The organism is Cupriavidus pauculus (assembly GCF_008693385.1).
Classification (GTDB): Bacteria; Pseudomonadota; Gammaproteobacteria; order Burkholderiales; family Burkholderiaceae; genus Cupriavidus; species Cupriavidus pauculus_D.
Map to the genome: position 1 here is coordinate 57,672 of NZ_CP044065.1, position 55,451 is coordinate 113,122.

Sequence of the window (55,451 nt, forward strand, 5' to 3'; positions counted from 1 at the left end):
TGGTCAAGGCGCTCGTCGTCTCGGTGCTGATCCATGCGGTGCTGCTGACGGTCCGCATCGCCGCGCCGGAAGTCTTCGAGATCAAGCGCTCCGATCCGATGCTCGACGTGGTGCTGGTCAACTCGAAGTCGGCCGACAAGCCGCGCAACCCGACCGTGCTGGCGCAGGCCAACCTCGACGGCGGCGGCGATCACGACGTGCAGCGCGCCACCACGCCGCTGCCCGCGCAGACCGAGTCCAAGGATGGCGACCTCGTGCGGCAGGTGCAGCGCCGCGTGGAACTGCTCGAGCAGGAACAGCAGCGTCTGATGACGCAGGCTCGCGAGCCCGCGCCGTCGGTGCGCAGCCAGCCCCTCAAGCCCGGCGAGCAGCGCGTGGATCCGCTCCAGCGCGGCCAGGACGAGCGCACGAGCACCGACGAGATGGCCAAGCTCGAGGCCGAGATCGGCAAGAATCTCGAGCATTACGCCAAGCGTCCCAAGCGCATGCAGCTGACGGCGACGAGCGCGCAGGGCGTGGAGTACGCACAGTATTACGATCGCCTGCGCCGCAAGATCGAAGCGCGCGGCACGAGCGATTTCCCGCAGCGCAACGGCAAGCCGATCTACGGCCAACTGATCCTCGTGATCAACGTGAACCGCACCGGCAAGCTGGGCTACAACCGTGACGGCTACAACGTCGAGGCGATCGACGTGGCCAAGAGCTCGGGCGATCCCGCGCTCGACCGCCAGGCCGTGGCCATCGTGCGCGCGGCGGCCCCGTTCGGGCAATTTTCCCCGGAAATGATGGCTCGCCAGGACATCCTCGAGGTCATTTCCACGTTCAAGTTTTCGCGCAGCGGACTCGATGTCCGGCTGCAGCCGCGCTGATGACAGACTCCCAGACTCAGGCCGACCGCTATGTCGTGATCGGCAACCCGGTGGCGCATAGCCGCTCGCCGGCCATTCACGCCGCCTTTGCGCGCCAGACCGGCGAAGCGGTGCAGTACGACCGCCTGCTCGCGCCGCTCGACGGGTTTGCCGACACGGTGCGCCAGTTCTTTGCCGAGGGCGGCTACGGCTGCAACGTCACCACGCCGTTCAAGATCGAGGCGCACGACATGGCGGACCGCCTGACCGACCGCGCGGCGGCGGCGGGCGCGGTGAACACGATGTGGATCGAGGATGGACTGATCCATGGCGACAATACCGACGGCATCGGCCTCGTGCGCGATATCCAGGACACGCTCGATACGCTGCTCGAAGGCCGTCGCATCCTGCTGCTGGGCGCCGGCGGCGCCGCCATGGGCGCGATGCTGCCGCTGATCGAATGCCGTCCGGACCGGATCGTCGTGGCCAACCGCACGGCCGCGCGCGCGAGCGACATGCTCGAGGCGTTCGCGGAAGCGGGCAATCAGTTCAATGTCGAACTCTGGGGCGGCGGTCTCGATGCGCTGGAGGGCCTGTCCGAGGACGAGGCCTGCGATGTGGTGATCAACGCGTCGGCCAGCAGCCTGCAGGGCGAGGTGCCGCCTGTGCCCGGGTTTCTGCTCGGTCCCGATGTGCTGGCCTACGACATGATGTACGGCGCGGCACCGACGGTGTTTCTTGCCTACGCCGCGCAATGCGGCGCGCGCACCAGCGATGGGCTGGGGATGCTCGTCGAGCAGGCCGCGGAGGCGTTCTACAACTGGCGTGGCGTGCGGCCGAAGACGGCGCCCGTGCTGGCGGCGCTGCGCGCGAGTCTGCTGGCCGAGGCGCAAGCCGACGTGCAGGGCGACGTGCAGGCCGACGTGCAGGTCAATCGCGCCCGCTGAGCGCACGCGAGATGCGCTGGCTCGGGTATGTGTGCGGATGCCTGCTGGCGGGCGTGCTCGCCATGCAGCTGTATTTCTTCCTGCAGATCGCGAGCTGGCAGTACATCAATCCGTCGTCGTCCTCGTTTATGCGCGCCGAGCAATGGCGCCTGTGCGGCTTCAATGTCTGGAGCTGCTCGCTGGACCATCAATGGGTCCGCTACGACGATATCTCGCGCAATCTCAAGCGCGCGGTCATCGCGAGCGAGGACGCGGACTTCGTCAATCACCCCGGCTACGAACTGGACGCGATGCTCGATGCGTGGGAGCGCAACAAGCAGCGCGGCCATATCGTGCGTGGCGGTTCCACGATCACGCAGCAGCTCGCGAAGAACCTGTTTCTCTCGTCCGAGCAGAACTACCTGCGCAAGGGCCAGGAGCTCGCCATCACGTGGATGCTCGAGTTCTGGCTCGACAAGCAGCGCATTTTCGAGATCTACCTGAATTCGGTGGAGTGGGGCGAGGGCGTGTTCGGCGCCGAGGCGGCCGCGCAGCATTACTTCAAGACGAGCGCGTCGAAGCTCGGCGTGGGGCAGGCCGCGCGCCTCGCGGCGGCGTTGCCCGCGCCGAAATGCTTCGACAAGAAGGCGTATTGCGCCAATGTGCGCGTGAACTTCCGCGTCAAGGCCGGCATCATCGCGCGCCGCATGGGCGCCGCGACGCTGCCTGACTAGCCGAGCCAGCCCTTCCGACGGAAATAGATCAGGGGCACGGCGGCCGAAACCGCCATGAGCCCGATCGCCCACGGATACCCCGCGGCCCAGTCGAGCTCGGGCATGATCTTGAAGTTCATGCCGTAGATGCTCGCGATCAGCGTGGGCGGCATCAGCGCCACCGACACCACCGAGAACAGCTTGATGATCTTGTTCTGGTTGATATTGATGAAACCGACGGTCGCATCCATCAGGAAGTTGATCTTGTCGAACAGGAACGCCGTGTGGTTCTCGATCGAGTCGATATCGCGCAGGATCTGCCGCGCCTCGTCCTGCTGCTCGGCCGATAACATCTGGCTGCGCATCAGGAAGGACACCGCGCGGCGCGTATCCATGACGTTGCGCCGAATGCGGCCGTTCAAGTCTTCCTCGCGCGCGATCATCTCGAGCACGTCGGCCGCGGCGGCATCGGTCACGTTCTCCGCAAGCACGCGGCGGCTCGCTTCCTCGAGCCGTTCATAGATCTCCTCGATCGAGTCCGCCGAATACTCGGCATCGGTCGCGTAGAGATCCATCAGCACGTCCTTCGCATTGCGCACCGAACCGGGCCGCATGCGCGCGCGCAGCCGCACGAGGCGGAACACGGGCAGGTCTTCGTCGTGAATCGAGAACACGACATCGCGCGTGAGCACGAAGGCCACGCGCACGTTGCGCGAGGTGCCTTCCTCGTCGAGCAGGAAATCCGTGCGAATGTGGATATTCTCGTCCTCGCCCTCGAAATAGCGGGCGGACGCTTCAAGGTCGCCAAGGTCTTCGAGCTCGGGCAGCACTACCCCGTAGGCTTCCTTGATCCACGCGAGCTCTTCGTCGTCAGGGCTGACGACGTCGATCCAGATCGGCTTGTGCTGCAGCAGCTCGTTGCGTTCGTCGACCTGCTCCTGGGCAAGCCGTCCTTTCTGGAGGACGAACAGGTTGATCATCCGTGATTCCTTGTAACTGATGACGCCGTGTCGACGCTGTCTCGACGCTGATTCGATACTCGATCGCTACCTAGTCGGGAAATGGGTTTCCCGGGATTCTGATGGCCGCGAGTGTAGCCCAACGCAGGGGGGCTTGTTAAGCGAAATCTGGCCGAAATTTGGCTCAGCGGTGCCGGCGCAGCGACGGCCCCAGCATCACGCTCGACAGGGCCGCGAACATCAGCACGATGGCCGCATAGTCCTGCCAGTGCGGGCGCTCGCCGAGCATCAGCATGCCCGAGAATACGCCGACCACCGGGATGAACATGATCGACAGGCTCGACACCACGGGCGGCAGGCTGCGCGCGAGCGCGAACCAGACCAGATGGCAATAGGCGAACACCACCACGGCGTTGTAGCCGATAGCCGTCCATTCGATGGCGTTGGGCATGCGCCATCCCGATTCCAGCAGCAGCGAGCCCGCCAGCAGGAAGGGCAGCGCGACCACCAGCATCCAGAACGTGAGCGCGCCGATCGGTACATCGATCTGCGTCCGCTTCATCAACTGCGTACCGAAGCCCCAGCCCGCGGCCGCGCAGAGCATCAGCAGCGTGCCCATCGGGCTGCCGGTGATCGCGGCGATCTCGCCCGACAGCAGCAGGATCGTGCCGACGAGCGCGCAGCCGATGCCGAACCACGCGGACAGCGCGATGCGCTCGCGAAACAGCAGCAGGCCCCAGACCACGGCCCAGATCGGCATCGTGTAGCCGAGGATGGCCGCGCGGCCCGAAGAGAGCATCTTGACCGCGCAGATGGCCAGCAGGTGCCACACGACCATGTTCGGAATCGCGAGCTTGACCACGGTGCCCCAGGCCGCGCGCGGCACCGCGAGCGATTCGCCGCGCAGGCGCAATGCCACGCCCAGCGCCACGACGCCGCCGGCCATGCAGAGCAGGCGGAACCCGAGGGCCGGGAAATGGGCCACGCCGATCTTCATGACGGGCCAGTTGATGCCCCAGGCGAGCGTGAGAATGACGAGGAGGGTGAGACCGCGGCGGTCCAGAGTCATGGGCGGGCGGGCGCTTGGCGGCATGCCGCAGCTTGCGCTTGTCTTGTTATCGAGGAGGGCGGGACGGCGGGTTCGACGCCATCTTGACGCCAACTTGACGCCAACCATAGCACGCGGCGGTAGAATTGACGGCAACGACCCTGGCGTCATCCTGATATCGAGTCTCCCATGACCTTCACCGAGCAGCTGTCCGCCGCATGGCAGCGCAACGATTCCCTGCTGTGCGTCGGCCTGGACCCCGATCCCGCCAAGCTGCCGATGTCTCTCACGGGCGCGGGCGGCGCGATCTTTTCGTTCTGCCGTGAAATCGTCGATGCCACGGCCGACCTCGTCTGCGCGTACAAGCCGCAGATCGCGTATTTTCACTCGCAGCGTGCCGAGGACCAGCTCGAGCAGCTGATCGAATATATCCACGACGCGCATCCGGGGATCCCCGTGGTGCTCGACGCCAAGCGCGGCGATATCGGCTCCACGGCCGAGCATTACGCGATCGAAGCGTTCGAGCGCTACAAGGCGGACGCGGTGACCGTGAGCCCGTACATGGGCTTCGACTCGATGGAGCCGTACCTTGCCCATCCGGGCCGCGGCGTGATCGTGCTGTGCCGCACGTCCAATGCGGGGGGATCCGACGTGCAGTTTCTGCAGGTGGACGGCAAGCCCGTGTATCAGGTGGTGGCCGAGTCCGCGCGCGAGCGCTGGAATACCAATGGCCAGATGGGCCTGGTGGTCGGCGCGACGTTCCCGGCCGAAATCGCGCGCGTGCGCCAGATCGTCGGCGATATGCCGCTGCTGATTCCCGGCATCGGCGCGCAGGGCGGCGATATCGAAGCCACGGTAAAGGCCGGCCGCACGGCGGACGGCACCGGCATGATGATCAATTCGTCGCGCGCCATCCTCTACGCAAGCCGCGACAAGGACTTTGCGGCGGCCGCCCGCAAGGTCGCGACGCAGACGCGCGACACGATCAACCGCTACCGTCACGGTTGATCATGAAAAAAGGGTGGCGTTATTGCCCCCTGGTCTTACGCTTCGTTCCGAATCAATTCCAGCAGTCCCCGCAACGCATGCTCCGCCGCCTGCCGGCGAATCTGACCGCGATCGCCGCGGAAGCGCTGGGTCGCGGTCAGCGTGGTAATGCGATTGCTCCAGCCGAAACAGACCATGCCGACCGGCTTCTCGGCGGTCCCGCCGCCGGGACCCGCCACGCCGGTGATCGATAGCGATACCTGCGCCCGGCTGTTGAGCAGCGCACCCTCGGCCATGGCATGCGCCACTTCCTCGCTGACCGCGCCATGGTCGCGGATCAGCTTGGCCGGCACCCCGATCATCGTGCTCTTGGCCTCGTTCGAGTAGGTGACGAAGCCCCGCTCGAACCAGCCCGAGGAGCCCGAGATGTCGGTAATGGCGGCCGACACGAGGCCGCCCGTGCAGGATTCGGCGGTGGCAAGCATCAGCGAGCGCTCGGAAAGCGCCACGCCGATCTGGACGGCAAGTTGGTCGAGCAGGCGACTGACGGACATGGTCGTGAAATCGGCAGGGAATAAAGTACCGGGGAGGCGTTCAGAGCGAACGCCACAGCGCGAAGACGAGCAGCGTGTAGAACGCGGCGAGCACGTCGTCGAACATCACGCCGAACGCGCCCATCAGGCCCGGACCCTTCAGCGTGCGGTCGTAGTAGCGGATCGGGGCGGGCTTGGCGATATCGAAGAGCCGGAACCACAGGAAGGCGGCGAACTGCCCCCAGAAGCCCGTCGGCATGACGAACAGCAGCACGATCCAGAACGCGACGATCTCGTCCCAGACCATGCTGCCATGGTCGAAGACGCCCATGTCGCGCGCCGTGCGCTGGCACGCCCACAGGCCGGCCAGGAAGCTGCCCACGATGATCCAGAGCCAGGTCAGAGGATCGGTGGCGGGGTCCACCCACATCGAGATCACCACGAACGACAGCCAACCGTAGAGCGTGCCGACGGTGCCGGGGCTGACCGGCGACAGGCCGGAGCCGAAGCCGTACGCGATCAGGCGTGCCGGATGGCCGAACATGAAGCGCGCGGTCGGTCGCGTGACGCGCACGGTCTGGCCCGCTTCGAGCGTGATGGGGTCGGCGCCGCCTGGAGCGGCGCCGGGTGGGTAGGCGGACATCTTGAAATCGGCTCGGTATCTAATGTTTTTGTCAGGCAGCCCGCAGGAAAGCGGGCCGCGCATGGCGGCATCATGACACGGCTTGCGTCGCCCCGTCATGCAGTAACGTCCGACCGGCGGGGTCGGCAGTCGCGGTCAGGGCGAAGCGAAGTGATCGAACCCCGCGCCGTCGAACCGGCAGGGATTGCCGTCGCGATCGACGAGCCGAAGTCCCGCCTCCGGCGTGATGGCGCCGACACGCGTCAGCGGCAGGCCGAGGCGCGTGGCGATGCCCGCGAGGGTCTCGCGCGCATCGGCCGGCGCCGTGAAGCAGAGCTCGTAGTCGTCGCCGCCGGTCAGCGTGCACAGCCGCTGGCAGTCCACGGGCTGGTTCGCGAGGATGTCCGAGCGCGGCAGCGCATCGACGTCGAGCCATGCGCCGACGGCCGAGCGGTCGAGGATATGTCCGAGGTCGCCCACGAGGCCATCCGAAATATCGAGTGCCGCATGCGCAACACCGCGCAGCGCCAGCCCGAGCGCGACGCGCGGCGTCGGCGTGTCCATGCGCGGCCGTACCGCGGTGAAATCGGGTTCGGGCAGCAGCCATTCGCCGCGGAAGTCGCCGAGCGCGAGGCGCGCGTCGCCGAGCGTGCCCGAGATCCAGATATCGTCGCCGGGCCGTGCGGCATCGCGCCGCAGCGCCTGGCGCGGCGGCACGTCCCCGAACACGGTGATCGACAGCGTCAGCGGCCCGCGCGTCGTATCGCCGCCAATCAGCTCGCAACCGTGCAGATCGGCAAGTTCCAGCATGCCGGCCGCGAGTTCCGCGAGCCACGGCGCTTCGGCGCTGGGAAGCGCGAGCGCGAGCGTGAAGGCGCGCGGCTCCGCGCCCATCGCGGCGAGGTCCGACAGGTTGACCGCCAGCGCCTTGTGGCCGAGCGAGCGCGGCGGGACGTCCGGAAAGAAATGCCGGCCGGAGACGAGCATGTCCGTGCTGATCGCCAGTTGATGGCCGGGTCGCCCCTCGATCAGCGCGCAGTCGTCACCGACGCCGAGCGCGGCCTTGTGGACCGGGCGCGTGAAATAGCGGCGGATCAGGTCGAACTCGGATAAGCGATCGGGGGGAGGGGCGGCGAGAGCGGGGGCGGGAGGGGAGGCGGGAGGGGGCATGGCGTTCGGGACAGGGAGGGTCGAGCGCCGTGGAGAATACGGCTGGTCAAGCCCAGCGGCATGCGGCATATTGTACCGAAACGCAAAGCTGCCCCGCGTAAAACGCTTATTGTGAAATAATATTTCACAATATAAAATGCGAGGCTCTTATACAGAGAGACAGCGGGTACGGAGCCGGCCCGCTTCGGTCCCCGTCACATTCACGTGCGGCTCCACCGATCGGAAGATGCGCAGATGACAAGTCCTCAGCAGTCCCCGTCCCAAGACGACCTGAAACAACAGCAGCGTGAGGCGCTGCGCAAGGCCGCACTCGAATATCACGAGTTTCCGACGCCGGGCAAGATTTCCGTTACCCCCACCAAGCCGCTTTCGAACCAGCGCGACCTGGCGCTGGCCTATTCGCCGGGCGTCGCCGCCGCGTGCGAGGAAATCGTTGCCGATCCGGCCAACTCCTTCCGCTACACCGCGCGTGGCAACCTCGTGGCCGTGATCACCAACGGTACCGCCGTGCTGGGTCTCGGCGACATCGGTGCCGCGGCATCGAAGCCCGTGATGGAAGGCAAGGGCGGCCTGTTCAAGAAGTTCGCCGGCATCGACGTGTTCGATATCGAGATCGACGAGAAGGATCCGGAAAAGCTCGTCGATATCATCGCCTCGCTCGAACCGACGTTCGGCGGTATCAACCTCGAGGACATCAAGGCCCCCGAGTGCTTCTACGTCGAGCGCAAGCTGCGCGAGCGGATGAAGATTCCCGTCTTCCACGACGACCAGCACGGTACCGCGATCGTGGTCGGTGCGGCCGTGATCAACGGCCTCAAGGTCGTGGGCAAGGATATCTCCAAGGTGAAGCTGGTGGCCTCGGGCGCCGGTGCGGCCGCGCTGGCCTGCCTGGACCTGCTCGTGGACATGGGCATGAAGCTCGAGAACATCTGGGTCACCGATATCGCCGGCGTCGTGTACGAGGGCCGTACCGAGCTGATGGATCCGGAGAAGTCCCGCTTCGCGCAGAAGACCGACAAGCGCAAGCTGGCCGAAGTCATCGATGGCGCCGACATCTTCCTGGGCCTGTCCGCCGCGGGCGTGCTCAAGCCCGAGATGGTCAAGGGCATGGCCGAGAACCCGCTCGTGCTGGCCCTCGCCAACCCGAATCCGGAAATCATGCCGGAGCTCTGCAAGGAAGTCCGTCCCGACGCGATCATCGCCACGGGCCGTACCGACTACCCGAACCAGGTCAACAACGTTCTCTGCTTCCCGTTCATCTTCCGCGGCGCGCTCGATTGCGGCGCCACGACGATCACGCGTGAAATGGAGATTGCCGCCGCCAACGCGGTCGCCGAGCTCGCGCGCCAGGAGCAGAGCGATGTCGTGGCCTCGGCCTACGGCATCCAGGACCTGTCGTTCGGCCCCGAATACCTGATTCCGAAGCCGTTCGACCCGCGCCTGATCGTCACGATCGCGCCGGCCGTGGCCGAGGCTGCCGCCAAGGGCGGCGTGGCCGCGCGTCCCATCGAGGACATGGACGCCTACAAGCTGCAGCTGCAGCAGTTCGTGTACCACTCGGGCACGCTGATGAAGCCGATCTACGCGGCCGCGCGCAAGGTGGAGATGGAGCGCAAGCGCATCGTCTTCGCCGAGGGCGAGGAAGAACGCGTGCTGCGCGCGGTGCAGGTCATCGTCGACGAGAAGCTGGCCAACCCGATCCTGATCGGCCGTCCGGCCGTGCTGACGCACCGCATCGAACGCTTCGGCCTGCGCCTGCGCATGGGCGTCGATTTCACGGTGGTGAACCCCGAGCACGACGAACGTTTCCGCGACTACTCGGAGACGTACTACAAGATGATGGCGCGCGAGGGCATCACGCCGCAGTACGCCAAGCTGGAAATGCGCCGCCGTACCACGCTGATCGGCGCGATGCTGATCAAGAAGGGCGAGGCCGACGGCATGATCTGCGGCACCGTGAGCAACACGGCCGCGCATCTGCGTTACATCGACCAGGTCCTGGGCGGCACGCACTGCGTGTACGCGGCGATGAACGGCCTGGTCCTGCCGGGCCGCCAGATCTTCCTCGTGGACACGCACGTCAATATCGATCCGACGCCGAACCAGCTGGCCGAGATCACGATCATGGCGGCCGAGGAGCTCAAGCGCTTCGGCATCGAGCCGAAGGTCGCGCTGCTGTCGCATTCGAACTTCGGTTCGTCGGATTCGCCGTCGGCGATCAAGATGCGCGACACGCTCAAGATCCTGCGCGATCGCGCGCCGGATCTCGAGGTCGATGGCGAAATGCACGGCGACAGCGCGCTCGACCAGAAGCTGCGCGATTCGCTGGTGCCGGATGGCGCGCTGAGCGGCGAGGCCAATCTGCTCGTCTGCCCGAACATCGACGCGGCGAATATCTCGTACAACCTGCTGAAGGTTGCCGCGGGGAACAACGTGGCGATCGGTCCCATCCTCCTGGGTGTGAACGGTCCGGTACATATCCTGACCCCGTCCGCCACGGTGCGCCGCATCGTCAACATGACGTCCCTCGTGGTCGTCGACGCGGCCGCCAAGCGCTAAGCACGCCTTTCAGCACAGCCGTATGAAAAAGCCGGGTCCGCCCGGCTTTTTCATTGTGTAATGGTTGCAATGTAAGTGTGTGCACACATATCAATAACATATTGAAACAATTGAAGAATTCCGGCGGCCACCCCTGCGGGGATTGATTAATCCGCGCCGGACGCGTAACCTTACGCCTTTGAATACTGGCGGAGTCCCCACGATGGCGAGAAGGCTGGCCCACGCATTGTCAGGGTTGGTGCTACGCGCTTCGTTGGCGGCTTCGCTGGCCGCTTCGGTGACCTTCGGCGCCGCGTTCTCGCTGGCGCCGCTGGACGCCATGGCCAGGCAGGCGCAGTCGGATGTGGCGGCGGGCATGGCGGGAACCATCGCCGTGCAGCAGTTGCCCAACGAGGCGCAGCGTACGCTGGAACGTATTCAATCCGGCGGACCGTTCCCGTATGACAAGGATGGATCGCGGTTCGGCAATTACGAACGCATCCTGCCCCAGCAATCGCGCGGGTATTACCGCGAGTACACCGTCAAGACGAATAGCCGGAACCGGGGAGCAAAGCGCATCGTATGCGGTGGTGATCAACGCGCCGCCAACGATTGCTATTACACGGAAGACCACTACAACAGCTTCAAACGGATAACCAAATGACGACTGACATTTTCGGATTGGGCGACGCCCTTGCCGCCCGCGACGAGCGCGGCGCCGGAGATGGCTGGCATCGGGCCCAGCATCAGGCCCAGAACCTCTACGACAATGTGCTGATGATGCCCCGACAAGAGCTCACGCACGGACTACCGCCCGCATGCGCGCCGATCGTGGTGCCCGGGTCCGAAGACGGCACCAACGAGGGAGCCATGAACCTGTTCAAGACGGTGCGCCCGAACATCGTCCAGTCGATCCGCGCGTTCCGCGTGCCCGAGCTGGCCCAGGCGGCCGCTGCCCTCAACCAGCATTTCCTCTACGCGAACTGCGCGAACTGCCAGAGCAAGGCGGAGATCCTGGAGACGATCGCTACCGAGTTCCTGTTCCCGAAGCATTTCGGCAAGAATTTCGACGCGCTGTCGGACTGCCTGACCGACATGATCCACAAGGCCGGCCCGCAGCCGGGCTTCGTGATCGTGCTGGAAGGCCTGCCGATCGCGCAGAAGTTCGACAAGGAAGCGCGCGAGGTCCTGCTCGACGTGTTCCGCGACGCCGCCGAGTTCTGGGGCGAGCGCAAGGTGCAGTTCCGCGTCTTCTACTCGTTTGCGTGATGACGCTGCACGCTACCGATTACGCCGCCGATGCAAAAACGCCCGCCTGAAGCGGGCGTTTTGCTTTGCGGCGACGGCCGCTCAGGCGTCCGGTACGCGGCCGTCGGGCGTCAGCCGGTCGATCAGCTCCGGTAGCCCGGCGCTGAGGCTGGCCGCCACATCCTCGTGCGACATTCCCGTGGTTTCGGCGAGCGATTGCAGCGCGCCGCTGCCGCCGAGCGCATTCGACAGCTCCGACGGGCTGATCGCCTCGTTGCTGCCGGTCCCGATCCACGAATCCACCTGATGGCCCAGTCCGGCCTGCGCGAGCACGTCGCGCAGCGCGCCGATGCCGCCCGCGGCGGCCCCCATGGCCTGCGCGCTGCCGGCCGCCTCGCCCTGGCCGCCCAGCAGGCCGCCCAGCAGCGAGCCGAGGTCGAGTCCGCCGGGCGCGGGTGCGCTGCCGCCGCCGAGCATGCCGCCAAACACACCACCCAATGCGCCGCCCAGTCCACCACCCAATCCACCACCAGGAGCGCCCGCCGTCGCGCCGTCCTTGTTGCGCATGGCCAGCATCGCCAGCAATCCCAGCGCCATCATGATCTTCGGGTCGAGCCCGCCGGCGCCCTGATTGCCTTGCGCGTCGCCCTGATGGCCGCCTAATTGGCCCAGCACGCCACCGAGTACGCTATCGAGTAGTCCCATGATCGACTCCTTGCAGGTGAGTAACGGAGAGGCCGTCAAAATCCGCCGAGCACGGCGTTCAGCGTCGCCAGGCAGGCCAGCCCGGCGGTTTCGGTGCGCAGGATGCGCGGTCCCAGTGACACCGCGGTGAAGCCCGCGCGCAGTGCCATGTCTTCTTCCTCGGGCGCCAGCCCGCCTTCCGGGCCGATCAGCAGCGTCACGCCGCCGGCCAGCCAGGCCTCGCGCTCCGCCGCCGCGAGCGCCGGCAGCGACGCGGTGGCGCGCGGCGATACCAGCAGCCGCGCGTGCGGCGAGGGCGAGGGCGAGGGCGGGGCCGCAAGCCATGCCTCCACGGTAGCTACCGGCGCGAGCGCCGGCAAGCGATTGCGGCCGCATTGCTCGCAGGCCGCGGCAATCAGCGCCTGCCAGTGCGCCTCGCGCTTTGCCGCGCGCTCGCCGTTCAGCCGTACCACCGAGCGGTGGGCCTGCAGCGGCTGGATCGCGGAGACGCCGAGTTCCACGGCTTTCTCGATCAGCCAGTCCATCTTGTCGCCGCCGGCCAGGCCCTGCGCCAGCGTGACGCGGAACGGCAGTTCGGCTTCGGCGGTATCGTGCGCGCCGATCTGGACCACGGCGCGGCGCTTGCCGAGCTCGACCAGCGTGGCCGCGTGGCTGCCGCCGTGGCCGTCGAACAGGGTCACGGCGTCACCAGGCGCCAGACGCAGCACCTGCGCATGGCGGACGACGGTTTCGGGCAATTCCAGCATGGCGTCGGCGGCGAGGGCCGCTTCGACGTAAAAACGGGGAGGCATCAGGGGGTATCGCGGGGGTTGTCGGGTTGTGCGAGGTGTTTGCCGAAGCCCCAGCGGTAGCCGTCCGGGTCCTCGACCATGCAGTAGCGGTCGCCCCAGAACTGGTCCGCGGGCGGCATGACGCTGGTGGCGCCCGCGGCGATCGCGCGCGCGAACATCGCATCGACGTCCTCGCAGTACACGTAGAACGTCTGCGACGCTTCCACGCCGAGCGAGCGCGGCGTGCGCGCGGTGCTGCCCCAGGCGCCCTCGGGCGCGAACATCACCACGAGCTGGCCCTGGTAATGCATTTCCGCGTGCGTCGGCACGCCGTTCTCGTCGAGGACGTTGTGGGCCGTGAAGCCGAACGCGCGGCTGTAGAAATCGAGCGCGGCACGTCCGCTGGCGACCGTCAGGTAGGGGGTGAGCCAGGGCGTATTGGGCGGTCTGGTCATGATGGTCTCCGCGAAGGTCTCCTCAGTAGGGCAGGCACATGTTACGCGGGCGCGCCGCCGCTGTCGCGGCCCCCGGCGGGCCCGCGCGCGGATGACAACTCGGCACTTGGCGCCGCGCTATGCGCGCGAGCGTCCGGAAACCGCCCGGAACCGCTGGCGGGCGGTCTGGCGGAACGCCTCCTTCTGCTAAAATTGCGGTTTTCCCGCCGCCAGGTTTCCGCCCGCATGTCTGCCCTCGCACATCCCGCCACTAGTCCCTACGCTTCCCAGCCCGCCCAGCTGATGGCCAACGCAATCCGCGTGCTCGCCATGGATGCCGTGCAGCAGGCCAATTCCGGCCACCCCGGCATGCCGATGGGCATGGCAGACATCGCCGTGGCGCTCTGGAGCCGCCATCTGAAGCATAATCCGGCGAACCCGCACTGGGCCGACCGCGACCGCTTCGTGCTGTCCAACGGCCACGGCTCGATGCTGCTCTACGCACTGCTGCACCTGACCGGCTACGACCTGCCCGTCAGCGAGCTGAAGAACTTCCGCCAGCTGCACAGCAAGACCGCGGGCCACCCCGAATACGGCATCACCCCGGGCGTCGAGACGACGACCGGCCCGCTGGGCCAGGGCATCACGAACGCGGTCGGCATGGCACTGGCGGAACGCCTGCTTGCCGAAGAGTTCAACCGCCCCGGTTTCGACCTCGTCAACCACCACACCTACGTGTTCCTCGGCGACGGCTGCCTGATGGAAGGCATCAGCCACGAGGCCTGCTCGCTGGCCGGCACGCTGAAGCTGAACAAGCTCGTCGCGCTGTGGGATGACAACGGCATCTCGATCGACGGCGACGTCGTGCACTGGTTCGCCGACGATACCCCGAAGCGTTTCGAGTCCTACGGCTGGAACGTGATCCGCGCGGTCGATGGCCACGACGTGGCTGCCGTCGATGCGGCGATCGCGCAGGCCAAGGTCAGCGACAAGCCGACGCTGATCTGCTGCCGTACCGTGATCGGCAAGGGTTCGCCGAACAAGGCCGGCGGCCACGACGTCCACGGCGCCCCGCTGGGCGGCCAGGAAATCCTCGCCACGCGCGAGGCGCTGGGCTGGGCCCACGCGCCGTTCGAGCTGCCCGAAGACGTGTACACGGCGTGGGACGCCAAGGCGACCGGCAGCGCGCTGGAAAAGGCCTGGAACGCGCTGTTCGACGCCTACGCCGAAGTGCATCCGTACGAAGCCGGCGAATTCAGCCGCCGCATGCGCGGTGAGCTGCCGCAGGGCTTCGACGCCGCGGTGGACGCCTTTATCGCCAAGTGCGAAGAAAAGGCCGAGACCATCGCCACGCGCAAGGCCAGCCAGAACACGATCGAGGCCTTCGGCCCCGTGCTGCCCGAGTTCCTGGGCGGCTCCGCCGACCTGACCGGCTCGAACCTGACCAACTGGTCGGGCAGCAAGGCCGTGCGCGCCGACGCATGGGGCAACCATATCAACTACGGCGTTCGCGAATTCGGCATGAGCGCGATCATGAACGGCGTGGCGCTGCACGGCGGCTACATTCCCTATGGCGGCACGTTCCTGACGTTCTCGGACTACAGCCGCAACGCGCTGCGCATGGCGTCGCTGATGAAGATCCGCACGCTGTTCGTGTTCACGCACGACTCGATCGGCCTCGGTGAAGACGGTCCGACCCACCAGTCGGTGGAGCACGTGGCCAGCCTGCGCCTGATTCCGAACATGGATGTCTGGCGTACGGCCGACACCACCGAGACGGCCGTGGCCTGGGCCCAGTCGATCCGCCGCGAGGACGGTCCGAGCTGCCTGATCTTCAGCCGCCAGAATCTGCCGTTCCAGAAGCGTGACGATGCCACGCGCGCCAATATCGCGCGCGGCGGCTACGTGCTCCGCGACGGCAAGAACCCGCGTACAAAGCGTCCCGACGCCGTGATCCTGGCCACCGGCTCGGAAGTCGGCCTCGCGGTCGGCGCGGCCGACCAGCTCGCGATCGACGGCATCCACGTGCGCGTGGTCTCGGTGCCCGCCACGACGGTGTTCGACAAGCAGGACGCCGCCTACAAGGCGAGCGTGCTGCCGGCCGGCGTGCCGCGCGTCGCCGTGGAAGCGGGCGTGACCGACTTCTGGTGGAAGTACCAGGTCCAGGCTGTGGTCGGTATCGACACCTTCGGCGAGTCGGCGCCTGCCGGCGTGCTGTTCAAGCATTTCGGGTTCACCGTGGAGAACGTCGCCGATACGGTGCGTGCCACGCTGGCCCAGTAAGCGCTTTTATCGATTCAACTGGAGATAGACATGACCATCAAGATCGGCATCAACGGCTTCGGCCGTATCGGACGCATGGTATTCCGCGCGGCCGTCGCCAACTTCAAGGACGTCGAAGTTGTCGGCATCAACGACCTGCTGGAGCCGGACTACCTCGCGTACATGCTGAAGTACGACTCGGTGCACGGCCGCTTCGACGGCGAGGTGTCGGTCGATGGCAACACGCTGGTCGTCAACGGCAAGAAGATCCGCCTGACCGCCGTGAAGGATCCGGCCGAGCTGAAGTGGGGCGAGATCGGTGCCGACGTGGTGGTCGAGTCGACCGGTATCTTCCTGACGAAGGAAGGCGCGCAGAAGCACATCGACGCGGGCGCGAAGAAGGTGATCATGTCGGCCCCGTCCAAGGACGACACCCCGATGTTCGTGTACGGCGTGAACCACGAAACGTATGCCGGCGAAGCGATCATCTCGAACGCCAGCTGCACGACGAACTGCCTGGCGCCGATCGCCAAGGTGCTGAACGACAAGTGGGGCATCAAGCGCGGCCTGATGACGACCGTGCACGCCACCACCGCCACGCAGAAGACCGTGGACGGCCCGTCGAACAAGGACTGGCGCGGTGGCCGCGGCATTCTCGAGAACATCATCCCGTCGTCGACGGGCGCGGCCAAGGCCGTGGGCAAGGTGATCCCGGTGCTGAACAAGAAGCTGACCGGCATGTCGTTCCGCGTGCCGACCTCGGACGTGTCGGTGGTCGACCTGACCGTCGAGCTCGAGAAGCCGGCCACGTACGAAGAAATCTGCGCCGAGATGAAGTCGCAGAGCGCCGGAGCGCTGAAGGGCGTGCTGGGTTACACGGAAGACAAGGTCGTCGCGACCGACTTCCGCGGCGACGCCCGTACGTCGATCTTCGACGCCGAAGCCGGCATCGCGCTGGACTCGACGTTTATCAAGGTCGTGAGCTGGTACGACAACGAATGGGGCTACTCGAACAAGGTGCTCGAGATGGCTCGCGTGGTGGCGAAGTAATCGTCGTCACCCGATAAGAAAGGCGCGGAATATTCCGCGCCTTTTTTTATTGCGATCCGCGCGGTGTCAGCGGTTGGGCATCGACGGCGGCGCCATCGACGATGAAATGGCCGCCCGCCACATGGTGAATGGTCCTGAGTTCGTCCTGTCCCTCGAAATGCCACCGGCCCGCGCTGAAGACACGCGTATCGGCATGGGCGGCGATCACCTCGCCGAGAAACAGGTCATAGGTCTGCTGAATCGCGGCCTCGGGCAGGAGCCGGCATTCGAGCCACGCCGCGCAGCCTTCCAATAGCGGCGCATCGATCACATCGCCCTGAAACGTCTGCAGCCCATAGGCAGCGAACTTGTCGGTCTGCTGGCTGGCGAGCGCCTGGCCCGAACTCGAGCCGAGCGCTTCGGTGATATCGACCTGCGCGACCGTGGGCACCTGCAGCGCAAAGGTCCCGCTGGCTTCCAGCAGCTGCCGCGTCCACGTGGACTTGTCGAGCACCACGGCGACCTTGGGAGGCGCGAAATCGAGCGGCATGGCCCAGGCCGCGGCCATGATATTGCGCTGCCCGCCGTGGGCCGCGCTAACGAGCACGGTCGGCCCGTGGTTGAGCAGCCGGTAGGCTTTGGCGAGTTCGACAGGGGCGCGGAAACTGGACATGGGGAAAACGGCTTACGCCGTAAGAAGTGTCGGCATTAGGGCATCTACTATAGCCACAAGGCAAAAACCGCGTCATAAAGTCAGACTTCGACATAATCTGTCGTGATCATGTCAAAGGCAGATCAAAAAGCCCGCCGCGAGAGTGCAAGAAATGCTGAATTTGCTTTCCGAGGCAGTTTTTTCCTCTTACACTAGAAGAATCTGTTGACATCTGATGTGCAGCCAGAGCAAATGGTGGGGCCATCGACGACGCGAATCTCGCGAATGAAATTTCGCAATTAATGTATCGAGCATGGACCGGGCCTGATCATGGTGAACGTTGATACCAAGCTGCTCGTTATCTTTACCGAGCTGCTAAGCAAAAGAAACGCCACTTATGTGGCGGAAAAAATGCACATGACCGCGCCGGCCGTGTCGCATTCGCTGGGCCGTCTGCGCGAGATCTTCGACGATCCGCTCTTTATCCGCGTGCCGCACGGGCTGACGCCGACGCCGCGCGCGCTCGAGCTCGGTCCCAAGATCCGCGACATGCTGGATCTCTGGTCCTCGATCAACGAGGGCGACGCCGACAATTTCGACCCGGCTGTGGCCACGGGCACCCTGAGCATCGGGTTTGCCGCCGAACTGGGCGACACGGTCTTCAACCGGTTTGTCCTGCGCATCAAGCAGATGGCCCCGGATCTCCATATCCGCCTCGTCGAATCCCATTCGTGGGAAGCCGACGTGGCATCGATGCGCGCGAATGAACTCGATGTCGCGTTCTCGCCGTTCCCGACCCGCCATCCCGAGATCGTCGAGGAGATGGTCACGTCGCTGAACCTGTGGGTCTGCGCGCGCAAGAATCATCCGCTGCTGAAGTCCGAATGCACGCTCGAGCAGTACCTCGATTGCAGCCATATCTTCATGGCCCATTCGGGGGGCGCGGGCCGTCCGGCGCCGGCGCTGATTCCGCTGGACTACGCGCTGCAGCAGCGCGGGCTGAAGCGCAATGCCACGCTGACCGTTCACTCGTGGCGCGCGCAGGCCGAACTCGCGGCCCAGACCGACATGATCTTCACGGTCAACGCGCTGACGAAGGACATGGCTTGCGAAACCTACGGCCTGAAGGCGTTCCCGTTGCCGGCCGAACTCAACACGATGCTGGGCCTGAACATGTTCTGGCACCGCAGCCGCAATACGCATCCGATGCTGGTGTGGGCGCGTGGCCTGTTCCGTCAGGTGGTGGGAGAGTTCGTAGGACTGCCCCAGGTATCGCGCGCGCAGCGTGCGGTGCTGGAGCAGGACATCCCGCAGGAGCCCTGAGCACGGGCATTTGCGGTGAAACCATAAAAAAACCGGCGCCTGGCGCCGGTTTTTCGTTGCATGGGCGTCCGGTCATGGCCGGCGCCACAGCTTATCTTTTGGGTTTGTGAGGGCACTCGTTCTTCGTGCAGTTGCCATAGAGCGACAACGCGTGTTCCTGCAGGGCAAAGCCACGCTCGCGCGCGATGCTTTGCTGGCGTTTCTCGATCTCGGAGTCGAAGAATTCTTCGACGCGGCCGCAATCGAGGCACACCAGGTGATCGTGATGCTTACCTTCGTTGAGTTCAAAAATGGCCTTGCCCGATTCGAAGTTGTTGCGCGACAGCAGGCCGGCTTGTTCAAACTGGGTGAGGACGCGATAGACCGTGGCGAGGCCGATGTCCATATGCTCGTTGAGCAGGATGCGGTAGACGTCTTCCGCGCTCAGATGGCGCTGTTCGCTGGTCTGGAAGATTTCAAGAATCTTCAGGCGGGGGACGGTCGCCTTGAGGCCTATATTTTTGAGGTCCGCCGGACTCGGCATGGGCGTGACTCCCTAGAGTACAATGTCTGGATAGCTGAATCATAAGGGTTTTGGCGACAAAAGTCGCCTCGGTGCCCAGACCGCCGCCGGTCATGGCGCGCCGTGCCGGGCCCGCCGCATCCGCCGCCTTCGACGCGGCGAAGCGACGCGCGCTCAGGTCACACGGCCCACCCCCTCCTTTTTTGAAGCTTTGAAGCGAGAGACATGCGTTCAAACCGTTCGACCGCCATGCGACCGACGCTGGTGACTTCCCTGCTGGCCGCCACGATGCTGGTGGGTGCCTGCTCGGCATATGACAGCACCTCGCGCAAGGTGGCCAACGCCATCACGCCGTACCGTATCAATATCGTGCAGGGCAACTTCGTGTCTCGCGAAGCCGCCTCGCAATTGCGGGAAGGCATGACGCGCGACCAGGTGCGCTTCCTGCTCGGTACGCCGCTGCTGACCGACGTGTTCCACGGAAACCGCTGGGATTACGTGTTCTCGTTCCGCCGCGGCAGCACGCCCGTGGTGCAGCAACGCCGCTATACCGTGTTCTTCCAGGACGACAAGCTCGTGAAGTTCGGCGGCGACGAACTGCCGTCGGAATACGAACTGATCGCGGAAATCGACGGTTTCAAGGCTGTGCAGAAGAACCAGACCGTGGGCAAGATCCTGACCGGCCGGAATACGGACGAACCGGTGGCGCCGAAGGTCGCGCCGGCGCCGTCGTCGGATGGATCGGCGCCCGCGCCCGCGCCCGCCACGGACGCATCGGCCCCTGCCGCCGCGCCGGCCGCGGCATCGCCGCAGACTTCCGAGGCACCGGCGGCCGCCGATACGGGCGTGGTCGTCAAGCCCGTCAACTAACGTCGCTCCGGCGCGCCGCCGCCGCCGCATCGCTGGAAGCCGGTCCGCACGGACCGGCTTTTGCATCCTCCACAGCCCCACTTACTGATACCGCCATGAATATCGCCATCGCAGGCGCTTCCGGCCGCATGGGCCGCATGCTGATCGAACATGTCCTCGACACCGAGGGCGCCACCCTTTCGGGGGCCCTCGATGTGCCGGGCTCGGCGGCGCTTGGACAGGATGCCGGCCTGCTGCTCGGCCGCCAGACCGGCGTGCTGTTGACGTCCGATATCGAAGCCGGCCTCAAGGGGGCCGACTGCCTGATCGACTTCACGCGCCCGGCGGGCACGCTCGCGCACCTCGAGGTGGCGCGCCGCCTCGGCGTGAAGATGGTGATCGGCACGACCGGTTTCGACGCCGCGGGCAAGGCTGCGCTGGCGGACGCCGCGAAGGAGATCGGCGTCGTGTTCGCCTCGAACATGAGCGTGGGCGTCAACGTCACGTTCAAGCTGCTCGAGGCCGCCGCGAAGCTGCTGTCCACGGGCTACGACATCGAGATCATCGAGGCCCATCACCGCCACAAGGTCGATGCGCCCTCGGGTACGGCGCTGAGCATGGGCGAGGTCATCGCCGACGCGCTGGGCCGCGATCTGTCGAAGTGCGCGGTGTACGCGCGCGAAGGCCACACCGGCGAGCGCGATCCGCAGTCGATCGGCTTCGCAACCGTGCGTGGCGGCGATATCGTCGGCGATCACACCGTGATGTTCGCGGGCATCGGCGAGCGCATCGAGATCAGCCACAAGTCGTCGAGCCGCCGTTCGTATGCCGATGGCGCGGTGCGCGCGGCGCGTTTCCTCGCGGACAAGCCGAACGGCCTGTACGACATGCAGGACGTGCTCGGCCTGAAATAAGCGTGGCGCGGGATGTCGGGCGCCAGCCCGGTCGCGCAAACGTATAATCGTTGCTTTCGCATCACCCCTGAATTCCGTCCCGATCATGCAAGACAAATACCTTCCGTCCGCCGTTGAACAAGCCGCCCAGCAGCACTGGCAGGCCACCGATGCCTATCGGGTGTCGGAACACGCGACGGGCCCCGACGGCAAGGCGCGCGACAAGTTCTACGCCTGCTCGATGCTGCCGTACCCGTCGGGCAAGCTGCATATGGGCCACGTGCGGAACTACACGATCAACGACGTGATGGCGCGCTACCTGCGCATGAACGGCCATAACGTGCTGATGCCGATGGGCTGGGACGCGTTCGGCATGCCCGCCGAGAACGCCGCGCTGAACAACGGCGTGGCGCCGGCCGCCTGGACCTACGACAACATCGCTTACATGAAGAAGCAGATGCAGTCGATGGGTCTCGCGATCGACTGGTCGCGCGAAGTGGCGACGTGCAGCCCGGACTACTACCGCTGGAACCAGTGGCTGTTCCTCAAGATGCTGGAGCGCGGCATTGCCTACCGCAAGACCGGCACCGTGAACTGGGACCCGGTGGACCAGACCGTGCTGGCGAACGAGCAGGTGATCGACGGCCGCGGCTGGCGGTCGGGCGCGGTGGTCGAGAAGCGCGAGATCCCGATGTACTACCTGCGCATCACCGACTATGCCGAGGAACTGCTCGGCGACCTCGATGGCCTGGGCTGGCCCGAGCGCGTCAAGGTGATGCAGCAGAACTGGATCGGCAAGAGCGTGGGCGTGCGCTTCGCGTTCCCGCACAAGATCGCGGGTGCGGACGGCCAGCCGATCCAGGACGGCAAGCTGTACGTGTTCACGACGCGTGCCGACACGATCATGGGCGTGACGTTCTGCGCGGTGGCCGCGGAACACCCGCTGGCCGCGCATGCGGCCGCGACCAATCCCGAGCTCGCCGCGTTCATCGAGGAATGCAAGATGGGCTCGGTCATGGAAGCCGATATGGCGACCATGGAGAAGAAGGGCATGCCCACCGGCCTCAAGGTCACGCATCCGCTGACTGGCGACGAGGTGGAAGTCTGGGTCGGCAACTACGTGCTGATGAGCTACGGCGACGGCGCCGTGATGGGCGTGCCCGCGCACGACGAGCGCGACTTCGCGTTCGCGCGCAAGTACGGCCTGCCGATCCGCCAGGTCGTGGACGTCAAGGGCCAGGCATACTCGACCGAAGCGTGGCAGGACTGGTACGGCGACAAGGAACACGGCACGCTGATCCATAGCGGCAAGTACGACGGCCTCGGGTATCAGGCCGCGGTGGAAGCGATTGCCGCCGATATCGCCGCGCTGGGCCTCGGCGAAAAGAAGACGACGTGGCGTCTGCGCGACTGGGGCATCTCGCGCCAGCGGTACTGGGGCACGCCGATTCCGCTCATCCATTGCGACAGCTGCGGCGTGGTGCCGGTGCCCGAAAAGGACCTGCCGGTCGTGCTGCCCGAGGACCTCGTGCCGGACGGCACGGGCAATCCGCTCGCGAAGGACCAGCGCTTCCTGGCCTGCACCTGCCCGTCGTGCGGCAAGCCCGCGCGCCGCGAGACCGACACGATGGATACGTTCATCGACTCGTGCTGGTACTACATGCGCTATACGTGCCCGGACGCGACGACGATGGTCGATGGCCGCAACGATTACTGGATGCCGATGGACCAGTACATCGGCGGTATCGAACACGCGATCCTGCACCTGCTGTACGCGCGCTTCTGGACCAAGGTCATGCGCGACCTCGGGCTGGTGAAGTTCGACGAGCCGTTCACGAACCTGCTCACGCAGGGCATGGTGCTCAACGAGACCTACTACCGCGAAGACGCGAGCGGCAAGAAGTTCTGGTACAACCCGGCCGACGTGGACGTGAAGCTGGACGACCGTGGCCGCCCCGTCGGCGCGACGCTCAAGGCCGACGGCCAGCCCGTGGTGATCGGCGGCGTGGAGAAGATGTCGAAGTCGAAGAACAACGGCATCGACCCGCAGGCGCTGATCGACCAGTACGGCGCCGATACCGCGCGTCTGTTCGTGATGTTTGCCGCGCCGCCCGAGCAGCAGCTGGAGTGGAGCGGTTCGGGCGTGGAGGGCGCATCGCGCTTCCTGCGCCGCGTGTGGGCCTACGGCCACGCCAATGGCGAGGCGATCGGCGCGGCGACGGGTGCCGCACCGGCGGCTGACGACGCCGCGCTGCGCCGCGAGATCCATACCGTGCTCAAGCAGGCCAACTACGACTACCAGCGCATCCAGTACAACACGGTCGTGTCCGCGACCATGAAGATGCTGAACGCGCTCGAGGGTGCCAAGGGCGCCTCGCCGGCCGCGCGCCGCGAAGGCTTCGGCATTCTGCTGCGCGTGCTGTACCCGGTGGTGCCGCACATCGCGCATGCGCTGTGGCAGGAGCTCGGCTATGCGCGCGAATCGGGCGAGCTGCTCGATGCCGCCTGGCCGCAGGTCGATGAAACCGCGCTCGTGCGCAGCGAGATCGAACTCGTGCTGCAGGTCAACGGCAAGGTGCGCGGCAGCCTGACGGTGCCGGCCGATGCCGACCGTGCCGCCATCGAGGCCATGGCCGCCGCGAGCGAGACCGTCGCCAAGTTTGCCGCGGGCGCCACGCCGAAGAAGATCGTGGTCGTGCCGGGCCGCCTCGTGAACGTGGTGCTGTAACGGCCATCGCCGATCATTGAAGGAATCCGCCAAGCCATGACCCGACCGAACCTGCGCCGCCGACTCGTTCTTGCCTCGACGCTCGCCACTGCGATGGCCGCCGGTCTGGCGGGTTGCGGCTTCCACATGCGCGGCACCGCCGACTTCGCGTTCAAGAAGCTGTACGTCGGCATTCCGCCCAATTCGCCGATGGGCGCCGACCTGCGCCGCACGATTCTCGGCGGCTCCGACACGATCATCGTGGAGGATCCGAAGCAGGCCGACGCGCTGCTCGACGTGCTGAGCGACACGCGCGGCCGCGCGATCCTGTCGATCACGACCGAAGGCGTGGTGCGCGAATACCGGCTGAGCCAGCGCTTCAGCTTCCGCGTGCGCGACCAGTCGGGCAAGGAACTGATTCCGCCCTCGACGATCCTGCTGACGCGCGATATCACGTACAACGAATCGGCCGTATTGGCGAAGGACTACGAAGAGCAGCAGCTTTATCGCGACATGCAGCGCGACATCGTGCAGCAGCTGATGCGCCGCCTCGCGGCGATCAAGTCGGCCTGACGGTTACGCGATGCAGCTTCGGCTCGACGGCCTCGATGGCCATCTGAAGCAGGCCCAGGCCAAGGGCCTCGCGCCGCTCTACGTCGTGCACGGCGACGAGCATCTGCTCGTGCTGGAGGCGGTGGACCGGCTGCGCCGTGCCGCGCGCGAGGCGGGCTATACCGAGCGCGACGTGCTCGTGGCCGAGCGCGGCTTTCACTGGAGCCAGCTCGTCGAGGCGCAGCAGTCGATGTCGCTGTTCGGCGACCGCAAGATCGTCGAGTTGCGGATTCCGTCGGGCAAGCCCGGCAAGGATGGCGGCGAGGCGTTACGCGCGGTGGCCGCGCAGCCGTCGCCGGATGTGCTGATGCTGGTCACGCTGCCGCGGGTCGATTTCGCGACGTCGAAGTCCGCATGGTTCCAGGCGCTCGAGGGCGCCGGGGTGTCGATCAAGGTCGATACCGTCGATCGCACGCGCCTGCCGGCCTGGGTCGGCGAGCGGCTGGCATTGCAGCAGCAGCGCGTGGAGGGCGGCGAGCCCGGACGCCGCGCGCTGCAGTTCATCGCGGACAAGGTGGAAGGCAACCTGCTTGCCGCGCATCAGGAAATCCAGAAGCTCGGGCTGCTGTATCCGCCGGGCGAGCTCAAGTTCGATCAGGTGCACGACGCGGTGCTCAACGTGGCCCGCTACGACGTGTTCAAGTTGTCCGAGGCGATGCTCGCCGGCGACGTGCCGCGGCTCGTGCGCATGCTCGAGGGGCTGCGCGGCGAGGGCGAGGCGACGGTGCTGGTGCTCTGGGCGCTGACCGAGGAAATTCGCGTATTATCCAAGGTCCGGCAAGGGCTGGCGGCCGGCAAGCCGGCGCCGGTGCTGATGCGCGAGCTGCGCGTCTGGGGCCCGCGCGAACGGCTGGTGCCGCAGGCGGCCCAGCGGCTGTCGATGCCACAGCTCGAAGCCGCGCTGGCGCTGGCCGCGAGGCTCGACCGGCAGGTCAAGGGTTTGCCGGACCTGCCGCCGGGCGCGGCGGCGAGCCTGCCCGCGGAGCCATGGGACGGCCTGCAGCAGCTTGCGCTGTCGATTGCGCGCTAGCCGCTAGCGACGATCGGCACCTCCGTTCCCCACAAGACTGCACGACCGCCGGGACAGGACCCGGCCACGATCATGACCGAGTTCGATCTCAACCAATACATGGACCGCGTGGGCCAGCAGGCCCGGGCCGCATCGCGCGCGATGGCGCGTGCCTCCACAGCCGACAAGAACCGCGCGCTGCTGACCATCGCGGCGGCGATCCGGCGCGACGCCGACAAGCTCAAGGCGGTCAACGCGCGCGACGTCGAGCGTGCGCGCGCCAACGGGCAGGATGCCGCGTTCGTCGATCGGCTCACGCTGTCGGACAAGGCCATTGCCACCATGGCGGCGGGCCTCGAGCAGATTGCCGCGCTGGCCGACCCGATCGGCGAGATCTCGAACATGAAATTCCGCCCGACCGGTATCCAGGTCGGCCAGATGCGCGTGCCGCTCGGCGTGATCGGCATCATCTACGAATCGCGGCCCAACGTGACCATCGACGCGGCGGCGCTGTGCCTGAAGTCCGGCAATGCGACGATCCTGCGCGGCGGTTCGGAAGCCATTGAATCGAACACCGCGCTGGCCGCGCTGGTCGCCGAAGGCCTGTCGGCCGCGGGGCTGCCCGCCGAAGCGGTGCAGGTGATCGAGACCACCGACCGTGCGGCCGTGGGCCGGCTCATCACGATGACCGGGTACGTGGACGTGATCGTCCCGCGCGGCGGCAAGAGCCTGATCGCGCGGCTCATGGAAGAAGCGCGTGTGCCGATGATCAAGCATCTGGACGGCATCTGCCACGTCTACGTCGATGACGACGCCGATGTGGAGAAGGCCGTGCGCGTGTGCGACAACGCCAAGACCCAGCGCTACGCGCCGTGCAACACGATGGAAACGCTGCTGGTCGCGCGCGGCATCGCCGCGACCGTGCTGCCGCCGCTGTGCCGGATCTATCAGGACAAGGGCGTGGAGTTGCGCGTCTGCGCGGACACGCGCGCCACGCTCGAGGCGGCGGGTTTCACGGGCCTCGTCGATGCGACCGAGGACGACTGGCGCCTCGAGTATCTGGCGCCCGTGCTCGCGATTCGCACCGTGGACGGCCTCGACGCGGCCATCGCCCATATCAATACGTACGGCTCCGCGCACACGGACTCGATCGTCACCGAGAATTACAGCACCGGCATGCGCTTCCTCCGCGAGGTGGATTCGGCGAGCGTGATGATCAACGCCTCGACGCGCTTTGCCGACGGCTTCGAATACGGCCTGGGCGCCGAGATCGGTATCTCGAACGACAAGCTGCATGCGCGCGGCCCGGTGGGTCTGGAGGGACTGACGTCGCTCAAGTACGTGGTGTTCGGCCACGGCGAAATCCGGAGCTGACCGCATGCTCTGGATCAAGTCGTTCCATATTCTGTTCGTCATCTCCTGGTTCGCGGGGCTGTTCTACCTGCCGCGGATCTTCGTCAATCTGGCGATGGAGACCGATGCGGCCGCCACGCAGCGGCTGCTGCTGATGGCGCGCAAGCTGTTCCGCTTCATGACGATACTGGCGGTGCCGGCCGTGGTGTTCGGGCTGTGGCTGTTCCTCGGCTACGGCATCGGGCGCGGGGCGGGCCAGGGGTGGATGCACGCGAAGCTGGCGCTGGTGCTGGTGCTGATCGGCTACCACCATGGCTGCGGCGTGCTGCTGCGGAAGTTCGAAGCGGGCCGCAACACGCGATCCCACAAGTTTTATCGCTGGTTCAACGAATTGCCGGTACTCGTGCTGCTGGCGATCGTGATTCTGGTCGTGGTCAAGCCGTTCTGAACTGAGGACATGATGAGCAAGCAGGTCGAGTATTTCATGGCACCGCAGTCCCCGTTCGTCTATCTGGGGCATGCGCGCTTCGCCGAAATTGCCGCGCGCCACAAGGCGCAGGTCGTGCTCAAGCCGTTCGATCTCGGCAAGCTGTTCTCGGTGTCGGGCGGCCTGCCGCTCGCCCAGCGGCCTCCGCAGCGCCAGGCGTATCGCCTCGTCGAGCTCGAGCGCTGGGCCGAATTCCTCGGCATGCCCGTCAATCTGCATCCGACGTTTTTCCCGGTGTCCGGCGATCCGGCCGCGAAGATCATCATCGCGGCGCAGCTGGCCCACGGCACCACGCGCGCGCTTGCGCTCGCCGGCGCCTACTGCCGCGCGGTATGGGCCGAGCAGCGCAATATCGCCGATCCGGCCACGCTGACGCAGATCGCCGACGAGAACGAGTTCGATGGCGCAAACCTGCTGAAGGCCAGCGAGGCGCAGGCCGTGCAGGCCGCTTACGCGCAGAATACCCAGGACGCGATCTCGGCGGGCGCGTTTGGCGCCCCCTGGTTCGTGCTGGACGGTCAGCCCTACTGGGGCCAGGACCGCCTTGAATTTCTCGACCGCGCGCTGGCCGCCGGTTGAGGTCGTTTTTGTTTTGAGTCGCACATGTCCCTGAACGAACGGTCGCAGACCGAAAGCTTCTTCGCTCCCTGCCCGCGCGGTCTGGAAGCCGCGCTCGCCGAGGAGTTGCGCGAGATCGCGCAGCTGCCGGCCGTGGCCGCCACGGCGCCGTTCGCGGTGCACAAGGAAATGCCCGGCGGCGTGCCGTTCTCGGGGCCTCTGGCCGCGGCCTATGCGGTGAACCTCCATTCGCGCATTGCCAGCCGGGTGCTGCTGCGCGTGGCGCAGAAGCGCTATCGCCACGAGGACGACGTGTACGCGCTGGCGCGCGCGCAGCGGTGGGAGAACTGGTTCTCGCCCGACGAGACGCTGCGCGTCGATATCACCGCGCACAAGTCGCCGCTGCAAAGCCTGAATTTCGTCGGCCTGCGGGTCAAGGACGGCATCTGCGACGGCATGCGGGACCGGCTGGGTGCGCGGCCGAGCGTCGATACCGCGAGCCCCGACGTGCGCGTCTACGCGCATCTGACCGAGTTCGACTGCACGATCTACCTCGATACCACGGGCGAGCCGCTGTTCAAGCGCGGCTGGCGCATGGAGAAGGGCGAGGCGCCGCTCAAGGAGAACCTCGCCGCCGGTATCCTGCGGCTTGCCGGCTGGGTGCCGGGACAGACCGCGCGCCCGTTCTACGATCCGATGTGCGGCAGCGGCACGTTCCTCGTCGAGGCCGCGCAGGTGGCACTCGGCGTGGCGCCGGGCGCGGGCCGGACATTCGCATTCGAATGGCTCAAGGGCGCGGACACGCGCGCGTGGCAGGCGCTGCGCGCCGATGCCCAGCACGCGCGGGAAGCGGCACAGCGCATGGATCCGGCCACGCTGCGCGTGGTGGGCTCGGACATCTCCACGGGCATGCTCGGCATGGCGCAGGCCAACTGGGAGCGCGCGGGGCTGCCCGGCGAGGCGCAACTGAAGCAAGTGGACGCACGCTTCGTGCAGCCGCCTTTCGCGGAGCCGGGGATGCTGCTGATGAACCCGCCTTACGGCGAGCGGATCGCGGTGCGCGGCGAGCGGCGCCAGCCCATTGACGAGCCGCCGCGCGACGAGGCCGAAGAGGCCGCCGCGAACCAGTTCGCGAGTGCTTTCGCCACGACGCTGAAGCAGTCGTTCGCGGGATGGCAGGCGTGGGTGTTCACGGGCGATATGACGATGCCCAAGCGCATGCGGCTGAAGGAATCGCGCCGCACGCCGCTGTTCAACGGCAATATCGAATGCCGGCTGTTCCGGTTCGATATGGTGCGGGGCGGCAATCGCGCCGCCACCGAGGACAAGCCGGCGCAGGGCTGAGCGCGGACACCGCGGGCCGTCAGGCCTTGCGGTGCGTCAGCGCTTCCGGGTTGCGCGCGAATTCGGCGAGGAAGCTCTGCAGGCTGACCACGGGCTCCTGGAGCAGATGGCGCGGCAGGTCGAACAGCGCGTAGAAATATTCCTCCCGGCCCTCGCAGCGTTCGGCGGGCAGGCAGTACTGCTCCCAGTCCACACAGGCGGGCGTGTACATGCCGTTGCCGGGCCAGAAGAACGGCACGATGCGGCCTTCGCGCAGGCCCTCGATCAGCGCGGCCGGCGCTTCATACGCTTCCGCGGATTCGACCTGGTTCATCAGGCCCGCACGCGTCTCGATGACCATCAGCGTGGCATGGCCCTGCGCGGTCAGCAGCAGGATGCCCACCGGATTCGGATACAGGTAGTACTCGACGAAGTTGTAGCGGGCCACGGTCTGCCTCACGCGCTCGGCCATGACCGGATCGGACAGGAACGAGTACGAATGGCGTGTGAGCAGGTCACGCAGCGTGCGCGACAGCGTGGCGAAGTACTGCTGCTGCAGCGCTTCGATTTCCTGATCGAGCCGCGCGACCATGTTCGGGTCGTGCTTCTTGACGTAGCGGTCGATCAGCCCGTTGTTGAACCCCTGGATCGCGATGCTTTCGTCGGCCGTGCCCGTCAGCAGGATGGTCTTGCACGGCAAATCCGACAAGGCCTGGCAGAACTCGAGTCCGTCCATCTGCGGCATGGAGTAATCGACGACGATCACGCCGGGCTGCAGAAAGCGGTGGACGTCGTGGATCTGCCGATGGATCCGATCGACGTCTAGCTGCACGGTGCGACGCTCGCTAAGGAACGTCAGGTCGTCGTGCGTGACGCGCACGGGCAGGAAGCCCGGGTAGCGCGTGTCGTACGACTCGCGGATCCAGGCCAGCGCCTCGCGCGGATCGGTAAAGCTGACCACCGCACGCGATGCATCCATCTGGAAGGCCAGACTGTCGATAAACGACTTGCTGTCGTCTACGAGCACGGTCAGGACTGGGTGATGGAAGACCGACAGGTTTCTGTCGTGCGGGTTGAAAGTCATGGTGCGATAGGTTCGGCAAGCGTTTCGGCAAGCGTTTCGGCAAACGGCCGTGGCTGACGGCGGAAGGGCTGGAGCGAAGGCCAGTATAGCGCGCCAGCAAGTCCGTGCAACCCGCACACATGAAAGCAAGCGACCGGCGTTGTCAGCCGGCCGCATGAGTTCGATAACGTTGATTTCAGGTCTTCACGGCACTTTATTCTGAAGCGCCGGAACGCACGGAAATCCGCAGGGTCATTCGACGGCCTTGACCATGTCCTCGACCACCTTCTTGGCGTCGCCGAACACCATCATCGTCTTGTCCATGTAGAACAGCTCGTTGTCGAGGCCGGCGTAACCGGCCGCCATCGAGCGCTTGTTCACGATGATGGTCTTGGCCTTGTAGGCCTCGAGAATCGGCATGCCCGCGATCGGCGATTTCGGGTCGGTCTTGGCGGCGGGGTTGACCACGTCGTTGGCGCCGAGCACCAGCACCACGTCGGCCTGCCCGAACTCGCCGTTGATGTCCTCCATCTCGAACACCTGGTCGTACGGGACCTCGGCCTCCGCCAGCAGCACGTTCATATGGCCCGGCATGCGGCCCGCCACGGGGTGGATCGCATACTTCACGGTGACGCCGTGCTCGGTGAGCTTGGCGGTCAGTTCCTTGAGCGCGTGCTGCGCGCGGGCGACGGCCAGGCCGTAGCCCGGCACGATGATCACGGTCTCGGCATTGCTCATCAGGAACGACGCATCGTCGGCCGAGCCCGACTTGACCGGGCGCTGCTCCTGCTTGCCGGCGCTCGCACCGCCCGCCTCGCCGCCGAAGCCGCCGAGAATCACGTTGAAGAACGACCGGTTCATCGCCTTGCACATGATGTACGAGAGGATCGCACCGGAAGAGCCGACCAGCGAGCCCGCGATGATCAGCATCGGGTTGTTCAGCGAGAGGCCGATACCCGCCGCCGCCCAGCCCGAGTACGAGTTCAGCATCGACACGACCACGGGCATGTCCGCGCCGCCGATCGGGATGATGATGAGCACGCCGAGCACGAACGCGATCGCGAGCATGATCAGGAACGGCAGCCAGTCCTGCGACAGGAAGAAGATCACGCCGAAGCCGATCATCGCGATGGCGAGCAGCAGGTTCAGCCAGTGCTGTCCCGGAAAGACCACGGGCGCGCCCTGGAACAGGCGGAACTTGTAGCGGCCCGCGAGCTTGCCGAACGCGATGACGGAACCGGAGAACGTGATCGCGCCGACGAAGCAGCCGATGAACAGTTCGACGCGGTTGCCCGTGGGAATCAGGTGCGAGCCCGGTGCCGTGATGCCGAACGCGGCGGGTTCCGCCACGGCGGCCACCGCGATGAACACCGCGGCCAGGCCGATCAGCGAGTGCATGGCCGCCACGAGCTCGGGCATCTTGGTCATCTCGACCTTGCGCGCCACATAGGCGCCGATGCCGCCGCCGACGACGAGCGCCGCGAGGATCAGGCCGATGCCGGTGCCGATCGATTGCTGCGCGGCGCCCGCGGCCAGGAATTCATGCTTGAGCTTGACGATCAGGACCAGCGTGGTCACCGCGGCGATGGTCATGCCGGCCATGCCGAACGCGTTGCCGCGCCGCGCGGTGCCCGGCGACGACAGGCCCTTGAGCGCCTGGATGAAGCAGACCGACGCGACGAGGTACAGCAGCGTGACGAGGTTCATGCTGATGAGTTCCATCACGCACCCTCCTTGCCAGCTTCGGCCTTTGCCTTCGGTTCCTTCTTCTTGAACATCTCCAGCATGCGCTGGGTCACGAGGAAGCCGCCGAACACGTTGACGGCCGCGAGTGCCACCGCGAGCGTCCCCATCACGCGGCCCACACCGCCTTCGGTCAGGCCGGCGGCGAGCATCGCGCCGACGATGATGATCGCCGAGATCGCATTGGTCACGGCCATCAGCGGGGTATGCAGCGCGGGCGTGACGGTCCACACCACGTGGTAGCCCACGTAGATCGCCAGCACGAAGATGATCAGGTTGATCACCGTATGGTTCACCATCTCCATCGACTTCTCCCTCCGTTTGCTTGATTCTTGAGAATGCGGAAAACCGGGTCGACTTCTGTTGTTGCGAACGACATGTTGCGAACTACGCGGGCGGGGCGCCCCTGGCTCGGGACGCCCGGCACGGACCGGCGGATCAGGTCTGCTTGATTTCCTTGATGCCGTTCCTGTCGTTCACGAGGATGACCTTCGGTTTGTACGAGCGGATTTCCTCGTCGGTCATCGGCGCGTAGGTGCAGATGATCAGGTGGTCGCCAAGGTGCGCGCGGCGGGCCGCGGCCCCGTTCAGCGAGATCTCGCCGGTACCGCGCGCGCCCTTGATGATGTACGTGGAAAAGCGTTCGCCGTTGTTCACGTTGTACAGCTCGATCTTCTCGAATTCCTTCATGTCGGCGGCTTCGAGCAGATCTTCGTCGATACCGCACGAGCCCTCGTAGTTGAGGTCCGCCTGTGTCACGGTGACACGGTGGAGCTTGGCGCGGAGCATGATGCGTTGCATGGGTGATACGTCCTTCAGGAGTGAGACATGCGGCGCCGGTCCATGCCGGCGCCGTCGGTGGGTAAAGCGGGCGATGCGGTTGATGCGGGTCAGGCGGCCTGTCGGACGAGCTGGCCGTCGCGGCACATCAGGCAGGCCGCGACGATGTCGTCTTCGAGGTTCAGCACGTAGCGGCCATCCTTGTCGATGACGAGCTTGAGAAAGTCGAGCACGTTGCGCGCGTAGAGCGCGGACGCGTCGGCGGCGACCATGCTGGCCAGGTTGGTATGGCCGATCAGGGTCACGCCGTGGCGCTCCACGACCTCGTCGGCCACCGTCAGCGGGCAGTTGCCGCCCTGCGCGGCGGCGAGGTCGACCACGACCGAGCCGGGCTTCATCTGCTGGACGGTTTCTTCCTTCAGCAGCACCGGTGCCTTGCGGCCCGGAATCAGCGCGGTGGTGATCACGATGTCGGCCTGGCGCGCGCGCTCGTGCACGAGCTCGGCCTGGCGGCGCATCCAGTCGGCGGGCATCGGGCGCGCGTAGCCGCCCACACCCTGCGCGATCTCGCGCTCCTCGTCGGTCAGGAACGGCACGTCGAGGAACTTGGCGCCCAGCGATTCGATCTGCTCCTTCACGGCGGGACGCACGTCCGAGGCTTCGATTACCGCGCCGAGCCGCTTGGCCGTGGCGATCGCCTGCAGGCCTGCGACGCCGGCGCCGAGGATCAGCACGCGGGCCGCCTTCACGGTACCGGCCGCGGTCATCAGCATGGGCATGAAGCGCTGGTAATGATGGGCGGCGATCAGCACGGCCTTGTAGCCGGCGATATTGGCCTGCGACGACAGCACGTCCATGCTCTGCGCGCGCGTGGTGCGGGGTGCGGCTTCGAGCGCGAACGCCGTGATCGACGCCGCGGTCATGCGCGCGTTGTTCTCGGTATCGAACGGATTGAGCATGCCGATAAGCACGGTGCCGGGCTTCATCTGCGCGCGCTCGGCATCGTCGGGCGCGCGGACCTTGAGCACGATCTCCGCGCCATACGCCTCGGCGGCGGAGCCGATGCGGGCGCCCACGGCCTCGTATGCGCCGTCGGGCTGGCTCGCCCTGACGCCCGCGCCGGATTGCACCGTGACCTGGTGCCCCTGCGCGACGTACTTCTTGACGGTCTCCGGGGTGGCAGCGACGCGAGTTTCGCCTGCCCGCGTCTCCAGCGGGATACCGATGTGCATCGTTAATTTCTCCTTATGAGATATCAATCCGATACCGCAGTTTTTGCGCAGCTTACCCGAATATGGGTGGGGATGGTGGCTGACTCGTCGGATTTTTGTCGGATCGACACCACCCATTTTCAGTACGCATCAAACCGCCGAATTGATGCGGCATATCCCGGGCGAGGACGTCTTTTGACACCGAATTGATGCGCGGCTCCGTATCGTGCCGCTCACGCCGCCCAAGGCACCTCTGCCGGGCGGACGCATCGTTCAACTCGTCTCCCATCCTCATGATCGCCTCGCGTCTGTTTACCGCCGTCCCCGCCACCATCGTCCTGACCGCCTCGCTCGCGGTGCCGCTCTCGTCCGCCTTGGCGCAGGAGGCACCCGCCGCGGGCGTGTCCTCCGATATGCCCTCCTTCGATATGCCCCCCTCCGATACGCCCTCCGATAAGCCGGCGGACGTCTCGCCGCACACGTTCACCGCGAACGTGACGCTGGCCAGCGAATACCGCTATCGCGGCCTCATGCAGACCAACCGCCGTCCCGCGATTCAGGGCGGTTTCGACTATGCGCATGCCAGCGGCCTCTACCTCGGCAACTGGAACTCGAACATCAGCTGGCTCTCGGACAGCAACGCCGAGGTGTCCGCGCCGATCGAGATGGATTTCTACGGCGGCTTCCGCAACACCCTCGACGTGGCCGGGGCCGACATCGCCTACGACGTCGGCGTGCTCGAGTATTACTACCCGGGCGACTACCCGTCGGGCTTTACGCGTCCGTACACCACCGAGGTGTACGCGAGCGTCGGCTATGGCCCGGTGACGCTGAAGTACTCGCACGCGCTGACCAACCTGTTCGGCTTCGCGGACAGCAAGAACAGCTACTACCTCGACCTGTCGGCCAACGTGCCGCTCAACGTGTGGGACCTCACGTTCAACGCGCATGTCGGCTATCAGAAGGTGCGCAACGTGGTCGATGCCTCGTACACGGACTGGAAGGTCGGCGTGACCAAGGACTTCGGCAAGGGCCTCTCGGTCGCGGTGGCGTATCTGGACACCAACGCGGCGCGCGGCGTCTACACGAACTCGCATGGCCGCTACATGGGCCGCGCCACGGCGTTCGCGTCGATCACCAAGACGTTCTGATACGCCATGCGTCTTGACGCGTTTTTGATGCCGCCCCGGCGCATTGCTGCATCAAATTGAGATGCCCGTCCCTAGCATGGAAGCATGTTCAACAGACGACTCGCCGCTGCGCGGGTCAACGTCCATGCGACAGACCAGCCTTGCCATCGCCTTCGCTTCCGTGCCGCGACGCCGTCCGGCACCGGCCCCGCGCGCCACGCGCACCGAAGGCGATGGTCAAAGGATCCGCATCCGGCTTGCGGTGGCTTCCGCGCAGGTGTTCGCGCTGCGGCAGATCCTGCATCGCGCGATCGGCGAACTGGCGCGCGTCTACGTCGTGGAGGTCGATCATCGCCACGAAGAGACCACGCTGCATGTGGAAGTGGAACGCGGCGGCCGCGATGCGGCGATGCACGCGATCATGGCCGCGCTGCCGGCCGCCGAGTTTGGCGTGACGTCCGTGCTGGGATGCGATCACGTCGGGAGCGATCATGCCGCACACTGATGGCCCGCGCGGCGGCCTCTGGCTGCCGATGATCACGCCGATGCGCGGTGGCGAGCCCGACCTCGACTGCGCGCAGCGGCTGGCCGCATGGTACGCGGCGGAAGGTGTCGATGGCCTGATCGTGCTGGGCACGACGGGGGAGGGCGGGTTGCTCTCCGACGCCGAACGGCTGTCCCTGACCGAAGCCGTCTGCGAGGCCGTGCGGGGTGCCGTGCCCGTGATGGCGGGCGTGGGCGCCGTGGATACGCGCGCGGTCTGCGAACAGGTGCGCCGGCTCGAACGGTTCGACCTCGCGGGCTACCTCGTGCCGCCCCCCTATTACCTGCGCGTCTCGGACGAAGGCATCGCCTGGCACGTGCGCCGCGTGGCCAGCCAGACGCCGCGCGCGCTGATGCTCTACAACGTGCCCAAGCGCACGGGCACGTCGATTTCCGCCTCGCTGGCGCTGCGGCTGGCCGCGCATGGACAGGTGTGCGCGATCAAGGAGTGCGATCCGGCCAACATGCGGGCGCTGGCGGCGCCGTCGCACCGCCACGCGGGCCTCGACGTCTACTGCGGCGAGGATGCCGCGATGCTCGACCACCTGCTGGCCGGCGGCGCCGGCGCGGTGCCCGCCGCCGCGCATGTGCGTCCGGACCTGTTCGTGCAGCTGCTGCGGCTGGCGCGTGCCGGCGACGCGGCCGGCGCGCGTGCGCTGTTCGAGCGCCTGCTGCCGATGATCACGCTGTTGTTCGCCGCGCCCAATCCCGCGCCGGTCAAGGCCGCGCTGGCGCTCTGCGGCCTTGCGCGCGATGAAGTACGGCTGCCGCTGACCCCCGTCGATACGGCGCTGGTTGCACGCATCGAGGCCGCGCTGGCCCAGTTGCCGCCACGGATGTCGCTGCACGCCCGTGCGGCCTGACCGACCGGCTGGCTGGGCAGGAGCGTGAGCGGGACCGGTGCACGATCGTCCGGCAGCCGGTAAAATGCCGGATTGCTTAAAAATTGTGCATCATGTCACGTGACTGGAACGCCAGTGTCACGGTTGCCGCGGTCATCGAGCGCGGCGGCCGCTTCCTGCTGGTCGAAGAGGAAACGCCCGCGGGCCTGCGGCTCAATCAGCCCGCCGGCCATCTCGAAGCGGGCGAGAGCCTGATCAATGCCGTCATCCGCGAAACGCTCGAGGAGACCGCGCATACGTTCGAGCCGCGCGCGCTCGTCGGCTGCTATATGAGCCGCGGCCTGTCGTCGCGCGACCAGGGCGATACCACCTATATCCGTTTCGCGTTCACGGGGGACCTCGGCTCGCTCGACTCGGGACGTCAGCTCGATACCGGCATCGTGCGCACGGTGTGGATGAGCATCGAGGAATTGCGCGCCTGCCGCGACCGGCATCGCACGCCGCTGCTGCTGGCATGCGTCGAGGACTACGTCGCCGGCAAGCGGTTCGCGCTCGACGTGCTCTATACCCACCCGACCGCGGTGGCCACCGAGGTGGCGCCATGAGCGGACGCCGTGTGGTGGTGGGCATGTCCGGCGGCGTCGACTCGTCGGTCACCGCATGGCTGCTCAAGCAGCAGGGTTACGAGGTCATCGGCCTGTTCATGAAGAACTGGGAGGACGACGACGACAGCGAGTACTGCTCCACACGGCAGGACTGGCTCGACGTGGCGTCCGTCGCGGACGTGATCGGCGTGGATGTGGAAGCGGTGAACTTCGCGGCCGAATACAAGGACCGCGTGTTCGCGGATTTCCTGCGCGAGTATTCCGCCGGCCGCACGCCGAACCCCGACGTGCTGTGCAACGCAGAAATCAAGTTCAAGGCGTTTCTCGACCATGCGATGTCGCTGGGCGCGGACCTCATCGCCACCGGCCACTATGCGCGCGTGCGGCAGGCCGACAGCGGCCGTTTCGAGCTGCTGAAGGCGTTCGACCATACCAAGGATCAGAGCTACTTCCTGCACCGGCTGAATCAGGCGCAGCTGTCGCGCACGCTGTTTCCGCTCGGCGAGATCCCGAAGACGCGCGTGCGCGAGATCGCTGCGGATATCGGGCTGCCCAACGCGAAGAAGAAGGACTCGACCGGCATCTGCTTTATCGGCGAGCGGCCGTTCCGCGATTTTCTGAACCGCTATCTGCCGACGAAGCCGGGTCCGATGAAGACCGACGACGGCAGGGTGGTGGGCGAGCATATCGGGCTGGCGTTCTACACGCTGGGACAGCGCAAGGGCATCGGCCTGGGCGGCAGCCGCGATGGCAGCGGCGATGCATGGTATGTCGCGCGCAAGGACATGGCGAACAACACGCTGTATGTGGTGCAGGGGCACGATCATCCGTGGCTGCTGAGCGCGAAGCTCGATGCGGCGGACCTGTCGTGGGTCGCGGGCGAGGCGCCGGAGGCGGGGCTGGAGATTGCCGCGAAGACGCGCTATCGGCAGAGCGATGCGCCGTGCACGGTGGCCACGGCAAGTGGCGACGCGTTGCAGCTGGCGTTCGCCGAGGCGCAGTGGGCGGTGACGCCCGGGCAGTCCGCCGTGTTGTATGACGGCGAGGTCTGCCTGGGTGGCGGCATCATCCAGTGACGGCCGTATCAGGACGATTCTGGCGTCCTTGCGCGGCCTTGCCGTACCACTTGTACTGTCTGCGGCCGCGCGCCTAGCCAGAACCGCTACGCTTCGCCCTGATACAGCCTTGAAGTCTCAGGCGGTCGGCGGGAGCGTATCGAGGAACGACTGCCGTTTCTCGATCTTCTCCTGGAACGCGGCGAGCGTCGGATGGCGTTCGCGCCAGGGAATCTCCGGGAACCGGAAATCCAGATAGGCGAGCGCGCAGCCCACGGCCACGTCGGCGAGCGAGTAGTGGATGCCCGTGCACCACGGCCGGTCGCCGAGGCCGCTGGCCATGGCGACGAGCGCCGCGTCGATCTTGCCGCGCTGGCGCGCCACCCACGTTTCGCTGCGCTGGCTTTCGCTGCGTTGCGTGGTTTCCACGCGCACGAGCAGCGCGGCGTCGAGCAGGCCATCGGCCAGCGCTTCCCAGCAGCGGACCTCGAGCCGCTCGCGGCTGCCCTGCGGAATCAGGCGGCTGACCGGCGACAGCGTGTCCGCGTACTCGACGATCACGCGCGAATCGAATACCGCGCCGCCGTCTTCCATGATCAGGCACGGCACCTTGCCGAGCGGATTGAACTGGCCGATGGTGGTTTGCGGCGACCAGACGTCCTCCTCGATCATCTGGTAGTCGATCTTCTTCTCCGCCAGCACCACGCGCACCTTGCGCGCGTAGGGACTGGTCCGGGATGCATACAGCTTCATTCTTCTCCCCTTGAGCTTGTTATGAAGTGCATCGGCGCTCCGTGGCAGGCAGATGGCAGTCTTCCTGCCCAATGCACTTCATAACAGGCTACCGGAGCGGCGTGCGGGAGTATACCCGCGCACGCCCCGGAATGACGCACCATTGCGGCCTTGCGCACGGATGTCTGCACGACTGTTGTGCGGCGATCGCACAGGACGGGGCGCGGTGGTAAAATCCCGCCTTCCGTGATGCCGCCGGCCCCGCCTTGTGCGACGCATCGGTCGCTTCCTCGCGCATTTCCCCCTATTTCTCCCCGGTTGCCAGCATGTCCACGACGCCCCTTTCGCCCCTCACCGCCCTGTCCCCGATCGATGGTCGCTACGCCGCCAAGGCCGACGCGCTGCGCGAATGGTTGTCCGAGGCGGCCTTCATGCGCAATCGCGTCAAGGTCGAGGTGCACTGGCTGATCGCCCTGTCGCAGGCCGGCCTGCCCGACGTGCCGAAGTTCTCGGCCGAGTCGGAAGCGAAGCTGCTCGCGCTCGTGGAAAACTTCACCGAAGCCGACGCCGCGCGCATCAAGGACATCGAGGCCGTGACCAACCACGACGTCAAGGCCGTGGAGTACTGGCTCAAGGAGCAGGTCAAGGGCAATGCCGAACTCGAGGCCGCCAGCGAGTTCATCCACTTCGCCTGCACGTCGGAAGACATTAACAACACTTCGCACGGCATGATGCTGAAGGGCGCCCGCGAAGGCGTGGTGGTGCCCGCGCTGCGCCGCGTGCATGCGCGCCTCGTGGAACTGGCGAAGCTCAACGCCGCGCAGCCGATGCTGTCGCGCACGCACGGCCAGCCCGCGAGCCCGACCACGCTCGGCAAGGAAATGGCCAACGTGGCGGCGCGTCTGGAGCGCGCGATCGTGCGTATCGAGCGCGTGGAACTGCTGGGCAAGATGAACGGCGCCGTGGGCAACTACAATGCGCACCTGTCGGCGTATCCGTCGTTCGACTGGGAGTCGTTCTCGAAGTCGGTGATCGAGCAGCGCCTCGGCCTGACGTTCAACCCGTACACGATCCAGATCGAGCCGCACGACTACATGGCCGAGCTGTTCGACGCCGTGGCGCGCGCCAACACGATCCTGCTCGACCTCGACCGCGACGTGTGGGGCTATATCTCGCAGGGCTACTTCAAGCAGAAGACCAAGGCCGGTGAAATCGGTTCGTCGACGATGCCGCACAAGGTCAACCCGATCGACTTCGAGAACTCGGAAGGCAACCTGGGCCTGGCCAACGCGGTGCTGCGCCACCTCTCGGAGAAGCTGCCCGTTTCGCGCTGGCAGCGTGACCTGACCGATTCGACCGTGCTGCGCAATATCGGCGTGGCGTTCGGCTACAGCCTGCTGGCCTACGAGGCCTGCCTGCGCGGCCTGGGCAAGCTCGAGACCAATCCCGAGCGCCTGAACGAAGATCTCGACAACTGCTGGGAAGTGCTGGCCGAGCCCGTGCAGACCGTGATGCGCCGTTTCGGCGTGCCCAACCCCTACGAACAGCTCAAGGAGCTGACACGCGGCAAGGGCATCTCGCGCGAAGCGCTGCAGACGTTCGTATCCGGCCTTGCGATTCCCGACGATGCCAAGAAGCTGCTGCTGGAGATGACGCCGGGCAGCTATATCGGCAAGGCGGTCGAACTGGCCAACAAGATCTGATCCGCCGCTAAGGCAGATTCCCTTCGCGCGGCAGCCATGCCGCGTCGTCGCCGCCCAGCACCGGCGTTGGGCGGCGCCAGACCGGCGGGGTCTCGGAGAGGCCCAGCGCCGGTCCCAGCGTGCGAAGCGTCCCGTTCGGGCCCGTCTCCTCCATGTGCCATGCGCGCAATGCCTCGTCGTCGAGGCGTCCCGGCAGTTCCGCAAATCCCTCCGCCATGCCCTGACGCTGTACGAGCATCGCCGCACCGGCCAGCGCCGTTTGCACGCGATAGCCGCCGCCGTCGCGCGCGCGTCGCGCGAGCGCCAGCAGCGTCCCGTACGCGGCCAGATAGCCGGTGGTGTAGTCGCATACCGGCGCGAAGACGAGCTTCGGCTGGCCTGCTTCGATCGCCCGCCCCTGCGCCTCGCAGACGCCCGTCACGGCCTGCGCAACCTGCTCCCACCCCGCACGGTCCGCCCAGGGCCCGCCCGAGCCGTAGCAGCTGACCGACACGTGCACGAGCGACGGTTGCAGCGCGCGCAGCGTGGCGTCGTCGAAGCCCAGCGCGGCGAGGGCGCCCGGCCGGTAGCCATCGACGAGCACATCGGCCTCCGCGACGAGCGTGCGCAGGCGTTGCGCGTCGCCATCGCGGCGCAGGTCGAGGAAGCAGCTGCGCTTGCCGTGGCTCGTGTCGCGCACGTGCTCGGGGGTCTGCGGCAAATGCTTCGCGGTCACCATCAGCACGTCGGCACCGAGTTCGGCGAGCGTGCGCCCCGCGATCGGCCCGGCGAGGATGCGCGTGAGGTCGAGCACGCGGATACCGGCCAGCGGCTGCCTGGGCGAGGGCGTCCACGCGGGCGCCGGCGCGGCGACCCCCGCATCCACGCGGTCCACTTCGACCACGGGGCGGCCCGCCAGATATTGCCCCTGCGGATGGGCCAGCCATTCGTCGCGCGTGCGGATGGTGCCGCCGCACGCGCGCGCCGCGGCAATCGCGTCTTCGAGCGCATCGGCGTCCCATTGCGCCACTGCCGCGCGCACGGCCTCGGGCGTGCTGTCGCAGCGGAGCACGTCGAGCACGCGTCGCGAAAGGTGGGGCAGGTTCAGATGCGGCAGGAACCAGCGCCCGTCGCGCGTGCGCCACGGCTGCGTGACCTCGAGCATATGCGCCATGGCCTGCGGGATCGGCACATGCGCGAACACGCCGCCGGCATCGGGCGCCTGCGTGTAGTCGACGGTGCGCACGGTCGCCGCCGCATGGCGCACGTCGAGCGTCACCGACTGGCGGCGGCCCGTGCGGGCGGCCCAGATATCGTTGGCCGCCACGCCCACGGCGGCCAGCACCGCGGCCGTCGTTTCGCCGACGCGGAATGGCGTGGGATGGAACGGATCGCGCCCGTGGACCGTGACTTCCCCCGCGCGCGGCGGCGCATCGCCGCGCAGGGTCATGAGTTCCGCGAACGCCGGTATCGTGGCCATCGATCAGGCGCCTAGGCGTGGGAGAACAGCGGCGCGCCCGCGGCCGGCAGTTCGGCTTCGAGCACGGTGCCGCTGGCCGATTCGGTCAGCACGAGCTTGTTCGTGCCGGGCCGGAACGCGATATTGGTCACCGTGCCGCCGATCGGACTGCGGATGAAATGCGTGCACCAGCCATGCGCGTCGAGCACGAACGCGCCGCCGAGGCTCGCATGCGCGACCACGAGGCGGCCCTCGGCATCCATCGCGAGGCCGTCGGGGCCGCTGGTGCCAAAGAACGTCTGGAACGCGCCCGCCTTCGAGACGGAACCGTCGGGCAGCACCGGCATGCGCCACACCGCATTGGCGCGCGTCGCGGCGACGAACAGAAAGCGCTGCGAGGGATCGAGCACGATGCCGTTGGGACTCGGCACGTTCGACAGCAGCAGGTCCATCTGGCCCGAGGGCCGCAGGCGATAGACGCGGCCGGTCGGATCGTGCAGGCCCGTCTGACCCTGGTCGGTGAAGTAGAGGTTGCCCTCGGCATCGAACGTGAGGTCGTTGATGCCGCGAAAGCTTTCCGAGTTGCGATGCCCGCGCACGACCGTGACATCGCCATGCAAGGGCTCCACGCGCAGGAGGCCGCAGCGATAGTCCGCCACCCAGAGGCTGCCGTCGCGATGCATCGCGATGCCGTTGGGCCAGCCGGCGGTCTCGGCGAACGCTTCCCAGCGCAGATCGGGTGCGATACGGAAGATGCGGCCGTGCGGAATGTCGGTGACGAACAGATTGCCCTCGCGGTCGAAGGTCGGCCCCTCGAGAAAGCTATCGACGATCTGCCCGGGTTTGTTGGCGTCGGCCCATTCGCTGCGGCGGGCGATGCGCAGCGCGTCGGGCATGCGCGTCAGCACGCGTGCCTCGATGATTTGCGGGGGCGTGAAATTGACGTTCCACATGTCGCGGATCCTCTTTCGGTCTACAGTCTTCTGGCTTCAGTCTGCCTTGATGTTCGCGGCCTTGATGACCGCGCCCCAGCGCGTGATCTCGTCGTTCAGCAGCTTCGTGGCCTGGGCGGGCGTGCTGCCCACCGGGTCAAGCCCCTGATCCTGCAGGCTCTTGCGAATCTCCGGCGTGTTGACCGCGTCCACCATTTCCTTGTTCAGCTTGTCGATGACCGGTTGCGGAGTGCCCGCCGGCACCGAGAATCCGACCCAGAACTTCATGACCATCCTGGGCATGCCGACCTCGGGCGCGGCCGGCACGTCGGGCAGCACCGGCGAGCGCGTGTCGTTGGCGAGCATCAGCGCGCGCACCTTGCCGCTCTTGATATAGGGAAGGGCGGTCGGCAGCGAGGTGATCAGCGCCTGCACCTGTCCGCCCATCAGGTCCTGCATCGCGGCCCCCGCGCCGCGGTACGGCACGTGCACGAGGTTCACGCCGGCGAGGTTGTTGAACAGCGCGCCGCCGAGGTGGGTATTGGTACCGTTGCCGCCGGAGCCGTAGTAGTACTTGCCGGGGTTGGCCTTGGCCAGCGCGATGAACTCCTGCACGGTCTTCGCGGGCACGCTCGGATGGACCACGAGCACGTGCGGCATGGCCGCGGCTACCGTCACCATCTGGAACGCCTTGTGCGGATCGAACGGCAGCTTGGGCAGCAGCGTGGCCGCGATCGCATACGACATCTCCGTCGTGAGCATCGTGTAGCCATCGGGCGCCGCGCGTGCGACCGTGCCCCAGCCGATGACGCCGCCGCCGCCCGTGCGGTTGTCGACGAGCGCGCTGGTGCCGCGCGCGCTCATGCCCGTGGCGACGAGCCGTGCGACGAGGTCCGTGGAGCCGCCCACCGAGAACGGCACGATGATCGTGATTGGCTTGGAAGGAAAGGCGTCGGCCGCGAACGCGGGGGGCACCGAGGTGGCGCCCATGGCCGCGGCGATGAGCGTGGCGCAGGTACGGAGGAAGCGTCGACGGGGGATGCTGCGTGGCATGTTGTCTCCTGATGCAGGGTCGGTGCCTGCGCATGCTCTATGGCATGTCGCATGGGTGATGAGTAAAAAGGGGGGACTAGGTGCCCTGGCCGCGATGGCGGCCGCCCGCGTTGGAATGCGCGAGGCCCGCCGGCGTGAGCCCCGCCGGCGTGAGGCCCGCCGATGCCGCGGCCGTGCGTTCGCGAATGCGCGCGTTGACGGTCTGGCCATAGTCCATGGCTTCGCGCCAGCGCGTGATCTCGGCCGGAATCTTCTCCAGCGCGGCCTTCGTTTCGGCGAGCGCGACCGCGTCGAAGCCGGCCAGCCGCACGGCGAGTTCGGCCGCGCGCGCATCGAGCTGCGCCGGCGGAACGACCTCGTTCACGAGGCCCCAGTCCGCGGCGGTCGCGGCATCGATGCGTTCGGTGGTCAGCAGCAGCCAGGCCGCGCGTTTGCGCGTGAGCAGCAGTTGCGAGGTCGGGCCGGCCATGCTCGCGTAATTGGCAAAGCCGATCTCGGGACAGCCTAGCGCGGCCGTGGACGACGCGATGGCGAGGTCGCAGCTGTTGACGAGCGTGACACCGCCGCCCAGCGCCAGGCCGTTGACGGCCGCGATGAAGATGGCCGGATGCGCGCGCATGGCGAGGTTGAGTTCGATGGCTTCCTGGCCCGCAAGATCGGGTGCGCCCGCGGCGCGCTCTTCCTCGCGTTCACGCAGGTCGAGGCCCGCGCAGAAACTGGCGCCCGTGCCCGTCAGCACGATCGCGCGCGTGTCGCCCCGAAGATTCGCCAGCGCGGCCGCCAGCGCATGGCGCGTGGCGCGGTCCAGCGCGTTGCGCCGCGCTTCGCGGTCGATGCGAATCACGGCCCAGCCGGCGTGGCGGGTCACCCGGACGGTCTCGTCCATCGTGCGTCTCCTGCAAGGGTCTGTCTCGGTCCGCGCGTCTGTCGGCGCAGCCGTCCGCTCGTCGTTGGTTAATATGTTCTATAAGTCGGAACAACGTTCGAACTATCATCCGGCTGCGTTTGGCGCGTGTCAAGACGGGTCGATGCCGATGGCGCCGCAACGTGGAGGTGACGGGTGGCGGCTGCGACATCCGGTCACATCAAATCATTTGAACAACTTAATGAAGTTCGGACTTTCAAGCCGCACGCCGGTCCCCCAATAATGCGAGAATCGCTGGCGCAGCAAGTAGCCGGCCGCACAACAAGACCCCCCTCGAGCAGAAAGGGATGCATTCATGAATTCGACGAAGGTGCTACACGCAACCGCGACGCCGGGCGCCGTGACCCGCTACACCGCGACTGCGATCGGTTTCCACTGGCTGATTGCCTTCGGCATCTTCACCGCGTTTGGCCTCGGCCTGTACATGACCGGCATTCCCGGTTTCACGCCGACCAAGCTCAAGCTGTTCTCGTGGCACAAATGGCTGGGCGTGACGATTTTCGCGCTGGCCGTGCTGCGCGTCATCTGGCGCGCCACGCATGCGGCGCCGCCGGTCGCGGCGGGTACGCCCGCATGGCAGGCACGCGCCGCCGCGGGCGCCCATCATCTGCTGTACGTGCTGATCCTCGTGGTACCGGTGACGGGCTATCTCTATAGCTGCGCCGCCGGCGTGCCCGTGGTGTATCTGGGCCTGTGGAAGCTGCCGATGCTGATCGAGCCCGGCGACACGGCCAAGGTCGTGCTTCAGACCGCCCATATCTGGCTCAACTACACGATGGCGGCGATCGTCGTCGTGCATGCGCTGGCCGCCATCAAGCATCAGGTCATCGACCGCGATGGCACGCTGGCCCGCATGCTGCCGTTTCTTCGTTGAGCGTTTTCCCAAGCAAGGAGTTGCAGATGACAAGCATCACCCGCCGCGGCATGCGTCCGCTCGTCACCGGTGTGGCAGCCCTGGCGGCCGCCGCGTCGCTCGCCTCGGTCGCCGGACTCGCGTGGGCGCAGGTGGATACGGCCAAGAGCGCCGTCACCGCGACCGCGCGCCAGATCGGCGTGCCGATGGAAGGCAAGTTCAAGAAGTTCGATGCGACCGTCGACTTCGATCCCAACAAGCTTGCGACGTCCTCGGCCAAGATCGAGATCGACGTGGCCAGCTTCGAGATCGGCGACGCCGAGACCAGCAAGGAGGTCAAGGGCCGCGAGTGGTTCGACGCTGCGAAATTTCCGAAGGCAACGTTCCAGTCGACGAGCATCAAGAGCAGCGGCGCGGGCAAGTTCGACGTGGCCGGCAAGCTGACCATCAAGGGCAAGACCGTTGACGTGGTGGTACCGGCGACCTATCGCCAGGACGCCGCGGGGCAAGTGTTCGATGGCGTGCTGCCGATCAAGCGCACCGCCTTCAACATCGGCGAGGGCGAGTGGAAGGACACTTCCGTCGTCGCCGACGATGTACAAATCAAGTTCCATATCGTGACGGCGAAGAAGGGCTGACAGGGCTGATGCCCGCCTGCCTTCGTCCCGACCTTTCCATCCCTGAACCTATTCGCGAGAATCTTCTATGCAAATGCGTACCCTGACCGCATCCCTCGTCGCCGTTGCGGCCGCTTCCGCAACGTTCGTGGCCTCGGCCGCGCCGACCACGTACAACCTCGACCCGACGCACACGTACCCGAGCTTCGAGACCGACCACCTGGGCGGCCTGTCGGTGTGGCGCGGCAAGTTCGACAAGTCCAGCGGCGTCGTCACGCTGGACCGCGCGGCCAAGGCCGGCACCGTCGAGGTCAAGATCGACGCCGCGTCGGTGGACTTCGGCAACAGCAAGCTGAACGAGCACGTGAAGGGTCCCGAGATGTTCGACGTGCAGGCGTTCCCGGACGCCGTGTACAAGGGCAAGTTCTCGAAGTTCAAGGGTGACGTGCCGACCGAAGTCGACGGCGTGCTGACGCTGCGCGGCGTGTCGAAGCCCGTGAAGCTGGAGATTCATCAGTTCAAGTGCATCGAGCATCCGATGCTCAAGCGCGAAGTGTGCGGCGCCGATGCGTCGGGCACGTTCAACCGCGCGGACTTCGGCGTGGACTACGGCGCGAAGTACGGCTTCAAGCAGGACGTCAAGCTCGCCATCCAGGTGGAAGGCGTGAAGGCGGACTAACCGGTCCTGCCTGGTCATACACCGCGCGGGCCCCCGCGCGGTGCGCCGCAACCCTGCCCGCGGCAGGGTCGGCCCCGATCGGAGGCATCTCGCCCTCGATCGGTTTGAATGCCCATCTCCGGTGCGTGGCCACCGACCTCGGGCATACCCCACCAATTACGGTATCGGCGCGGTTGTACGACCGGCGAGAGCCACAGTACAATGGGTCGCCGCAGTCTCACCTCTCCGGGAACCGCTTCCGGGAATCGCTTCCCTTTCGCGCTTCCCTGTTTGCGTCCCTATTCGCATCCTAACCGCATAACAACCGGTCGCGCGCATACGACATGAGCCTTGGCTGCATTCCCTGATTCCGGTCACCCGCCGCGAGACCTCTTGCCCGAGCTGTACCCGGCCTGCCGTTCGCGGCGCCCTGGCGCGCAGCGTTTTTCGGATTTCCCTGGCGCGATACCGTGTACTCCAAAACGCAAATCGATCCGGTAGTTAGCTTCCGCAACTCGCAGGGCGAGCAGGTGCGCGGAACGATCATCAATCTCCAGAGAAAGTCTCTGGTGATGGAAATCTACAACCCATACTCGATCGTGCAGGTCAGCGAGGTGCTGAGCGAGCTCAGCGTCCGCATGGGCACGAAGAATGCGTACCTCGGCAAGGCCGTGGTCATGAGCCTCGTGAATACGGGCCTGACCGCAGTGGTGTCGCTGACGCTGATCGACGAGTGGCGCGAACTCACCGACGTCAACCACGAGCCGAAGTCCGTGGCGCGCGAGGCCGAGATGTTCGTGCAGGACTGGGACACGCGCTTCAACATCCGCCGCGATTATCAGATCGTGGTCAACGAGATGCGCGCGTACCTGTCCGAAGTGTCCCGCTGGGTCGAGCAGGTCGATCTGACCGAGTCGCTGCCCAAGGTGGAGGGACGCCTGCGCGAGGACGTGTTCTACGAACTCGCCACGCCGCTGATGACGAAGGTCAAGACCTACCTCGACTGGCTCGAGGGCGAGGCGCAGCGCGTGGATCCCGAGATCGCGCCCGTGCACCGGACGTACGCGCAGGCCGCGCTGCATCCGCTGCTGCTGCGCGCGCCCTTCGTGTATCGCACGTTCACCAAGCCGCTCGGCTATGCGGGCGACTACGAGATGGTGAACCAGATCCTCAGCGATCCGCAGCAGGGTCCGACCACGTACTTCCAGATCGTCAACACGGCGTTCCTGAAGGCGGCCGTGGCCACCGCCCACCGCAACCGCATCGATCTGCTCGTGGACTTCCTCACGCGCCAGGCCGAGCGCGCGCGCGCCGCGGGCCGGCCATTCCGCATCCTGAACGTGGGCTGCGGTCCCGCGTTCGAGATCCAGCGTTTCGTGCGCGAGTATCCGAATCCCGAACTGCTGTCGTTTCAGCTCGTGGACTTCAGCGAGGAAACGCTCGAGTACACGAAGAGTTCGATCGAACGCTCGGCCGCGTCGGCCGGCCGCAAGGCGTCGGTGGAGATGGTCCACCAGTCCGTGCACGATCTGCTCAAGCGCCGTATCGCGCCCGACGAGCCGGACTGGCGCGCGTTCGAGGCCGTCTACTGCGCGGGCCTGTTCGACTACCTGTCCGACAAGGTCTGCGCGCGGCTGCTCACGTATTTCGCCTCGCGCACCAAGCAGGGTGGCGAGTTGCTGGTGACCAACGTCCATTCCGACAATCCCGAGAAGTTCGGCATGGAGCATCTGCTCGAGTGGTATCTGATCTATCGCAACGAATCGGGGATGTCCTCGTTGTTGCCGGAGAACTCGCATGCACACCGACTCTATGTCGATGAAACCGGGGTCAATGTCTTCGCCGAAGCCACCATCCAGTGACAGCGAGGTCGAGCTTCCCACCCCGAACATGAGTGCCAATCAACTGTACGCCGGTTATCAGACCGAACTGGCGGAATTTCGTCTCGCGTTCTCCCGCGGGGGCGCCTACACGGCCATCGTGCTCGTGATGCTCGGCGTCGGGCTCGACTACGGCCAGTATCCGGAGCAGCAACTGCCGTTCGCGATTGCGCGCGTGCTCGTCTCGCTGCTGATCGCGGGCGTGGTCCTGGCGCTGCACCGCGAGGCCGGCCGGCGCTTCGCGCCGTGGCTCACGCTCACATGGCTGCTGCTGCCGCAGATCATGATCGCGTGGATGATCTCGCAGACCGAGGGCGTGCAGTCGCCTTACTACGTCGGGCTGAACCTCGCGATCTTCGCGTCGGGCATCGCGCTGCCGTTCGGACTGTGGCAGAACGTGGTGTTCGGCATCCTGTCGTATCTGCTTTATGCGGCCGCGTGTTTTATCCATCCGGGCGGCATCGAGCCCGTGGGGACGTTTATCGTCAACTCGCTGTTCCTGTTGTTCGCCGCGGCGGCGAGCGGCGTGTACACGTTCTTCAACGAGCGCGCGCGCTTCATGCTGTTCCGATTGAAGGCCGAGGTGGCCGAGAAGAACGTCGAACTCGAGGACATCAACCGCCAGCTCGTCGATATCAAGGGCCAGATGCTCCAGCAGGAGAAGATGGCGGCGATCGGTACGCTGGCGGCGGGTCTGCTGCACGAGGTGAACAACCCCGTGAACTTCTGCCTGATGGCGATCGAGGTCGCCATGGAAGAACCCGTCACGAAGAAGGAGCCGATGCTCGAGGAATGCCTCGTCGATGCCAAGCAGGGCATGCAGCGGATCCAGCATATCGTGTCGGACCTGAAGACGTTCGCGTACCGCAAGCCGGGCGCGGAGGTCGAGGGCACGCCGTTCCTGTTCGAGAAGGCGCTCGACTCGTCGGTCCGGCTGACCGCGCACGAGCTGCGCGGCGTCAAGATGACGCGCGAGATGCCCGACGACACGCTCGTGTTCGGCGACGAGGCGGCGATCATCGGCGTGCTGATCAACCTGTTCTCGAACGCCGCGCTGGCGATGCGCAAGGCCGGCACGCAGGGGCCGGCAATCCATACGACCGTGCGCTGGCTAGACGGCCGCCTGCATGTCCGCGTGCAGGACAACGGCCCCGGCATCGCGCCCGAGCATCTGGCGCGCGTGTTCGAACCGTTCTTCACCACGCGGGAAGTGGGGCAGGGGCTCGGCCTCGGCCTCTCGATCAGCTATGCCGTGGTCGAGCGCCATGGCGGCGTGCTGTTCGCGGAGAGCGAAGTGGGGCAGTGGGCGGCGTTCGCGTTCGATCTGCCGCGCGCGGAATGAGAATGAGGCTGTCATGAGCGATATCCCCCAGGTCCGGCCGACCGTTCTCTACGTCGATGACGAGGAGATGGCCTGCAAGTATTTCGCGCGTGCCGTCGGGGGCGAGTACGACGTGCTGCTGGCGAAGAGCGCGGACGAGGCGACCGAGGTCCTGCGCACGGACGGTGCACGTATTTCGGTGCTCGTGACCGACTTCCGCATGCCGGGGCGCGACGGTGGCTCCCTGCTGCGGCAGGTCGCCCAGGACTACCCGCAGATCGTCCGCATCCTCGTCACCGCGTATGCGGATAAGGATATGTTGCTCGAGACCGTTAACAACGGTGAGGTGTTCCGCATTCTCGAGAAACCGATTGCCGTGAACGGCGTGCGCGAGGTCCTGCGTCTGGCCGGCGAGCGGCATCGCGAGCGCGCGGTACGCCAGCAGCGGCTGATGGCGATCGACGAGACGCTCGCGTTTCTCGCGCACGAACTCAATACACCGCTCGCGGCGATCGCCAATTTCGCGCGCGGTATCGAGGCGCGCGTGAGCGGCGAGGACGGGGCGCAGCGGCTCGGCGAGATTGGCCAGGCCGCGGGCAAGATGCACGACAACGCGCAGTATTGCCTGGCGGTGCTGTCGTCGTTCCTGCAGTCGGTGCGCAACAGCGCCGGCATGTCGTCGGCACAGGGTACGCGTTCCGCGGCGTCGGGCGAGCCGGTTTCGGCGGGTTCGCTTGTGGCGTCGCTGCTGGACACCTATCCATTCGCGGATGCACAGCGCGACTGGGTCCAGGTGGAAGTACACGGCGATTTCCCGGTGCCGACGCTGCCCAACTGCGTGGCGCTGGTGTTGTCGTCGGTGATGAGCAATGGCTTGCGCGCGCTGGCCGATGTCCACGGTCCCGTGCTGCGGTTCGTGGTCGTGGCTGGCGAGCATCCCGAGATTCGTATTTCCGACAACGGGCCCGGCATTCCGCCCGAAGTCATGGAGCGACTGCTTGTCGACCCCGTCACGACGCACGCGGGCGCCGGTGGCAGCGGGCTCGGCATGATCTTCTGTAACCGCGTCATGCAGTCTTTCGGTGGCGGTATCCGGATCGCTTCGGCCTCCGGCGCCGGCACGACCGTGACGCTGGATTTCCCCAATTTCAAGAATCGTATGCACAGGAGTGATCGATGAGCGAACTGAATACAACGCAGGCACCCCCCGCGATTCTGTTCGTTGACGACGAGGCGACCGCCGTCAAATATTTCCAGCGGGCCATCGGGCAACTGGCGCCCGTGGTCACGGGCGGATCGGTGGAGGAGGGCAAGGCGCTGCTCGACGCGCATGGCGACAGCCTCGCCGTGCTGGTGTCGGACCAGCGCATGCCCGGCGAATACGGGAACGAGCTGCTGCGCTACGCGCGCGAACGCTACCCGCATATCGTGCGGATCCTGACCACGGCGTACTCGGAACTCGACCAGACCGTCGAGGCGGTGAACCAGGGCCAGATCCACCGCTATATCAAGAAGCCGTGGGACATTACCGCGCTGCGCATGGAGCTCAAGCAGGCGCTCGAGCTGTCGGGCCTGCGACGCGAGCGTGACCAGCTCGTGCGCGAAAAGCTGTCGGTGATGCAGAAGCAGACCCTGGCCGCGCGCATCGGCATGGTCCAGGCGCTGGCCGCGAGCCTGATCGGCCCGGGCCGCTTCCAGCCCGTGGAGACATATCTGGCCGGTGCCGATCTGGCCGGTGCGAAGAATCCGGAACCGGACTGGAACCGCGTCGATTATGCCGATCTGGTCGGTGCCGAAAGCCAGCGCAGCGGGGCGTTCGGCCACGCGGTCGGAGCGCGGCTGGCCGAACTGCGCACGAAGCTTGCCGGAAGGAGCGCCGCGGATGTGACGGCGGTGCTGGCCGAGGTGGTGGGCGAGGCCGTGCGCCGGGACGGTGACGTCGTGACGTGGACCACGCCGGCCCTGCTTGCCGAGTTTATCGAGAAGCCGGTAGACGATGCGGTGTCGCCCGCGCATACGAGCTGGCTGGCGGTGCTGCTGTGGATCGAGGAAGCCGGCGGCGCGCTGCAGCTGGTGCGCGAAGGCGATACGATTTCCGCACGTGTCGGTACCCGGGGCGACTGGTTCGCGCCCGACCGTCTGGCGGTGTGGATCGAGAAGATGCTGGAAGCGTAAGCCGCTTCGTTCCACTGGCCGCAAACAAAAACGCCCGGGATATCCCGGGCGTTTTTTCTGGTACTGGAATCGTCGTCAGGCTTGCGCGCCGAAGTTCGGATCGTTCCGATCCGTATTCTCGCCGCCCTTCTTCTCGCCCTTGACGAGGTCCTCGCGCTTGACGCCGAGCCACATCGCGAGTGCCGCGGCCACGAACACCGACGAGTAGATACCGAACAGGATACCGACCGTCAGCGCGAGCGCGAAGTAGTGCAGCGTGGGGCCGCCGAAGAAGAACATCGACAGCACCATCATTTCGGTCGAGCCGTGGGTGATGATGGTCCGCGAGATCGTGCTTGTGATCGCGTTATCGATGATCTCGTGCGTGGTCATCTTGCGGTACTTCCGGAAGTTCTCGCGAATCCGGTCGAAGATCACCACCGACTCGTTCACGGAGTAGCCGAGCACCGCGAGAATCGCCGCGAGCACCGACAGCGAGAATTCCCACTGGAAGAACGCGAAGAAGCCGAGGATGATCACCACGTCGTGCAGGTTGGCGATGATGCCCGCGACCGCGAATTTCCACTCGAAGCGGAACGACAGGTAGATGACGATACCGATCACCACGCACAGCAGCGCCAGCAGGCCGTCGGTGGCCAGTTCCTTGCCCACCTGCGGGCCGACGAACTCGACGCGCTGGAGCTTGACGTCAGGCGTCGCCGCCTGCAGCGAGGTCATGACCTGCTGGCTTTGCTCGGCCGAGGTCACCGGCTTGCCGTCCGCGCCCTTCTGGAGCGGCAGGCGGATCATCACGTCGCGCGAGGTGCCGAAGTTCTGCACCTGCACGTCGGTATAGCCGAGCTTGCCCACCTGGCCGCGAATCTGCTCCAGGTTGGCGGCCTGCTGGTAGTTGACCTCCATCACGGTACCGCCCGTGAATTCGATCGACAGGTGCAGGCCCTTGTGGAAGAGGAAGAAGACGGCTGCGGCAAACGTCAGGAAGGACACCACGTTGAAGACCAACGCGTGCTTCATGAACGGAATGTCGCGCTTGATGCGGAAGAATTCCATGATGTTGTCCTCTGTGTCCTCTTACTTCGCGACGGGCGGCTTGGCGGCAGGCGCCTCGGCACCCGGCTTCCAGATCTGGCCGATCGACACGCTTTGCAGCTTCTTCTTGCGGCCGTACCAGAGGTTCACGAGCCCGCGGTTGAAGAAGACCGCCGAGAACATCGACGTGAGAATACCCAGGCAGTGCACGACAGCGAAGCCACGCACCGGACCGGAACCGAAGGCCAGCAGCGCGAGGCCCGCGATCAGCGTGGTGACGTTGGAGTCGAGAATCGTGGCCCATGCGCGGTCGAAGCCGATCGCGATGGCCATCTGCGGCGAGGCACCCGCGCGCAGCTCTTCCCGAATCCGCTCGTTGATCAGCACGTTCGCATCGATGGCCATACCGAGCACCAGCGCGATAGCGGCAATGCCGGGCAGCGTCAGCGTGGCCTGCAGCATCGACAGCACTGCGATCAGCAACAGCAGGTTGACGGCCAGCGCGGCCACCGAGAACACGCCGAACAGCATGTAGTACAGCACCATGAACACGGCCATCGCGCTGAAGCCGTAGGCCACGGAGTCGAAGCCCTTCTGGATGTTGTCCGCGCCGAGCGACGGGCCGATCGTGCGTTCCTCGATGATGTCCATCGGCGCGGCCAGCGAACCGGCGCGCAGCAGCAGCGCGAGGTCGTTCGCGGCTTCGGTCGAGTAGGAACCGGTGATCTGGAAGCTCGAACCCAGTTCGGACTGGATCGTCGCCACGGTCAGCACTTCGCCCTTGCCCTTCTCGAACAGCACGATGCCCATCGGCTTGCCGATGTTCTCGCGCGACACGTCGCGCAGCACGCGGCCGCCCTGGGCGTCGAGCTTGATATTGACCGACGGACGCTGGTTCTGGTCGAAGCCCGCGGACGCGCTCTCGATGCGGTCGCCGGTAAAGATCACCTGCTTGCGCAGAATCACCGGCGCGCCGTTGCCCTGCGTGAACAGTTCGTCGCCGAACGGCACCGGGTCGCCCGCGCGCGGGTTGCGCGGCGCGTCCGGATCGGCCAGGCGCGCCTCGAGCGTTGCGGTACGGCCGATGATGTCCTTGGCCTTGGCGGTGTCCTGCACGCCCGGCAGCTGCACGACGATGCGGTCCGAGCCCTGCTGCTGGATCACCGGCTCGGCCACGCCGAGTTCGTTCACGCGGTTGTGCAGCGTGGTGATGTTCTGCTTGACGGCGGCGTCCTGCACCGCGCGGCGCGCGGCTTCCGTGAACGTGCCGACAATATTGTTGCCGTCGTTCGTGAATGCGAGTTCGCGGAGGTTGTCGGCCAGCACGCCGCGCGCGCGGTCGGCGTCGGCGGCGTTGCTGAAGCGCACGGTCAGGCGTTCGCCATCGCGCTCGATGCCGCCGTGGCGGATGTTCTTGTCGCGCAGCAGCGTGCGCGCGTCGCCGGACAGGCTGTCGAGCTTCTTGTCGGCCGCGCCCTTCATGTCCACCTGCAGCAGGAAGTGCACGCCACCGCGCAGATCCAGGCCCAGGTACATCGGCAGCGCGTGCAGCGAGGTCAGCCATTGCGGCGAGCCCGACAGCAGGTTCAGCGCGACCACGTAGGTCGGATCGTTCGCGTCGGGGTTCAGCGCGTGCGACAGCACGTCCTTGGCCTTCAGCTGATCGTCGGTCGTGCGGAAGCGCGCCTTGATCGAGCCGGACTGGCCCGAGACGTCGAAGAACACGCCGTCAGGGTGCAGCTGGTTCTGCGCCAGCACGTCCTCCACGCGTTTCTGCATGGAGAGGTCGACCTTGACCGTGGCCTTGCCCGAAGACACCTGGACAGCGGGGGCCTCGCCGAAGAAGTTCGGCAGCGTGTAGATGATGCCGATGGCAAGCGCCACCAGGATCACGATGTATTTCCAAAGCGGATAACGATTCATCTTTGGCCAGTCGTTGCGATTCGGCCTGCCGGGTCGCCGCGGAAAGCGGCTCGGCATGGCCGGACCGGTTGGCAAACAGCCGCCTGGCAGTCCTGGCGGGGCCTCGCGGACCCGTCTGGCTGGTACAGGCGGCTGCGGGGGCGCGCGGATGACAGGGAAATGTCAGCCGCGCGCCGGATT

General features: G+C 66.2%; 54 protein-coding genes (1 of these 54 only partly in view). 32 read left to right on the plus strand and 22 right to left on the minus strand.

Annotated elements, in window-relative coordinates; genetic code table 11:
• The 3 genes in view from FOB72_RS00285 to mtgA are tightly spaced (at most 11 nt apart) and all read left to right on the plus strand, a layout consistent with a single transcriptional unit that may run on beyond the window.
• Window positions 1–869: the 3' portion of an energy transducer TonB gene (locus tag FOB72_RS00285; RefSeq protein ID WP_150370704.1), read on the plus strand. It extends 88 nt beyond the left edge of the window; 869 of the gene's 957 nt are visible here — the last part of the coding sequence; the start codon falls outside the window, past its left edge; its stop codon occupies window positions 867–869.
• Entirely contained in the window at window positions 869–1,795 is a 927-nt protein-coding gene (gene aroE / locus FOB72_RS00290) for a shikimate dehydrogenase (RefSeq protein WP_150370705.1), read from the plus strand. The genes FOB72_RS00285 and aroE overlap by 1 nt, the downstream gene beginning before the upstream one ends.
• A gap of 11 nt (window positions 1,796–1,806) precedes the next feature.
• The gene (mtgA, locus tag FOB72_RS00295) at window positions 1,807–2,508 is read left to right on the plus strand and encodes a monofunctional biosynthetic peptidoglycan transglycosylase (protein WP_150370706.1); all 702 of its coding nucleotides are present in this window, start codon (window positions 1,807–1,809) and stop codon (window positions 2,506–2,508) included.
• Here mtgA and corA read toward each other — a convergent pair.
• Together corA and FOB72_RS00305 are read right to left on the minus strand one after the other, a co-directional pair.
• Window positions 2,505–3,467, minus strand: coding sequence for a magnesium/cobalt transporter CorA (gene corA / locus FOB72_RS00300; protein WP_150370707.1), 963 nt, complete (start codon window positions 3,465–3,467; stop codon window positions 2,505–2,507). The two genes, mtgA and corA, sit on opposite strands and share 4 nt — an antisense overlap.
• Window positions 3,468–3,630: 163 nt before the next feature.
• Window positions 3,631–4,515 carry a DMT family transporter gene (locus FOB72_RS00305; protein ID WP_150370708.1) on the minus strand — a complete coding sequence of 295 codons (885 nt, stop codon included), beginning with the start codon at window positions 4,513–4,515 and terminating at the stop codon, window positions 3,631–3,633.
• Between the two features lie 168 nt (window positions 4,516–4,683).
• Here FOB72_RS00305 and pyrF point away from each other — a divergent pair, with 168 nt between their 5' ends.
• Window positions 4,684–5,502 (plus strand): orotidine-5'-phosphate decarboxylase, encoded by an 819-nt coding sequence (pyrF, locus tag FOB72_RS00310; RefSeq protein ID WP_150370709.1) that lies wholly within the window; start codon window positions 4,684–4,686, stop codon window positions 5,500–5,502.
• Window positions 5,503–5,537: 35 nt separating this feature from the next.
• Here the strand turns inward: pyrF and FOB72_RS00315 are convergent, their stop codons facing one another.
• The 3 genes from FOB72_RS00315 to thiL form a co-directional block, all read right to left on the minus strand.
• The gene (locus FOB72_RS00315; protein ID WP_150370710.1) at window positions 5,538–6,035 is read right to left on the minus strand and encodes a CinA family protein; all 498 of its coding nucleotides are present in this window, start codon (window positions 6,033–6,035) and stop codon (window positions 5,538–5,540) included.
• Between the two features lie 40 nt (window positions 6,036–6,075).
• Complete coding sequence (locus tag FOB72_RS00320; RefSeq protein ID WP_150370711.1) at window positions 6,076–6,657, minus strand: phosphatidylglycerophosphatase A; 582 nt, start codon at window positions 6,655–6,657, stop codon at window positions 6,076–6,078.
• A 135-nt stretch (window positions 6,658–6,792) separates the two neighbouring features.
• On the minus strand, window positions 6,793–7,806 hold the full coding sequence (thiL, locus tag FOB72_RS00325) for a thiamine-phosphate kinase (RefSeq protein ID WP_223851373.1): 1,014 nt from the start codon (window positions 7,804–7,806) through the stop codon (window positions 6,793–6,795).
• A gap of 234 nt (window positions 7,807–8,040) precedes the next feature.
• Between thiL and FOB72_RS00330 the strand changes: the two genes are divergently transcribed.
• The 3 genes from FOB72_RS00330 (at window position 8,041) to FOB72_RS00340 (ending at window position 11,613) form a co-directional block, all read left to right on the plus strand.
• Window positions 8,041–10,365, plus strand: a complete 2,325-nt coding sequence (locus FOB72_RS00330) for an NADP-dependent malic enzyme (protein ID WP_150370713.1) — start codon at window positions 8,041–8,043, stop codon at window positions 10,363–10,365.
• A gap of 202 nt (window positions 10,366–10,567) precedes the next feature.
• Window positions 10,568–11,008, plus strand: a complete 441-nt coding sequence (locus FOB72_RS00335; protein WP_191002166.1) for a ribonuclease — start codon at window positions 10,568–10,570, stop codon at window positions 11,006–11,008.
• Complete coding sequence (locus FOB72_RS00340) at window positions 11,005–11,613, plus strand: barstar family protein (protein ID WP_150370714.1); 609 nt, start codon at window positions 11,005–11,007, stop codon at window positions 11,611–11,613. Before FOB72_RS00335 ends, FOB72_RS00340 begins: the two co-directional genes overlap by 4 nt.
• 81 nt (window positions 11,614–11,694) lie before the next feature.
• On the opposite strand, the gene FOB72_RS00345 is transcribed toward FOB72_RS00340, so the two are convergent.
• From FOB72_RS00345 to FOB72_RS00355, 3 genes are read right to left on the minus strand one after another with little or no spacing between them, the layout of a single operon-like run.
• Window positions 11,695–12,297 (minus strand): YidB family protein, encoded by a 603-nt coding sequence (locus tag FOB72_RS00345; protein WP_150370715.1) that lies wholly within the window; start codon window positions 12,295–12,297, stop codon window positions 11,695–11,697.
• A 35-nt stretch (window positions 12,298–12,332) separates the two neighbouring features.
• Window positions 12,333–13,088: a 16S rRNA (uracil(1498)-N(3))-methyltransferase gene (locus FOB72_RS00350; protein WP_150370716.1), complete on the minus strand. Its 756-nt coding sequence runs from the start codon at window positions 13,086–13,088 to the stop codon at window positions 12,333–12,335.
• Window positions 13,088–13,522, minus strand: coding sequence for a VOC family protein (locus FOB72_RS00355; RefSeq protein WP_150370717.1), 435 nt, complete (start codon window positions 13,520–13,522; stop codon window positions 13,088–13,090). The genes FOB72_RS00350 and FOB72_RS00355 overlap by 1 nt, the downstream gene beginning before the upstream one ends.
• 225 nt (window positions 13,523–13,747) lie before the next feature.
• On the opposite strand from FOB72_RS00355, the gene tkt reads away from it, so the two are divergent.
• Window positions 13,748–15,784: a transketolase gene (gene tkt, locus FOB72_RS00360; protein WP_191002167.1), complete on the plus strand. Its 2,037-nt coding sequence runs from the start codon at window positions 13,748–13,750 to the stop codon at window positions 15,782–15,784.
• A gap of 30 nt (window positions 15,785–15,814) precedes the next feature.
• Window positions 15,815–16,813, plus strand: coding sequence for a type I glyceraldehyde-3-phosphate dehydrogenase (gene gap, locus FOB72_RS00365; protein ID WP_150370718.1), 999 nt, complete (start codon window positions 15,815–15,817; stop codon window positions 16,811–16,813).
• A 46-nt stretch (window positions 16,814–16,859) separates the two neighbouring features.
• Here gap and FOB72_RS00370 read toward each other — a convergent pair whose 3' ends face one another.
• Window positions 16,860–17,465 (minus strand): flavin reductase family protein, encoded by a 606-nt coding sequence (locus FOB72_RS00370; RefSeq protein ID WP_150370719.1) that lies wholly within the window; start codon window positions 17,463–17,465, stop codon window positions 16,860–16,862.
• Between the two features lie 309 nt (window positions 17,466–17,774).
• Between FOB72_RS00370 and FOB72_RS00375 the strand changes: the two genes are divergently transcribed.
• The gene (locus tag FOB72_RS00375) at window positions 17,775–18,767 is read left to right on the plus strand and encodes a LysR family transcriptional regulator (RefSeq protein ID WP_150370720.1); all 993 of its coding nucleotides are present in this window, start codon (window positions 17,775–17,777) and stop codon (window positions 18,765–18,767) included.
• 91 nt (window positions 18,768–18,858) lie between these two features.
• Here FOB72_RS00375 and fur read toward each other — a convergent pair whose 3' ends face one another.
• Window positions 18,859–19,290, minus strand: a complete 432-nt coding sequence (fur, locus tag FOB72_RS00380) for a ferric iron uptake transcriptional regulator (protein ID WP_150370721.1) — start codon at window positions 19,288–19,290, stop codon at window positions 18,859–18,861.
• A 204-nt stretch (window positions 19,291–19,494) separates the two neighbouring features.
• On the opposite strand from fur, the gene FOB72_RS00385 reads away from it, so the two are divergent.
• The 9 genes from FOB72_RS00385 (at window position 19,495) to FOB72_RS00425 (ending at window position 29,081) form a co-directional block, all read left to right on the plus strand.
• On the plus strand, window positions 19,495–20,139 hold the full coding sequence (locus tag FOB72_RS00385) for an outer membrane protein assembly factor BamE (protein ID WP_150370722.1): 645 nt from the start codon (window positions 19,495–19,497) through the stop codon (window positions 20,137–20,139).
• Window positions 20,140–20,234: 95 nt separating this feature from the next.
• Window positions 20,235–21,032, plus strand: coding sequence for a 4-hydroxy-tetrahydrodipicolinate reductase (dapB, locus tag FOB72_RS00390; protein ID WP_150370723.1), 798 nt, complete (start codon window positions 20,235–20,237; stop codon window positions 21,030–21,032).
• Window positions 21,033–21,117: 85 nt separating this feature from the next.
• A complete protein-coding gene (gene leuS, locus FOB72_RS00395) occupies window positions 21,118–23,739 on the plus strand; it encodes a leucine--tRNA ligase (protein ID WP_150370724.1) in 2,622 nt (873 codons plus the stop codon).
• 36 nt (window positions 23,740–23,775) lie between these two features.
• A complete protein-coding gene (lptE, locus tag FOB72_RS00400; protein ID WP_150370725.1) occupies window positions 23,776–24,291 on the plus strand; it encodes an LPS assembly lipoprotein LptE in 516 nt (171 codons plus the stop codon).
• A 10-nt stretch (window positions 24,292–24,301) separates the two neighbouring features.
• Entirely contained in the window at window positions 24,302–25,360 is a 1,059-nt protein-coding gene (gene holA / locus FOB72_RS00405; protein ID WP_150370726.1) for a DNA polymerase III subunit delta, read from the plus strand.
• Between the two features lie 72 nt (window positions 25,361–25,432).
• Entirely contained in the window at window positions 25,433–26,713 is a 1,281-nt protein-coding gene (locus tag FOB72_RS00410; protein WP_150370727.1) for a glutamate-5-semialdehyde dehydrogenase, read from the plus strand.
• A 4-nt stretch (window positions 26,714–26,717) separates the two neighbouring features.
• Window positions 26,718–27,140, plus strand: a complete 423-nt coding sequence (locus FOB72_RS00415) for a CopD family protein (protein ID WP_150370728.1) — start codon at window positions 26,718–26,720, stop codon at window positions 27,138–27,140.
• Between the two features lie 12 nt (window positions 27,141–27,152).
• Entirely contained in the window at window positions 27,153–27,758 is a 606-nt protein-coding gene (locus FOB72_RS00420) for a 2-hydroxychromene-2-carboxylate isomerase (protein WP_150373683.1), read from the plus strand.
• Between the two features lie 24 nt (window positions 27,759–27,782).
• On the plus strand, window positions 27,783–29,081 hold the full coding sequence (locus tag FOB72_RS00425) for a class I SAM-dependent RNA methyltransferase (protein ID WP_150370729.1): 1,299 nt from the start codon (window positions 27,783–27,785) through the stop codon (window positions 29,079–29,081).
• 19 nt (window positions 29,082–29,100) lie between these two features.
• Here the strand turns inward: FOB72_RS00425 and FOB72_RS00430 are convergent, their stop codons facing one another.
• From FOB72_RS00430 to FOB72_RS00450, 5 genes are all read right to left on the minus strand, one after another.
• On the minus strand, window positions 29,101–30,144 hold the full coding sequence (locus tag FOB72_RS00430) for a two-component system response regulator (protein WP_150370730.1): 1,044 nt from the start codon (window positions 30,142–30,144) through the stop codon (window positions 29,101–29,103).
• Window positions 30,145–30,375: 231 nt separating this feature from the next.
• The gene (locus FOB72_RS00435; RefSeq protein WP_150370731.1) at window positions 30,376–31,848 is read right to left on the minus strand and encodes an NAD(P)(+) transhydrogenase (Re/Si-specific) subunit beta; all 1,473 of its coding nucleotides are present in this window, start codon (window positions 31,846–31,848) and stop codon (window positions 30,376–30,378) included.
• A complete protein-coding gene (locus FOB72_RS00440; RefSeq protein WP_150370732.1) occupies window positions 31,845–32,171 on the minus strand; it encodes an NAD(P) transhydrogenase subunit alpha in 327 nt (108 codons plus the stop codon). The genes FOB72_RS00435 and FOB72_RS00440 overlap by 4 nt, the downstream gene beginning before the upstream one ends.
• 133 nt (window positions 32,172–32,304) lie before the next feature.
• Complete coding sequence (panD, locus tag FOB72_RS00445) at window positions 32,305–32,667, minus strand: aspartate 1-decarboxylase (RefSeq protein ID WP_150370733.1); 363 nt, start codon at window positions 32,665–32,667, stop codon at window positions 32,305–32,307.
• Between the two features lie 89 nt (window positions 32,668–32,756).
• Window positions 32,757–33,878 carry a Re/Si-specific NAD(P)(+) transhydrogenase subunit alpha gene (locus tag FOB72_RS00450; protein ID WP_150370734.1) on the minus strand — a complete coding sequence of 374 codons (1,122 nt, stop codon included), beginning with the start codon at window positions 33,876–33,878 and terminating at the stop codon, window positions 32,757–32,759.
• A gap of 272 nt (window positions 33,879–34,150) precedes the next feature.
• On the opposite strand from FOB72_RS00450, the gene FOB72_RS00455 reads away from it, so the two are divergent.
• The 5 genes from FOB72_RS00455 (at window position 34,151) to mnmA (ending at window position 38,053) form a co-directional block, all read left to right on the plus strand.
• Window positions 34,151–35,008, plus strand: a complete 858-nt coding sequence (locus tag FOB72_RS00455; RefSeq protein WP_150370735.1) for a TorF family putative porin — start codon at window positions 34,151–34,153, stop codon at window positions 35,006–35,008.
• A gap of 124 nt (window positions 35,009–35,132) precedes the next feature.
• Complete coding sequence (locus FOB72_RS00460) at window positions 35,133–35,492, plus strand: hypothetical protein (protein ID WP_150370736.1); 360 nt, start codon at window positions 35,133–35,135, stop codon at window positions 35,490–35,492.
• Window positions 35,479–36,393: a 4-hydroxy-tetrahydrodipicolinate synthase gene (gene dapA / locus FOB72_RS00465; protein ID WP_150370737.1), complete on the plus strand. Its 915-nt coding sequence runs from the start codon at window positions 35,479–35,481 to the stop codon at window positions 36,391–36,393. Before FOB72_RS00460 ends, dapA begins: the two co-directional genes overlap by 14 nt.
• A gap of 92 nt (window positions 36,394–36,485) precedes the next feature.
• On the plus strand, window positions 36,486–36,977 hold the full coding sequence (locus FOB72_RS00470) for an NUDIX hydrolase (RefSeq protein WP_191002168.1): 492 nt from the start codon (window positions 36,486–36,488) through the stop codon (window positions 36,975–36,977).
• Entirely contained in the window at window positions 36,974–38,053 is a 1,080-nt protein-coding gene (gene mnmA / locus FOB72_RS00475) for a tRNA 2-thiouridine(34) synthase MnmA (protein ID WP_150370739.1), read from the plus strand. The genes FOB72_RS00470 and mnmA overlap by 4 nt, the downstream gene beginning before the upstream one ends.
• Before the next feature lie 117 nt (window positions 38,054–38,170).
• Here mnmA and FOB72_RS00480 read toward each other — a convergent pair whose 3' ends face one another.
• On the minus strand, window positions 38,171–38,785 hold the full coding sequence (locus FOB72_RS00480; protein WP_150370740.1) for a glutathione S-transferase family protein: 615 nt from the start codon (window positions 38,783–38,785) through the stop codon (window positions 38,171–38,173).
• Window positions 38,786–39,090: 305 nt separating this feature from the next.
• Here FOB72_RS00480 and purB point away from each other — a divergent pair, with 305 nt between their 5' ends.
• The gene (gene purB / locus FOB72_RS00485) at window positions 39,091–40,467 is read left to right on the plus strand and encodes an adenylosuccinate lyase (protein WP_150370741.1); all 1,377 of its coding nucleotides are present in this window, start codon (window positions 39,091–39,093) and stop codon (window positions 40,465–40,467) included.
• A gap of 7 nt (window positions 40,468–40,474) precedes the next feature.
• Here the strand turns inward: purB and FOB72_RS00490 are convergent, their stop codons facing one another.
• The 4 genes from FOB72_RS00490 to FOB72_RS00505 form a co-directional block, all read right to left on the minus strand.
• Complete coding sequence (locus tag FOB72_RS00490) at window positions 40,475–41,926, minus strand: CoA transferase (protein WP_223851374.1); 1,452 nt, start codon at window positions 41,924–41,926, stop codon at window positions 40,475–40,477.
• 11 nt (window positions 41,927–41,937) lie between these two features.
• Window positions 41,938–42,858 carry an SMP-30/gluconolactonase/LRE family protein gene (locus FOB72_RS00495; protein WP_150370742.1) on the minus strand — a complete coding sequence of 307 codons (921 nt, stop codon included), beginning with the start codon at window positions 42,856–42,858 and terminating at the stop codon, window positions 41,938–41,940.
• A gap of 36 nt (window positions 42,859–42,894) precedes the next feature.
• Window positions 42,895–43,890 (minus strand): Bug family tripartite tricarboxylate transporter substrate binding protein, encoded by a 996-nt coding sequence (locus tag FOB72_RS00500; protein WP_150370743.1) that lies wholly within the window; start codon window positions 43,888–43,890, stop codon window positions 42,895–42,897.
• Between the two features lie 76 nt (window positions 43,891–43,966).
• Window positions 43,967–44,776, minus strand: a complete 810-nt coding sequence (locus tag FOB72_RS00505; protein WP_150370744.1) for an enoyl-CoA hydratase/isomerase family protein — start codon at window positions 44,774–44,776, stop codon at window positions 43,967–43,969.
• A 334-nt stretch (window positions 44,777–45,110) separates the two neighbouring features.
• On the opposite strand from FOB72_RS00505, the gene FOB72_RS00510 reads away from it, so the two are divergent.
• The 7 genes from FOB72_RS00510 (at window position 45,111) to FOB72_RS00540 (ending at window position 52,319) form a co-directional block, all read left to right on the plus strand.
• A complete protein-coding gene (locus FOB72_RS00510; protein WP_150370745.1) occupies window positions 45,111–45,689 on the plus strand; it encodes a cytochrome b in 579 nt (192 codons plus the stop codon).
• A 26-nt stretch (window positions 45,690–45,715) separates the two neighbouring features.
• Window positions 45,716–46,306 carry a YceI family protein gene (locus FOB72_RS00515; RefSeq protein WP_150370746.1) on the plus strand — a complete coding sequence of 197 codons (591 nt, stop codon included), beginning with the start codon at window positions 45,716–45,718 and terminating at the stop codon, window positions 46,304–46,306.
• Window positions 46,307–46,373: 67 nt separating this feature from the next.
• Window positions 46,374–46,964, plus strand: coding sequence for a YceI family protein (locus tag FOB72_RS00520; protein WP_150370747.1), 591 nt, complete (start codon window positions 46,374–46,376; stop codon window positions 46,962–46,964).
• 449 nt (window positions 46,965–47,413) lie between these two features.
• Complete coding sequence (locus tag FOB72_RS00525) at window positions 47,414–48,805, plus strand: class I SAM-dependent methyltransferase (RefSeq protein ID WP_150370748.1); 1,392 nt, start codon at window positions 47,414–47,416, stop codon at window positions 48,803–48,805.
• Window positions 48,806–48,833: 28 nt separating this feature from the next.
• The gene (locus FOB72_RS00530; protein ID WP_150370749.1) at window positions 48,834–50,165 is read left to right on the plus strand and encodes a sensor histidine kinase; all 1,332 of its coding nucleotides are present in this window, start codon (window positions 48,834–48,836) and stop codon (window positions 50,163–50,165) included.
• A gap of 13 nt (window positions 50,166–50,178) precedes the next feature.
• Window positions 50,179–51,324: a hybrid sensor histidine kinase/response regulator gene (locus FOB72_RS00535; protein ID WP_150370750.1), complete on the plus strand. Its 1,146-nt coding sequence runs from the start codon at window positions 50,179–50,181 to the stop codon at window positions 51,322–51,324.
• A complete protein-coding gene (locus FOB72_RS00540; RefSeq protein ID WP_150370751.1) occupies window positions 51,321–52,319 on the plus strand; it encodes a response regulator in 999 nt (332 codons plus the stop codon). The genes FOB72_RS00535 and FOB72_RS00540 overlap by 4 nt, the downstream gene beginning before the upstream one ends.
• Window positions 52,320–52,394: 75 nt before the next feature.
• Here FOB72_RS00540 and secF read toward each other — a convergent pair whose 3' ends face one another.
• Both secF and secD read right to left on the minus strand, forming a co-directional pair.
• Window positions 52,395–53,369 (minus strand): protein translocase subunit SecF, encoded by a 975-nt coding sequence (secF, locus tag FOB72_RS00545; RefSeq protein ID WP_150370752.1) that lies wholly within the window; start codon window positions 53,367–53,369, stop codon window positions 52,395–52,397.
• A gap of 21 nt (window positions 53,370–53,390) precedes the next feature.
• A complete protein-coding gene (gene secD / locus FOB72_RS00550) occupies window positions 53,391–55,271 on the minus strand; it encodes a protein translocase subunit SecD (protein ID WP_150370753.1) in 1,881 nt (626 codons plus the stop codon).
• Window positions 55,272–55,451: the final 180 nt, after the last annotated feature.

What these genes read in the sequence shown, in the direction of transcription:
- FOB72_RS00460 (WP_150370736.1), top strand. Translation starts at nt 35,133, where the DNA reads ATGCGACAGACCAGCCTTGCCATCGCCTTCGCTTCCGTGCCGCGACGC.
- secD (WP_150370753.1), bottom strand. Translation starts at nt 55,271, where the DNA reads ATGAATCGTTATCCGCTTTGGAAATACATCGTGATCCTGGTGGCGCTT.
- FOB72_RS00345 (WP_150370715.1), bottom strand. Translation starts at nt 12,297, where the DNA reads ATGGGACTACTCGATAGCGTACTCGGTGGCGTGCTGGGCCAATTAGGC.
- FOB72_RS00340 (WP_150370714.1), top strand. Translation starts at nt 11,005, where the DNA reads ATGACGACTGACATTTTCGGATTGGGCGACGCCCTTGCCGCCCGCGAC.
- leuS (WP_150370724.1), top strand. Translation starts at nt 21,118, where the DNA reads ATGCAAGACAAATACCTTCCGTCCGCCGTTGAACAAGCCGCCCAGCAG.
- FOB72_RS00430 (WP_150370730.1), bottom strand. Translation starts at nt 30,144, where the DNA reads ATGACTTTCAACCCGCACGACAGAAACCTGTCGGTCTTCCATCACCCA.
- FOB72_RS00385 (WP_150370722.1), top strand. Translation starts at nt 19,495, where the DNA reads ATGCGTTCAAACCGTTCGACCGCCATGCGACCGACGCTGGTGACTTCC.
- mnmA (WP_150370739.1), top strand. Translation starts at nt 36,974, where the DNA reads ATGAGCGGACGCCGTGTGGTGGTGGGCATGTCCGGCGGCGTCGACTCG.
- gap (WP_150370718.1), top strand. Translation starts at nt 15,815, where the DNA reads ATGACCATCAAGATCGGCATCAACGGCTTCGGCCGTATCGGACGCATG.
- corA (WP_150370707.1), bottom strand. Translation starts at nt 3,467, where the DNA reads ATGATCAACCTGTTCGTCCTCCAGAAAGGACGGCTTGCCCAGGAGCAG.
- FOB72_RS00410 (WP_150370727.1), top strand. Translation starts at nt 25,433, where the DNA reads ATGACCGAGTTCGATCTCAACCAATACATGGACCGCGTGGGCCAGCAG.
- FOB72_RS00540 (WP_150370751.1), top strand. Translation starts at nt 51,321, where the DNA reads ATGAGCGAACTGAATACAACGCAGGCACCCCCCGCGATTCTGTTCGTT.
- FOB72_RS00330 (WP_150370713.1), top strand. Translation starts at nt 8,041, where the DNA reads ATGACAAGTCCTCAGCAGTCCCCGTCCCAAGACGACCTGAAACAACAG.
- FOB72_RS00480 (WP_150370740.1), bottom strand. Translation starts at nt 38,785, where the DNA reads ATGAAGCTGTATGCATCCCGGACCAGTCCCTACGCGCGCAAGGTGCGC.
- dapA (WP_150370737.1), top strand. Translation starts at nt 35,479, where the DNA reads ATGCCGCACACTGATGGCCCGCGCGGCGGCCTCTGGCTGCCGATGATC.
- pyrF (WP_150370709.1), top strand. Translation starts at nt 4,684, where the DNA reads ATGACCTTCACCGAGCAGCTGTCCGCCGCATGGCAGCGCAACGATTCC.
- FOB72_RS00415 (WP_150370728.1), top strand. Translation starts at nt 26,718, where the DNA reads ATGCTCTGGATCAAGTCGTTCCATATTCTGTTCGTCATCTCCTGGTTC.
- mtgA (WP_150370706.1), top strand. Translation starts at nt 1,807, where the DNA reads ATGCGCTGGCTCGGGTATGTGTGCGGATGCCTGCTGGCGGGCGTGCTC.
- dapB (WP_150370723.1), top strand. Translation starts at nt 20,235, where the DNA reads ATGAATATCGCCATCGCAGGCGCTTCCGGCCGCATGGGCCGCATGCTG.
- FOB72_RS00470 (WP_191002168.1), top strand. Translation starts at nt 36,486, where the DNA reads ATGTCACGTGACTGGAACGCCAGTGTCACGGTTGCCGCGGTCATCGAG.
- secF (WP_150370752.1), bottom strand. Translation starts at nt 53,369, where the DNA reads ATGGAATTCTTCCGCATCAAGCGCGACATTCCGTTCATGAAGCACGCG.
- purB (WP_150370741.1), top strand. Translation starts at nt 39,091, where the DNA reads ATGTCCACGACGCCCCTTTCGCCCCTCACCGCCCTGTCCCCGATCGAT.
- holA (WP_150370726.1), top strand. Translation starts at nt 24,302, where the DNA reads ATGCAGCTTCGGCTCGACGGCCTCGATGGCCATCTGAAGCAGGCCCAG.
- FOB72_RS00440 (WP_150370732.1), bottom strand. Translation starts at nt 32,171, where the DNA reads ATGGAGATGGTGAACCATACGGTGATCAACCTGATCATCTTCGTGCTG.
- FOB72_RS00500 (WP_150370743.1), bottom strand. Translation starts at nt 43,890, where the DNA reads ATGCCACGCAGCATCCCCCGTCGACGCTTCCTCCGTACCTGCGCCACG.
- FOB72_RS00320 (WP_150370711.1), bottom strand. Translation starts at nt 6,657, where the DNA reads ATGTCCGCCTACCCACCCGGCGCCGCTCCAGGCGGCGCCGACCCCATC.
- tkt (WP_191002167.1), top strand. Translation starts at nt 13,748, where the DNA reads ATGTCTGCCCTCGCACATCCCGCCACTAGTCCCTACGCTTCCCAGCCC.
- FOB72_RS00420 (WP_150373683.1), top strand. Translation starts at nt 27,153, where the DNA reads ATGAGCAAGCAGGTCGAGTATTTCATGGCACCGCAGTCCCCGTTCGTC.
- FOB72_RS00520 (WP_150370747.1), top strand. Translation starts at nt 46,374, where the DNA reads ATGCAAATGCGTACCCTGACCGCATCCCTCGTCGCCGTTGCGGCCGCT.
- FOB72_RS00510 (WP_150370745.1), top strand. Translation starts at nt 45,111, where the DNA reads ATGAATTCGACGAAGGTGCTACACGCAACCGCGACGCCGGGCGCCGTG.
- FOB72_RS00490 (WP_223851374.1), bottom strand. Translation starts at nt 41,926, where the DNA reads ATGGCCACGATACCGGCGTTCGCGGAACTCATGACCCTGCGCGGCGAT.
- aroE (WP_150370705.1), top strand. Translation starts at nt 869, where the DNA reads ATGACAGACTCCCAGACTCAGGCCGACCGCTATGTCGTGATCGGCAAC.
- FOB72_RS00355 (WP_150370717.1), bottom strand. Translation starts at nt 13,522, where the DNA reads ATGACCAGACCGCCCAATACGCCCTGGCTCACCCCCTACCTGACGGTC.
- FOB72_RS00315 (WP_150370710.1), bottom strand. Translation starts at nt 6,035, where the DNA reads ATGTCCGTCAGTCGCCTGCTCGACCAACTTGCCGTCCAGATCGGCGTG.
- FOB72_RS00455 (WP_150370735.1), top strand. Translation starts at nt 34,151, where the DNA reads ATGATCGCCTCGCGTCTGTTTACCGCCGTCCCCGCCACCATCGTCCTG.
- FOB72_RS00530 (WP_150370749.1), top strand. Translation starts at nt 48,834, where the DNA reads ATGAGTGCCAATCAACTGTACGCCGGTTATCAGACCGAACTGGCGGAA.
- FOB72_RS00375 (WP_150370720.1), top strand. Translation starts at nt 17,775, where the DNA reads ATGGTGAACGTTGATACCAAGCTGCTCGTTATCTTTACCGAGCTGCTA.
- FOB72_RS00425 (WP_150370729.1), top strand. Translation starts at nt 27,783, where the DNA reads ATGTCCCTGAACGAACGGTCGCAGACCGAAAGCTTCTTCGCTCCCTGC.
- lptE (WP_150370725.1), top strand. Translation starts at nt 23,776, where the DNA reads ATGACCCGACCGAACCTGCGCCGCCGACTCGTTCTTGCCTCGACGCTC.
- FOB72_RS00515 (WP_150370746.1), top strand. Translation starts at nt 45,716, where the DNA reads ATGACAAGCATCACCCGCCGCGGCATGCGTCCGCTCGTCACCGGTGTG.
- FOB72_RS00335 (WP_191002166.1), top strand. Translation starts at nt 10,568, where the DNA reads ATGGCGAGAAGGCTGGCCCACGCATTGTCAGGGTTGGTGCTACGCGCT.
- fur (WP_150370721.1), bottom strand. Translation starts at nt 19,290, where the DNA reads ATGCCGAGTCCGGCGGACCTCAAAAATATAGGCCTCAAGGCGACCGTC.
- panD (WP_150370733.1), bottom strand. Translation starts at nt 32,667, where the DNA reads ATGCAACGCATCATGCTCCGCGCCAAGCTCCACCGTGTCACCGTGACA.
- FOB72_RS00505 (WP_150370744.1), bottom strand. Translation starts at nt 44,776, where the DNA reads ATGGACGAGACCGTCCGGGTGACCCGCCACGCCGGCTGGGCCGTGATT.
- FOB72_RS00370 (WP_150370719.1), bottom strand. Translation starts at nt 17,465, where the DNA reads ATGTCCAGTTTCCGCGCCCCTGTCGAACTCGCCAAAGCCTACCGGCTG.
- thiL (WP_223851373.1), bottom strand. Translation starts at nt 7,806, where the DNA reads ATGCCCCCTCCCGCCTCCCCTCCCGCCCCCGCTCTCGCCGCCCCTCCC.
- FOB72_RS00450 (WP_150370734.1), bottom strand. Translation starts at nt 33,878, where the DNA reads ATGCACATCGGTATCCCGCTGGAGACGCGGGCAGGCGAAACTCGCGTC.
- FOB72_RS00535 (WP_150370750.1), top strand. Translation starts at nt 50,179, where the DNA reads ATGAGCGATATCCCCCAGGTCCGGCCGACCGTTCTCTACGTCGATGAC.
- FOB72_RS00350 (WP_150370716.1), bottom strand. Translation starts at nt 13,088, where the DNA reads ATGCCTCCCCGTTTTTACGTCGAAGCGGCCCTCGCCGCCGACGCCATG.
- FOB72_RS00305 (WP_150370708.1), bottom strand. Translation starts at nt 4,515, where the DNA reads ATGACTCTGGACCGCCGCGGTCTCACCCTCCTCGTCATTCTCACGCTC.
- FOB72_RS00495 (WP_150370742.1), bottom strand. Translation starts at nt 42,858, where the DNA reads ATGTGGAACGTCAATTTCACGCCCCCGCAAATCATCGAGGCACGCGTG.